Source organism: Paenibacillus sp. UNC451MF, assembly GCF_000686845.1.
Classification (GTDB): domain Bacteria; phylum Bacillota; class Bacilli; order Paenibacillales; family NBRC-103111; genus Paenibacillus_S.
Genome location: NZ_JMLS01000033.1, coordinates 1 through 57,671, shown reverse-complemented (window position 1 = coordinate 57,671; position 57,671 = coordinate 1). Strand labels below are relative to the sequence as shown.

The 57,671-nt window shown below is 47.2% G+C and carries 60 protein-coding genes, 1 tRNA gene, 1 rRNA gene and 1 riboswitch (1 of these 63 running past the window's edge); of the genes, 2 read left to right on the top strand and 60 right to left on the bottom strand.

The genetic code is table 11. From position 1 onward, the window contains the following. From BP97_RS0127190 to BP97_RS0126940, 48 genes are all read right to left on the bottom strand, one after another. On the bottom strand, positions 1 to 153 hold the 5' portion of the coding sequence (locus BP97_RS0127190) for a helix-turn-helix domain-containing protein (RefSeq protein ID WP_028551941.1). 57 nt of this gene lie to the left of the window's left edge; 153 of the gene's 210 nt are visible here — the first part of the coding sequence; it begins with the start codon at positions 151 to 153; the stop codon falls past the left edge of the window. Next, positions 135 to 641 (bottom strand): 2-amino-4-hydroxy-6-hydroxymethyldihydropteridine diphosphokinase, encoded by a 507-nt coding sequence (gene folK, locus BP97_RS0127185; protein ID WP_028551940.1) that lies wholly within the window; start codon positions 639 to 641, stop codon positions 135 to 137. Before folK ends, BP97_RS0127190 begins: the two co-directional genes overlap by 19 nt. A 4-nt stretch (positions 642 to 645) precedes the next feature. Beyond that, positions 646 to 1,008, bottom strand: coding sequence for a dihydroneopterin aldolase (gene folB / locus BP97_RS0127180; protein ID WP_028551939.1), 363 nt, complete (start codon positions 1,006 to 1,008; stop codon positions 646 to 648). A 19-nt stretch (positions 1,009 to 1,027) separates the two neighbouring features. Further along, positions 1,028 to 1,891: a dihydropteroate synthase gene (gene folP, locus BP97_RS0127175; RefSeq protein ID WP_028551938.1), complete on the bottom strand. Its 864-nt coding sequence runs from the start codon at positions 1,889 to 1,891 to the stop codon at positions 1,028 to 1,030. Between the two features lie 12 nt (positions 1,892 to 1,903). Then, a complete protein-coding gene (pabC, locus tag BP97_RS0127170) occupies positions 1,904 to 2,782 on the bottom strand; it encodes an aminodeoxychorismate lyase (RefSeq protein ID WP_028551937.1) in 879 nt (292 codons plus the stop codon). After that, positions 2,782 to 3,360, bottom strand: coding sequence for an aminodeoxychorismate/anthranilate synthase component II (pabA, locus tag BP97_RS0127165; RefSeq protein WP_028551936.1), 579 nt, complete (start codon positions 3,358 to 3,360; stop codon positions 2,782 to 2,784). Before pabA ends, pabC begins: the two co-directional genes overlap by 1 nt. Positions 3,361 to 3,372: 12 nt before the next feature. Continuing rightward, on the bottom strand, positions 3,373 to 4,911 hold the full coding sequence (locus BP97_RS0127160) for an anthranilate synthase component I family protein (RefSeq protein ID WP_028551935.1): 1,539 nt from the start codon (positions 4,909 to 4,911) through the stop codon (positions 3,373 to 3,375). A 111-nt stretch (positions 4,912 to 5,022) separates the two neighbouring features. Next, complete coding sequence (gene cysK / locus BP97_RS0127155; protein ID WP_028551934.1) at positions 5,023 to 5,961, bottom strand: cysteine synthase A; 939 nt, start codon at positions 5,959 to 5,961, stop codon at positions 5,023 to 5,025. Between the two features lie 137 nt (positions 5,962 to 6,098). Beyond that, on the bottom strand, positions 6,099 to 7,031 hold the full coding sequence (locus BP97_RS0127150) for a peptidyl-prolyl cis-trans isomerase (protein ID WP_028551933.1): 933 nt from the start codon (positions 7,029 to 7,031) through the stop codon (positions 6,099 to 6,101). Between the two features lie 74 nt (positions 7,032 to 7,105). Further along, complete coding sequence (hslO, locus tag BP97_RS0127145) at positions 7,106 to 7,975, bottom strand: Hsp33 family molecular chaperone HslO (RefSeq protein ID WP_028551932.1); 870 nt, start codon at positions 7,973 to 7,975, stop codon at positions 7,106 to 7,108. Between the two features lie 50 nt (positions 7,976 to 8,025). Next, the gene (locus BP97_RS0127140) at positions 8,026 to 8,790 is read right to left on the bottom strand and encodes a type III pantothenate kinase (protein ID WP_028551931.1); all 765 of its coding nucleotides are present in this window, start codon (positions 8,788 to 8,790) and stop codon (positions 8,026 to 8,028) included. Further along, the gene (gene nadC, locus BP97_RS0127135) at positions 8,787 to 9,656 is read right to left on the bottom strand and encodes a carboxylating nicotinate-nucleotide diphosphorylase (protein ID WP_028551930.1); all 870 of its coding nucleotides are present in this window, start codon (positions 9,654 to 9,656) and stop codon (positions 8,787 to 8,789) included. The genes BP97_RS0127140 and nadC overlap by 4 nt, the downstream gene beginning before the upstream one ends. Continuing rightward, positions 9,649 to 11,262, bottom strand: coding sequence for an L-aspartate oxidase (nadB, locus tag BP97_RS0127130; RefSeq protein WP_028551929.1), 1,614 nt, complete (start codon positions 11,260 to 11,262; stop codon positions 9,649 to 9,651). Before nadB ends, nadC begins: the two co-directional genes overlap by 8 nt. Before the next feature lie 107 nt (positions 11,263 to 11,369). Next, positions 11,370 to 12,308: a quinolinate synthase NadA gene (nadA, locus tag BP97_RS0127125; protein WP_028551928.1), complete on the bottom strand. Its 939-nt coding sequence runs from the start codon at positions 12,306 to 12,308 to the stop codon at positions 11,370 to 11,372. Positions 12,309 to 12,589: 281 nt separating this feature from the next. Next, positions 12,590 to 14,575 carry an ATP-dependent zinc metalloprotease FtsH gene (gene ftsH, locus BP97_RS0127120; RefSeq protein ID WP_028551927.1) on the bottom strand — a complete coding sequence of 662 codons (1,986 nt, stop codon included), beginning with the start codon at positions 14,573 to 14,575 and terminating at the stop codon, positions 12,590 to 12,592. 70 nt (positions 14,576 to 14,645) lie between these two features. Continuing rightward, positions 14,646 to 15,185, bottom strand: coding sequence for a hypoxanthine phosphoribosyltransferase (gene hpt, locus BP97_RS0127115; protein ID WP_028551926.1), 540 nt, complete (start codon positions 15,183 to 15,185; stop codon positions 14,646 to 14,648). Between the two features lie 39 nt (positions 15,186 to 15,224). Further along, a complete protein-coding gene (tilS, locus tag BP97_RS0127110; RefSeq protein WP_036746618.1) occupies positions 15,225 to 16,664 on the bottom strand; it encodes a tRNA lysidine(34) synthetase TilS in 1,440 nt (479 codons plus the stop codon). A gap of 37 nt (positions 16,665 to 16,701) precedes the next feature. Next, a complete protein-coding gene (locus tag BP97_RS0127105; protein ID WP_028551924.1) occupies positions 16,702 to 17,613 on the bottom strand; it encodes a protein kinase domain-containing protein in 912 nt (303 codons plus the stop codon). Beyond that, complete coding sequence (locus BP97_RS0127100) at positions 17,597 to 18,370, bottom strand: vWA domain-containing protein (RefSeq protein ID WP_028551923.1); 774 nt, start codon at positions 18,368 to 18,370, stop codon at positions 17,597 to 17,599. The genes BP97_RS0127105 and BP97_RS0127100 overlap by 17 nt, the downstream gene beginning before the upstream one ends. A 142-nt stretch (positions 18,371 to 18,512) precedes the next feature. After that, on the bottom strand, positions 18,513 to 20,957 hold the full coding sequence (gene spoIIE, locus BP97_RS0127095) for a stage II sporulation protein E (RefSeq protein ID WP_231506444.1): 2,445 nt from the start codon (positions 20,955 to 20,957) through the stop codon (positions 18,513 to 18,515). A gap of 519 nt (positions 20,958 to 21,476) precedes the next feature. Beyond that, positions 21,477 to 21,550: transfer RNA gene (locus BP97_RS0127090), tRNA-Met, on the bottom strand. Between the two features lie 167 nt (positions 21,551 to 21,717). After that, positions 21,718 to 22,245, bottom strand: a complete 528-nt coding sequence (locus tag BP97_RS0127080) for a S1 domain-containing RNA-binding protein (RefSeq protein WP_028551921.1) — start codon at positions 22,243 to 22,245, stop codon at positions 21,718 to 21,720. A 213-nt stretch (positions 22,246 to 22,458) separates the two neighbouring features. Continuing rightward, complete coding sequence (locus BP97_RS0127075; protein ID WP_028551920.1) at positions 22,459 to 22,794, bottom strand: FtsB family cell division protein; 336 nt, start codon at positions 22,792 to 22,794, stop codon at positions 22,459 to 22,461. 24 nt (positions 22,795 to 22,818) lie between these two features. Beyond that, the gene (yabQ, locus tag BP97_RS0127070) at positions 22,819 to 23,388 is read right to left on the bottom strand and encodes a spore cortex biosynthesis protein YabQ (RefSeq protein WP_028551919.1); all 570 of its coding nucleotides are present in this window, start codon (positions 23,386 to 23,388) and stop codon (positions 22,819 to 22,821) included. Then, positions 23,385 to 23,669: a sporulation protein YabP gene (gene yabP / locus BP97_RS0127065; RefSeq protein ID WP_028551918.1), complete on the bottom strand. Its 285-nt coding sequence runs from the start codon at positions 23,667 to 23,669 to the stop codon at positions 23,385 to 23,387. The genes yabQ and yabP overlap by 4 nt, the downstream gene beginning before the upstream one ends. Before the next feature lie 357 nt (positions 23,670 to 24,026). Continuing rightward, the gene (locus BP97_RS0127060) at positions 24,027 to 24,302 is read right to left on the bottom strand and encodes an RNA-binding S4 domain-containing protein (RefSeq protein ID WP_028551917.1); all 276 of its coding nucleotides are present in this window, start codon (positions 24,300 to 24,302) and stop codon (positions 24,027 to 24,029) included. After that, on the bottom strand, positions 24,302 to 24,574 hold the full coding sequence (locus BP97_RS0127055) for an HU family DNA-binding protein (protein WP_028551916.1): 273 nt from the start codon (positions 24,572 to 24,574) through the stop codon (positions 24,302 to 24,304). Before BP97_RS0127055 ends, BP97_RS0127060 begins: the two co-directional genes overlap by 1 nt. 79 nt (positions 24,575 to 24,653) lie before the next feature. Further along, on the bottom strand, positions 24,654 to 26,135 hold the full coding sequence (mazG, locus tag BP97_RS0127050) for a bifunctional methyltransferase/pyrophosphohydrolase YabN (RefSeq protein WP_028551915.1): 1,482 nt from the start codon (positions 26,133 to 26,135) through the stop codon (positions 24,654 to 24,656). Between the two features lie 168 nt (positions 26,136 to 26,303). Next, the gene (locus BP97_RS0127045; RefSeq protein WP_051621007.1) at positions 26,304 to 27,980 is read right to left on the bottom strand and encodes a putative polysaccharide biosynthesis protein; all 1,677 of its coding nucleotides are present in this window, start codon (positions 27,978 to 27,980) and stop codon (positions 26,304 to 26,306) included. Between the two features lie 217 nt (positions 27,981 to 28,197). Continuing rightward, positions 28,198 to 28,740 carry a stage V sporulation protein T gene (spoVT, locus tag BP97_RS0127040; protein ID WP_028551913.1) on the bottom strand — a complete coding sequence of 181 codons (543 nt, stop codon included), beginning with the start codon at positions 28,738 to 28,740 and terminating at the stop codon, positions 28,198 to 28,200. Between the two features lie 234 nt (positions 28,741 to 28,974). Next, positions 28,975 to 30,075 (bottom strand): peptidylprolyl isomerase, encoded by a 1,101-nt coding sequence (locus BP97_RS0127035; protein WP_028551912.1) that lies wholly within the window; start codon positions 30,073 to 30,075, stop codon positions 28,975 to 28,977. Next, positions 30,062 to 33,583: a transcription-repair coupling factor gene (gene mfd / locus BP97_RS0127030; RefSeq protein ID WP_028551911.1), complete on the bottom strand. Its 3,522-nt coding sequence runs from the start codon at positions 33,581 to 33,583 to the stop codon at positions 30,062 to 30,064. Before mfd ends, BP97_RS0127035 begins: the two co-directional genes overlap by 14 nt. A 393-nt stretch (positions 33,584 to 33,976) precedes the next feature. After that, on the bottom strand, positions 33,977 to 34,207 hold the full coding sequence (locus BP97_RS0127025) for an anti-sigma-F factor Fin (RefSeq protein WP_028551910.1): 231 nt from the start codon (positions 34,205 to 34,207) through the stop codon (positions 33,977 to 33,979). Positions 34,208 to 34,304: 97 nt separating this feature from the next. Further along, positions 34,305 to 34,865, bottom strand: coding sequence for an aminoacyl-tRNA hydrolase (gene pth / locus BP97_RS0127020; RefSeq protein WP_028551909.1), 561 nt, complete (start codon positions 34,863 to 34,865; stop codon positions 34,305 to 34,307). Positions 34,866 to 35,014: 149 nt separating this feature from the next. Then, on the bottom strand, positions 35,015 to 35,656 hold the full coding sequence (locus tag BP97_RS0127015) for a 50S ribosomal protein L25 (RefSeq protein ID WP_028551908.1): 642 nt from the start codon (positions 35,654 to 35,656) through the stop codon (positions 35,015 to 35,017). 80 nt (positions 35,657 to 35,736) lie between these two features. Beyond that, entirely contained in the window at positions 35,737 to 37,140 is a 1,404-nt protein-coding gene (glmU, locus tag BP97_RS0127010) for a bifunctional UDP-N-acetylglucosamine diphosphorylase/glucosamine-1-phosphate N-acetyltransferase GlmU (RefSeq protein WP_028551907.1), read from the bottom strand. Positions 37,141 to 37,401: 261 nt separating this feature from the next. Further along, positions 37,402 to 37,686, bottom strand: coding sequence for a septation regulator SpoVG (spoVG, locus tag BP97_RS0127005; RefSeq protein WP_028551906.1), 285 nt, complete (start codon positions 37,684 to 37,686; stop codon positions 37,402 to 37,404). A gap of 119 nt (positions 37,687 to 37,805) precedes the next feature. Then, entirely contained in the window at positions 37,806 to 38,195 is a 390-nt protein-coding gene (locus BP97_RS0127000) for a RidA family protein (protein WP_028551905.1), read from the bottom strand. A gap of 5 nt (positions 38,196 to 38,200) precedes the next feature. Then, on the bottom strand, positions 38,201 to 39,028 hold the full coding sequence (purR, locus tag BP97_RS0126995; protein WP_028551904.1) for a pur operon repressor: 828 nt from the start codon (positions 39,026 to 39,028) through the stop codon (positions 38,201 to 38,203). Between the two features lie 248 nt (positions 39,029 to 39,276). Next, on the bottom strand, positions 39,277 to 40,131 hold the full coding sequence (gene ispE, locus BP97_RS0126990) for a 4-(cytidine 5'-diphospho)-2-C-methyl-D-erythritol kinase (protein WP_028551903.1): 855 nt from the start codon (positions 40,129 to 40,131) through the stop codon (positions 39,277 to 39,279). Positions 40,132 to 40,241: 110 nt separating this feature from the next. After that, a complete protein-coding gene (locus tag BP97_RS0126985; protein WP_028551902.1) occupies positions 40,242 to 40,430 on the bottom strand; it encodes a small, acid-soluble spore protein, alpha/beta type in 189 nt (62 codons plus the stop codon). 132 nt (positions 40,431 to 40,562) lie between these two features. Further along, positions 40,563 to 40,835 carry a biofilm formation stimulator Veg gene (gene veg / locus BP97_RS0126980; RefSeq protein WP_028551901.1) on the bottom strand — a complete coding sequence of 91 codons (273 nt, stop codon included), beginning with the start codon at positions 40,833 to 40,835 and terminating at the stop codon, positions 40,563 to 40,565. A 186-nt stretch (positions 40,836 to 41,021) separates the two neighbouring features. After that, positions 41,022 to 41,897 (bottom strand): sporulation peptidase YabG, encoded by an 876-nt coding sequence (gene yabG / locus BP97_RS0126975; protein ID WP_028551900.1) that lies wholly within the window; start codon positions 41,895 to 41,897, stop codon positions 41,022 to 41,024. 90 nt (positions 41,898 to 41,987) lie between these two features. After that, on the bottom strand, positions 41,988 to 42,890 hold the full coding sequence (rsmA, locus tag BP97_RS0126970; protein WP_028551899.1) for a 16S rRNA (adenine(1518)-N(6)/adenine(1519)-N(6))-dimethyltransferase RsmA: 903 nt from the start codon (positions 42,888 to 42,890) through the stop codon (positions 41,988 to 41,990). 2 nt (positions 42,891 to 42,892) lie between these two features. Further along, positions 42,893 to 43,438 carry a ribonuclease M5 gene (gene rnmV / locus BP97_RS0126965; protein ID WP_028551898.1) on the bottom strand — a complete coding sequence of 182 codons (546 nt, stop codon included), beginning with the start codon at positions 43,436 to 43,438 and terminating at the stop codon, positions 42,893 to 42,895. Positions 43,439 to 43,648: 210 nt separating this feature from the next. Further along, on the bottom strand, positions 43,649 to 44,788 hold the full coding sequence (locus tag BP97_RS0126960; protein ID WP_028551897.1) for a 3D domain-containing protein: 1,140 nt from the start codon (positions 44,786 to 44,788) through the stop codon (positions 43,649 to 43,651). Positions 44,789 to 45,199: 411 nt separating this feature from the next. After that, a riboswitch (cyclic di-AMP (ydaO/yuaA leader) is annotated at positions 45,200 to 45,395 on the bottom strand. Positions 45,396 to 45,619: 224 nt separating this feature from the next. Then, positions 45,620 to 46,387, bottom strand: coding sequence for a TatD family hydrolase (locus BP97_RS0126945; protein ID WP_028551894.1), 768 nt, complete (start codon positions 46,385 to 46,387; stop codon positions 45,620 to 45,622). 63 nt (positions 46,388 to 46,450) lie between these two features. Then, positions 46,451 to 47,737 (bottom strand): HD domain-containing protein, encoded by a 1,287-nt coding sequence (locus BP97_RS0126940; protein WP_028551893.1) that lies wholly within the window; start codon positions 47,735 to 47,737, stop codon positions 46,451 to 46,453. A gap of 360 nt (positions 47,738 to 48,097) precedes the next feature. On the opposite strand from BP97_RS0126940, the gene BP97_RS0126935 reads away from it, so the two are divergent. Beyond that, positions 48,098 to 48,352 (top strand): AbrB/MazE/SpoVT family DNA-binding domain-containing protein, encoded by a 255-nt coding sequence (locus BP97_RS0126935; RefSeq protein WP_010501678.1) that lies wholly within the window; start codon positions 48,098 to 48,100, stop codon positions 48,350 to 48,352. Between the two features lie 221 nt (positions 48,353 to 48,573). Here the strand turns inward: BP97_RS0126935 and rsmI are convergent, their stop codons facing one another. The 10 genes from rsmI to BP97_RS0126885 form a co-directional block, all read right to left on the bottom strand. Continuing rightward, entirely contained in the window at positions 48,574 to 49,449 is an 876-nt protein-coding gene (gene rsmI / locus BP97_RS0126930) for a 16S rRNA (cytidine(1402)-2'-O)-methyltransferase (RefSeq protein ID WP_028551892.1), read from the bottom strand. 14 nt (positions 49,450 to 49,463) lie between these two features. Next, entirely contained in the window at positions 49,464 to 50,231 is a 768-nt protein-coding gene (locus BP97_RS0126925) for a tRNA1(Val) (adenine(37)-N6)-methyltransferase (protein ID WP_028551891.1), read from the bottom strand. Positions 50,232 to 50,295: 64 nt separating this feature from the next. After that, entirely contained in the window at positions 50,296 to 50,646 is a 351-nt protein-coding gene (yabA, locus tag BP97_RS0126920) for a DNA replication initiation control protein YabA (protein ID WP_028551890.1), read from the bottom strand. Positions 50,647 to 50,674: 28 nt separating this feature from the next. Continuing rightward, positions 50,675 to 51,481, bottom strand: coding sequence for a PSP1 domain-containing protein (locus tag BP97_RS0126915; RefSeq protein ID WP_028551889.1), 807 nt, complete (start codon positions 51,479 to 51,481; stop codon positions 50,675 to 50,677). A gap of 2 nt (positions 51,482 to 51,483) precedes the next feature. After that, entirely contained in the window at positions 51,484 to 52,461 is a 978-nt protein-coding gene (holB, locus tag BP97_RS0126910; protein WP_028551888.1) for a DNA polymerase III subunit delta', read from the bottom strand. Between the two features lie 67 nt (positions 52,462 to 52,528). Then, positions 52,529 to 52,975 (bottom strand): YaaR family protein, encoded by a 447-nt coding sequence (locus tag BP97_RS0126905; RefSeq protein WP_028551887.1) that lies wholly within the window; start codon positions 52,973 to 52,975, stop codon positions 52,529 to 52,531. Between the two features lie 21 nt (positions 52,976 to 52,996). After that, positions 52,997 to 53,326, bottom strand: a complete 330-nt coding sequence (locus BP97_RS0126900; protein WP_028551886.1) for a cyclic-di-AMP receptor — start codon at positions 53,324 to 53,326, stop codon at positions 52,997 to 52,999. 283 nt (positions 53,327 to 53,609) lie between these two features. After that, positions 53,610 to 54,248, bottom strand: coding sequence for a dTMP kinase (gene tmk / locus BP97_RS0126895; RefSeq protein ID WP_028551885.1), 639 nt, complete (start codon positions 54,246 to 54,248; stop codon positions 53,610 to 53,612). A gap of 212 nt (positions 54,249 to 54,460) precedes the next feature. After that, positions 54,461 to 55,921, bottom strand: coding sequence for an aminotransferase class I/II-fold pyridoxal phosphate-dependent enzyme (locus BP97_RS0126890; protein WP_036746616.1), 1,461 nt, complete (start codon positions 55,919 to 55,921; stop codon positions 54,461 to 54,463). Between the two features lie 116 nt (positions 55,922 to 56,037). Next, positions 56,038 to 56,238: a sigma factor G inhibitor Gin gene (locus tag BP97_RS0126885; protein WP_051621006.1), complete on the bottom strand. Its 201-nt coding sequence runs from the start codon at positions 56,236 to 56,238 to the stop codon at positions 56,038 to 56,040. Positions 56,239 to 56,416: 178 nt separating this feature from the next. Here BP97_RS0126885 and BP97_RS0126880 point away from each other — a divergent pair, with 178 nt between their 5' ends. Further along, positions 56,417 to 56,935: a hypothetical protein gene (locus tag BP97_RS0126880; RefSeq protein ID WP_028551882.1), complete on the top strand. Its 519-nt coding sequence runs from the start codon at positions 56,417 to 56,419 to the stop codon at positions 56,933 to 56,935. A gap of 13 nt (positions 56,936 to 56,948) precedes the next feature. On the opposite strand, the gene BP97_RS37595 is transcribed toward BP97_RS0126880, so the two are convergent. Together BP97_RS37595 and rrf are read right to left on the bottom strand one after the other, a co-directional pair. After that, complete coding sequence (locus BP97_RS37595) at positions 56,949 to 57,434, bottom strand: hypothetical protein (RefSeq protein ID WP_051621005.1); 486 nt, start codon at positions 57,432 to 57,434, stop codon at positions 56,949 to 56,951. Between the two features lie 158 nt (positions 57,435 to 57,592). Beyond that, a 5S ribosomal RNA gene (gene rrf, locus BP97_RS41775) occupies positions 57,593 to 57,671 on the bottom strand; the annotation flags it as partial.

Genomic DNA, 57,671 nt, shown 5'->3' with positions numbered 1-57,671 from the left:
TCGGATAATTTTGGGGTCAGGCTTGCGTGTTCCACGTTCGATGGCACCAAGTATGGCAATGGATACATCCAATTGATCGGCCAATTCATTTTGGGTAAAGCCCTTTAGCTTACGAAAAGCGCGAATGCGCTGAGCTATTGCATTTTTCTCCATAAGGTAACGCCTTCCTTTCCCTCCAGCTTCTCTAGATGCGCTGCCCATTCGGCAGCCCGCTGCACACGGCGCGCTTGCATGACCTCGACCAAAGGCACAAGGACAAAGGCTCGTTCCAGCATTCTTGGATGAGGAAGGATGAGCGTTGGATCGTCCTGCTTCACATCATCGTACAACAGCATATCCAGATCGATTGTTCTTGGTCCCCAACGCAGCTCGCGCGTTCGCCCGAGGCTCAGTTCAATATGCTGCATAACCTTAAGCAGCTCCATTGCCTCAAGCGATGTCTGCATCTCAATCACCATATTAAGAAAAGCCGCCTGGTCTACGTAGCCCACAGGCTCCGTTTCGTAAATACCGGAACAGCCGATAACCTCTATAGATTCGTGCTCTGCAAGAAGGCGAATCGCTTCCAGCAGCAAACGTTCTCTGTCCCCCATATTGGAGCCTAACGCAATGTATGCGTAATGTGAAGGCTGTGAGCCCATGAACTTATGCCCGCTTTCTGTGAATTTCAACTGCTACGCCTTCAAAAAAGATCGCAACCGGAGGATGCGGCTTCAGTACGCGTACAGTAATTTCATTTATACTAGTATAAGTTTGAAGGAGCTTAGATGCAACCTGCTCGGCTAAAGCTTCAATCAGCTTGAAGGTTTCCTTCTCTACAATGTTTTTAACAATTTCATATGCTTCTGCATAGTTAATCGTGTCTTCGAGGTGATCGGAGGCTCCCGGTTTATCCAAAGGCAGATGCATCTCAACATCTACCTGGTAGCGTTGGCCTAACTTATTCTCTTCAGGAAATACGCCGTGGTAGCCGTAAAATTGCATGCCGTTCATAACGATTTTATCCAATTTGCAACACTTCCCTTCTCTACACGTTCTCAGCAGGCAGCCGGTGCTTGATGATGGTATCAGCCATGACAGCAACTCGCTTCATTGGTTTAACATCATGGACTCGCATAATTCGACAGCCTTGTGCAATACCCATCGCTACGGTTGCAGCCGTTCCTTCTATTACATCATTTGCAGGAAGCTGCAAAGCGGTTCGAATCATGGTTTTCCGGGAGGTTCCCAGCAGCACTGGGTATCCTAAAGCCACAATTTGATGAAGCTCATTCATCAGCTGTAAATTCTGCTCGTAAGATTTCGCAAACCCTATTCCCGGGTCCAAAATAATTTGATGGTCCTTGACGCCTGCATCATGTGCTATACGGATGCTTTCCAGTAAATCCTGGATTGTATCATGAATGAAGTTATCATACACCGCCTCCTCGCGATTATGCATGATAACGATAGGGCAGCCGTAATCAGCGGCAAGCTTGGCCATTTCAAGGTCTTTTTTCAGACCCCAGATATCGTTCAATATATGTGCCCCTGCCTCCAATGCTTGCCTCGCTACCTCTGCCTTATAGGTATCGATGGAAATGGGAACTTGAATTCCCGCTTCTTTCAACGCGCGGATAGCCGGAATAACCCGTCCCAGCTCTTGCTCCAATGTAACCAATTCCGCTCCAGGACGGGTTGATTCCCCCCCGATATCAATGATTCCGGCACCCTCTGCAATCATTTGCTTGGCACGCTCTACGGCTGAGAAGAGATTGTTATATCGGCCCCCGTCTGAAAAGGAGTCTGGAGTTACGTTCAAAATCCCCATAATGACCGTTTCATTATATACATCCAAAGAGATGCCGCGGCAGTCTATAAAAGGCTGCTGCTCATTGACTGATTTCGACATGAGCGTTCACCGTCACTTCCGAGTTATTGTGTGATTTCCGTACAATAGTATGAGCTTGCTTGTTAGTTGACCAGCCATTCCTTCGTTAACTCTATAGGAGTTACCTGACAAATCGTAAAGTGTCGTAATAGGAACCATTTCTTGAATAGAATTGGTAATGAACACTTCGTCGGCCATCCGTAAATCGTCCCACCGGTAATGACCTTCTTCCAATTCCATTCCGCATTTCTTCGCCAATTCCATAACAAAAGCTCTTGTAATGCCGGGCAATATCCCTGTATCGAGCGAAGGGGTATGCAGTCGATCGTTCTTAATGAAGAAAAGGTTGCTTACGATCCCCTCAGCAAGGAAGCCGTTTCGATCGGTCTGCAGCCCCTCAGCCCCGGTTGCCCACGCATATTGTCGGAGCTCTCGCTTCGCCAATATATTATTCATATAATGGAGCGATTTGAATCTTACATTCCCCTCCGGCGTGTTTCGAGGGGTAGCCAGCAGCTGCAGCGGCTTTCCCTTCCGGTACAGTTCCTCGTCTCGAGAAGGCAGTCCCTTAACGTAGACTATCATTTGCGGCTTCCCATAATCCCCCACCGGAAGGCCGAGTAAATCTTCTCCAGCTGTAACAGTAAAGCGAAAGTAGGCATCGGTAAGCCCGTTAGCTTCTAACAATGCTTTAACAAGGCCTTCCCATTCTCCCGCTTCTGGCCGGTAATCTATCCCCAACTGCTCACAGCCAGCTATCAATCGCTCTTGATGCTCCCTTAGAAGGAACGGCTGTCCTCCATAGGTACGGAACGTTTCAAATAGCCCGATGCCGTAAAGAAAACCGTGATCGTATACCGAGACCACGGCCTTTTCTTCCGTTATTATGCTTCCATTGACGTAGATGTTCACTATTGCTTCACTGCCGTTTCGTTCAAGAAGTTGCTTAGCAGACGAAGTCCATGATCAGTAATAATTGATTCCGGATGAAATTGCACGCCTTCAATAGGATATTCCTTGTGGCGAAGCCCCATAATTTCCCCTTCCGCTGTCTCAGCGCTAATCTCGAGGCAATCTGGCAGCGTCTCTCTTTTGACAATTAAGGAATGGTATCTGGTTGCTGTGAACGGCGACGGTAGGTCTTTAAATAGGGTCTTACCGTCATGCAATATCGGCGAAGTTTTACCATGCATTAGCCGTTCGGCTCGAATCACTTCTCCACCGAATACTTGTCCAATCGATTGATGCCCGAGACATACCCCGAGAATCGGAATTTTTCCTTTAAAATGCTCGATAAGTGAAAGGCTGATGCCTGCTTCGTTCGGAGTACACGGTCCTGGTGAAATAAGAATATGGTCGGGATTAAGCGCCTCGATTCCAGCCAAGTCGATCTCATCATTACGGCGAACTTCTACTTGTTGACCAAGCTCACCTAAATATTGCACCAAATTATAAGTAAAGGAATCATAATTATCAATGACAAGGATCACAGCATATTCCCCCTAAGCTTTAATTTTGTCGTTCGATTCACTATATTGAATAGCCTTCCACATAGCTTTAGCTTTATTGATCGATTCTGTATATTCTTTCTCCGGGATGGAGTCGATGACAATGCCTGCTCCGGCCTGAACATAACCAATCCCTTCAGCCACCACGAGCGTTCGAATTATAATATTGAATTCCGTATCCCCATTGTAGTCAATCCATCCAATAGAACCTGTATACGGGCCCCTGCGTACGGGTTCAAGCTCTTCAATGATTTCCATCGTGCGAACCTTCGGTGCGCCTGTAATCGTGCCTCCAGGGAATGTAGCCGCTATGACGTCATAGGCTTGTTTACCCGGTGCCAGCTTTCCATCCACCTGAGAGACAATATGCATGACGTGAGAATAGTACTCGATGACCATGAAGTCTTTTACTTTTACCGTCCCGTAAGTCGATATTTTCCCAAGATCGTTGCGTTCCAGATCGACCAGCATGATATGCTCGGCACGTTCTTTCTCGTGATGAATTAATTCATCTGCAAGCCGCTGATCTTCTTCAGCATCCTTGCCTCTCGGACGGGTGCCTGCAATCGGACGAGTACGTACGTCATCCTCTTCCAGCTGCACAAGCAGCTCTGGAGAGCCTGATACGATCTGAAAATCGTCGAACCGCAGCATCCCCATATAGGGGGAAGGATTAACAACCCTCAGCCATTCATAAATAGCCTCTGGTGTTGCATGCAGCTGTTTATGCTGCCGTACGGATAAATTCACTTGGAACACATCACCGGCGCCGATATAACTTCGAATTTGCTCAACTGCCTCAATATAAGCGTCTCTCGGAAAATCAGGCTGAATGCCCTCAATGGAGTCGACATCAATGTAAAGCTGATCCTTATTCACCTGCATCAGCATCGCTTCACGGGTGTCTTTATAGTTCTCAGTATGATTGACAGCAGCAACAAGGTCCCACTGACGCTTCATTTGCTCGACATCTTCTTCCGCTTCACGATACCGCTCAGCTAAAGACTCGTCTTCTCCGACTGCCATCTTGTGAATCGCACAATACAGCATTTGTTCCTTATGGTCAATGATCCAAATTCGATCGAACCGTGCGAAGGCATAGTCCGGTACAGGCAAATCGTCAGAGGCTTGAACAGGAAGCCTTTCTATGGTCCGCGCTACATCATAGCCCCAAAACCCAACGCAACCTCCAAGAAATTTGGGTAAGCCTTGGTCACGAACGGCAGGTGCACGGTAAGATTCCATCCATTGCTTTACCGCTTCCAGTGGCGTTCCTTCTCCTTCAACGGTCATACCGTCTTCGTACTGGATAATGGTGCGAAGTCCCTTACCACGAATTGTAGAGACCGGCCGAAGCCCGAGGAAGGTGTACCTTCCTCCCTTTCCACTCTCTAGTACAAAGGAACCCGGTGATGCTTGCTCCCATGCTGTTTCCCAAGAAATAAACCGATCTTCTTCCAAGGGGTAACGCCGCACGTAGGGAAGCATCGTATAACGGCCAGCCCACTGCCGCCATTGATCGTAGGTAATCATCGTAACGGACGCCCCTCCTTGCTTCTATTCATAAGATTTGGACTTAGTATACTTGATATTGCTAATGAAAAAAAGCCCCTCAACGAATTGAAGGGCCCTCTGCACTAGTTATTAATCTTCAAATTGATACAAAGGCGTGCTCAGGTATCTTTCGCCGTTACTTGGAACGATGGCTACAACTCTCTTGCCCGGGCCCAACTCTTTAGCCACTTTCAATGCTGCAAAAATAGCTGCTCCAGAAGAAATACCTCCAAGGATACCTTCTTCTTTAGCTACACGGCGGGAAGTTTCGAACGCATCATCATTCTCAACAGGAATAACTGCATCATAAACCGATGTGTTCAAAATATCAGGAACGAAGCCTGCGCCGATGCCTTGGATTTTGTGAGGGCCTGGCTTGCCGCCGGACAACACTGGGGATGCACTAGGTTCTACTGCGTAAACTTTGATGTTAGGGAAGTTTTCTTTCAATACACTGCCTGCGCCTGTAATGGTACCGCCGGTTCCGATACCGGCAATAAATGCATCCAGCTTACCGTCGTGGGATTGGATAGCATCTACAATCTCAGGGCCTGTTGTTTCGCGGTGTACTTTTACGTTCGCTTGGTTTTTAAATTGTTGTGGCATAAAGTAGGAAGGGTTCTCCGCTTGCAGCTCTTCCGCACGCTTGATCGCGCCTTTCATGCCTTCCGCTCCAGGAGTTAGTACCAATTGAGCACCATATGCGCGAAGCAGATTACGGCGCTCCATACTCATCGTCTCAGGCATAACCAGAATGGCTTTATAGCCTTTAGCTGCAGCTACCATAGCCAAACCGATTCCTGTATTTCCGCTTGTCGGTTCAATGATGGTGTCGCCTGGTTTCAGCTTGCCTTCTTGTTCAGCCACTTCAACCATACTGATAGCGATACGATCTTTTACGCTTGCACCAGGGTTTTGGTATTCCAGCTTAACATACACTTCTGCGCTGCCTTCAGGTACAACGCGATTCAGCTTGACTAGAGGGGTTCCACCGATTAATTGTGTAATGTTCTGAACTATTTTTGCCATCCTGACTTCCTCCTAAAATAAATATGATGAATAATATCCGAGTAAATTGGTAGGTATTATAATAATATCTTATCAACCGGAGCTAAGGTTGTCAATATCAATTTATGGATGAGGTTACCAATATGATCTCAACCAAGCTACAGCATCATGTTCACTTTGTATTTTTCACGAAGTTTCATAATGGCATCTTTCAAGGGTGGTGCGGCTCGCAAAGCAATTTCTTTTCTGACACTTTCCATTAGAGCCTCTTTACTCAACTTCGGCTGCTCTTTACGATCCTTAAGCTTCACAATAAAGAGCTGCCCGTTCATATCGATGGCCTTGCTTACCTCTCCAACCTTCAGCTGTTTAGCAGCTTTCATGATGGGAGCTGCAATAAACGGATCATCTTCCTCAATCCACCCCAGATCACCGCCGTTGTCACGGGTCGCGTCATCCAAGCTCCTGTCTTTAGCAATCTGAGCAAAATCGACTCCCTTGCTTACATCTGCAGCTACTTTTCCGGCCTGTTCCTTGCTGCTTACGACAATCTGCTGCAATCTGAGCTGGACCTCGGTTTTAAATTCATCGGGATGGGACTGGATATAAGCATTCACTTGTTCGTCTGAAACAATAATGTCTTTGGTAATAATTTTCTCCTGAAGCAGCTTGTCATAAATATCGGTCTTCAACGCCTCCGGCGACAAGCCAAGCTGGACTTTCATCGATTCATAGAACTGACCCTCATTATCGTAGCCTTGCTGCATCCGTTTCAGTTCCTTCTGGATTTCACTTTCCTCCACAAACAACCCCAATGCCTTACCTTCCAAGCGAATGACTTCATGATCCACCATTTGATTTAACAATTCCCGGCCATGCTTTTGCAGCAGCTGCTGATCTAATTCTTTGCTGGTGATGGTTTTGTCTCCGATAGTTGCGATGACTTTTACTGACGGGTTCTGCTTTGTCTGATCCGGGCTCATGTCGACATGTCGTTGGTTGAAAAAATCGGCAGACAATACGGAGGAAAGGATGACAACGGCAATAAACAAAACCGCAATGACTCCCCACAGTATTTTTATGTTTCTCATTCCTAATCCCCTCGTATGGTCACTATTGCTTTTTGATCCTTCAAAAAGGTCGTCTCAACCTTTTTATCGTCTAATTAAAGCTGATTGATAATGTTTTTTAAATCTTCTTCTTCAAAAAGATACTGTTCATTGCAGAAGTGGCACACAATCTCCGCTTTCCCGTCTTCTTCTGCCATCTGCTCCAGCTCTTCGCGGCCTAATGAAATTAACGTCTGCTCAACGCGTTCCCTCGAGCAGTTGCAGCGGAAATGAACATCCATTTCTTCCAATACCTCAACATTAGGAACGATACGCTGAAGTATTTGCTCTAGACCCAATCCTTTTTCCAGGAGAGTGGTTACAGGTTCAATTCTGGACAGAAGCGATTCGATAAGCGTAATTTCGTCATCCTTCAGGCCAGGCAGAAGTTGAATAATGAATCCTCCTGCGGAAGATACCGCGTGGTCCACGCCTACTAGCACACCTAAGCCAACTGCAGAAGGCGTTTGCTCGGATCTTGCAAAATAGTATGTGAAGTCTTCGCCCAATTCCCCGGATATCAAGGGAACACTGCCGCTGTATGGCTTTTTAAGTCCCAAGTCTTTAACTACATTCAAAAAGCCATCCGTTCCTACCGCACCAGCAACGTCGAGCTTACCGACCTCATTAAGAGGCAGATCGACCAGCGGGTCGGTTACATATCCACGAACTTCCCCCAATGCATTGGCATCCACCACAATTTGTCCGATGGGCCCTCCGCCTTTAATCATTATGGTGAGCTTCTCCTCACCTTTTAGCATTGCCCCCATCATCAAACCGGCAGATATCGTTCTACCTAGTGCTGCCGTTGTCGTTGGAGTCATTTGGTGCCTTCTACTGATTTCGTCTACAATCCCGGTGGAACGAACGGCAAATGCTCTTACTTTGCCCTCCATCGCCGTCGCTCTAATTAAGTAATCACGCATGGAGTTACCCTTTCTTTGGTTCTGTTATAAGGACTCTCTATATCTAAGTCCTACTGGTTGCGTTCATAAATCATTTGCAGCCCCTGGAGAGTCAACAGCGGGTTCACCTTTTCAATAGTACGAGACTCGCTCGCTATAAGTTCCGCCATTTCCCCGGTAGCTATAACTTTCGCTTGAGCATTATGCTCTTCACGAATACGACCCACAATGCCATCCACTTGTCCTGCAAAGCCGTAAATAATCCCCGCTTGCATAGAAGCGACCGTATTGCGTCCTACTACGGACTTAGGCTTTACCAGTTCGATCCGAGGTAATTTGGCCGCACGCTGGTACAATGCTTCCGTGGAGATGCCGATTCCTGGCGCTACAGCTCCCCCGATATACTGACCGGATTCATCAATATAATCGAAGGTCGTTGCCGTACCAAAATCGACTAAGATGCAAGGGGCACCGTACAACTCTATGGCGGCAACCGCATTAGCAATTCTATCGGCACCGACCTCGCGCGGATTTTCGTATCGGACGTTCAAGCCGGTCTTGATACCTGGGCCCACGATGAGCGGAGTTTTCTTTAAGTATTTTGAACATAACTGTTCAAGAACAAACATGAGCGGAGGGACGACGGAGGAAATAATAATTCCTTCAACCTGATCCAGCTCAAGCTCCGAGTGCTGAAACAAATTGTATATCATCATTCCGTACTCATCGGTCGTGCTGGAGCGGTTAGTGCTTAATCGCCAATGATGCAGCAGTTGTTTACCTTCATAAAGACCAAGTATGATGTTCGTATTGCCCACATCAACTGCCAATATCATGACGTCCCTCCTTTCCGCGCGTTCAAATCTAGGCTGATATCCAAGGCTTGCACCGAGTACGTCAATCGACCGACAGAGATAACGTCAACCCCTGTTGCTGCAATGGCATGTATCGATTCCAAGGTAACGGAGCCCGATGCCTCTACAAGAATATGCGGAGCTTGGGATTTCATGCGTACAACCGCTTCGCGCATTTGCTCGGGTGTCATATTGTCTAGCATGATGATATCCGGCTTTGCACTTAAAGCTTGCTCTAGCTGCTCCATGTTCTCGACCTCCACTTCGATTTTCATCGTATGGGGGATTTGGGAACGCGCGGCCAGAACCGCTTCAGCTATACCGCCGGCTCCTTTAATATGGTTATCTTTAATCATAACGGCATCATACAAACCAAATCTGTGATTGTAGCCTCCACCGATACGGACTGCATATTTTTCAAGCAATCGATGTCCCGGTGTCGTTTTTCGAGTATCCACGAGTCGAACAGGCAGCCCTTGCAGAGCGTCTACGAATTGTCTCGTTCGAGTCGCAATGCCGGACATACGCTGCATCAGGTTCAGGGCTAGCCTTTCTCCCAAGAGTATGCTTCGTGTGCTGCCTGATACTTCCGCAAGGACAGTGCCGAAATTGGCAGATTGTCCTTCTTGTACCTTAGGCTCGAACCGAAGTCGATCATCGACAATGGAAAACACAGCTTCAGCTATAGGCAAGCCTGCGATGATACCGTTATCCTTAAGATGAATAATCCCTTTGGATTGTTGGTCGGCAGGAATAGTCGACATGGTGGTTACATCCCCCATTCCGATATCCTCTTCCAGCCACAGCTTAATATTCTTTTTCACTAAATCCATTTGCAGCTCATACATCGTCAATACGTCCCTCCGTAATACCATGCTCACGATTGAATACCGTATGCTTTCTCCATTGAAGGTCATTCTTCTCAGGGAAATCCTCCCGATAGTGTCCCCCCCGGCTTTCCTGTCTAATCAGGGCCGCCTGCGTCGTTAAAAGCGCACAGGTGAGCAGATTGGCAAATTCGTAATCCTCGCGTTTCGACAAGCACGTATCAAAGATCGAAAGCTGACGCTTCAGTTCCTCATAGCCTTTTTCCAGCCCGATAGCTGTTCTCTTTAAACCTACATAACGCAGCATGACCTTTTGCAGCTTGAGCTTTCTTTCTACAATAGGTTGCTTAGCATGCTCTGTACGTTGAGAATCGCCTACGATCAATGGTTGTATCTCCACCGGAGAGAGCTCGTGAATACGTTCGATAATTCTGCGACCAAATACAATGGCTTCCGACAATGAATTGCTGGCAAGTCGGTTAGCTCCATGAACTCCTGTTGAGGACACTTCCCCACATGCGAACAAGCGTGTAACATTCGTTTCGCCTTGCAGATCCGTTTTGACGCCTCCCATCATATAATGGGCAGCAGGAGCAACAGGAATCCAATCAGACGACAGATCCAGGCCATAATTCAAACAGAACTCATAAATCGTAGGAAATCGGTGCTTCACTGTTTCTTCCGTCTCATGGGTAAAATCGATATAGACGAAAGTAGACTTCGTCTCTTCCATTTCGTTAACAATTGCTCTGGCTACAATATCCCTTGGCGCCAATTCCATTTGAGGGTCATACTTCTCCATAAAACGCTCGCCCTTAATATTCCTTAAAATGGCTCCTTCGCCGCGAACAGCTTCAGAGACAAGAAATCTCGGAGCACCCGGGTAGCATAAAGCGGTAGGATGAAATTGAATAAATTCCATATCTTGAATTAACGCGCCTGCACGATAGGCAATCGCAATTCCGTCTGCCGTTGCAATATCAGGATTCGTCGTATAACGGAACAGCTGACCGGCCCCACCCGTGCACAGGATAGTAGCATTGGCTCGCACGAAAATTTTCTGACCATCCGGCTTCTGTACCAATGCGCCATAGCATTCGCCATCTTGCGTAATCAGATCGATGACAAAGTGGTCATCCCAAATTTCAATGTTAGGATGCTGCTTCGTTTTTTCAGACAAGGCACGTACGATTTCAGCTCCAGTAGCGTCTCCATGCGCATGCAAAATGCGACGTTGGCTATGCGCTCCTTCTTTCGTTAAAGCAAACTCTCCGTCCTCCAGATCAAACTGGGTCCCCATCTGGATCAAATCTTTAACCCCATCTGGGCCCTCATGCACTAATACGTTGACAGCGGCAGAAGAGCACAGCCCTGCGCCGGCATTCAACGTATCTTGATGATGGTATTCCGGTGAGTCTTCATCGGAAATAACTGCGGCGATTCCGCCTTGAGCGTAGCGAGTATTGCTGTCTAGCAGCGACTTCTTTGTCACCATCAGCACTTTAAAATCTTTGCTACCTTTAATAGCAGCGAAAAGTCCGGCGATTCCAGCACCTATCACTATCACATCAGTATGTACTTGCGGCAGCTCGTCCAAATTAAAGTCAACTAAATAACGTGGAATCATGAGTACGCTCTCCTTCTTCTACATGCCCAAAAAGTGAATAATAGCTTTATCAATGGGGGTAGAGCCCTTGCATACTGTTCTTTCATCAAACAAGAGAGTAGCGCATGCTACTTCACTTGTAGCATGCGCTCCAGGGACGCTTTAGCTTGTTCAGCGATATGTGGCGGAACGTAAATTTGTGGTTGCATGGTTTCAAGACAACGAGCAACCTTTTTTAAGTTATTGACTTTCATGTTTGGACATACCAGATATTTAGTAGCAAAGTGAAATTGCTTATTCGGACTGTCCAAGCGCAGTTGATACCCTGTGCCATCTTCCGTACCAACGATAAACTCTTGGCAGTCGGATTCTTTGCAATACTTGATAATCGCTGTCGTACTGCCTACAAAATCACCCAGCTTTACGACCTCTGGACGACATTCCGGATGAACGACGAATTGGGCATTCGGATGAAGAGCTCTCATTTCCTCTACATCTTTGACGGTTAACATGTCATGAGTGTTGCAGTAACCTTCCCAAATAATAACTTTTTTGTCCGTAAATTTGGAAACGTAATCACCCAAATTTTTATCAGGCACCCAGATGATCTCATCCGAGTCAACGGAGTTAATAACTTTGATAGCATTAGCCGAAGTACAGCAAATATCAGTCTCAGATTTCACATCGGCCGATGTGTTAATGTAAGCAACCACTTTGGCATTAGGATGCTGTTTCTTCAGTGCACGAAGTCCGTCTACATTAACCATATCGGCCATCGGACAGCCTGCTCTTTCATCCGGTATAAGAACGGTTTTGTTAGGAGCCAATATTTTTGCGCTTTCGCCCATGAAATGAACGCCGCAAAACACAATGACATCCGCATCGGTTGTTGCTGCTTTTTGCGCTAAAAGAAAAGAATCCCCTCGAAAATCAGCAATCTCTTGAATTTCATCCCGTTGATAATAATGAGCAAGAATAATGGCATTACGTTCCTTCTTTAATTGAGCGATTCGTTCCTTAAGCTCCCGTTTCTGTTCTTCCTTGCGCTCCAGAGCTAATGCTTCCATCGTCGCCTTCCTTCCTTTCCGTCCCCATGCCCCTTTTATTTAACAACCAAGTCGTGAAAATGTTCACATATTGTTTAAAGATTTACAACTAATTTACACAACATCCCCGGTGGTGTCAATGCTCAAATAACTACAAAATAACCGAATTCATTCATTGTATTGCCGCCTTTTAGCCTGCCTTGATCTTTTGTGTCTAGTTTCTCGCCCAATGCTTTATTTCATCCTAATAACAATAGGAAAACCGAAAGGCATTGAGTGCCTTCCGGTTTTCATCGTACTGCTTATTCTTTATTTTCTTTATTTTCTTTATTTTCTTTATTATCTTTATTTTCTTTATTATCCTCATCAGCTGGCGAGTGCTTATCGAAGTCGAGCTTATTGGCTTCCGCCGTTTGCTGTTGTCCGACAATATTCACCTTTACTTCAGAGCTGGAATCTTCCAGCTTGCCGTTCTCGATGAGCTGCTTGATTTGCTCTTTTTCGAGCGTTTCCTTCTCGAGCAAGGTTTCTGCGATCAGGCGAACCTGATCGGAATACTTCTCAAGGGTTTCTTTCGCTCTAGCATAGCAGCTGCGGATGATGGTCTGCATCTCTTGGTCGATCTCATAAGCAATCGCATCACTGTAGTTTTGCTCATGTCCGAAATCACGGCCCAGGAATACTTGACCCTGAACATTACCAAACTGCATAGGACCGAGTTTATCGCTCATTCCGTATTCCATAATCATTTTACGAACAATGCCAGTCGCACGTTGGAAGTCACTGTAAGCACCCGTACCGATTTCACCAATAAACAGCTCCTCGGAAACGCGTCCGCCCAGCAAACCGGTAACTTTATCAAGAAGCTCGTTCTTGGTATTCATCATCCGGTCTTCGCCTTCCTTAGGAAGCATCATGACGTATCCGCCTGCGCGGCCCCTAGGAATGATCGTAACTTTATGCACCATATCGGCGTTTTCCAAATGGTAACCGATAATCGTATGTCCCGCTTCGTGGAAAGCAACCATGCGTTTCTCGCGATCGCTGATGACACGAGCTTTCTTCTGCGTACCGACAATAACACGGTCGAACGCTTCATCCAGCTCATCCATTGAAATATCTTTACGGTTGCGGCGAGCTGCAATCAAAGCAGCTTCATTGAGCAAGTTCTCCAGGTCTGCGCCTGTAAACCCTGTCGTGTATCTCGCCAGTACATCCAACTTAACATCTTTATTCAAAGGCTTATTGCGTGCATGTACTTTCAGTACCGCTTCGCGACCTTTTACATCTGGACGGTCAACCGTAATTTGACGGTCAAAGCGTCCCGGACGAAGAAGCGCAGGGTCTAGAATGTCCGGCCGGTTAGTAGCCGCAACGATAATAATCCCTTCATTTGCACCGAACCCGTCCATCTCCACGAGGAGTTGGTTGAGCGTCTGCTCACGCTCGTCATGACCGCCACCCAAACCGGCGCCGCGTTGACGACCCACAGCATCAATCTCGTCTATAAAAATGATACAAGGTGCATTTTTCTTTGCGTTTTCGAACAAGTCGCGGACACGGGATGCACCGACACCAACGAACATTTCCACGAAATCGGAACCGCTTATACTGAAGAACGGAACTCCCGCTTCACCGGCAACAGCCCGTGCGAGCAAGGTTTTACCCGTACCCGGAGGACCATTCAAGAGAACCCCTTTAGGAATTCTGGCTCCTACGGCAGCAAACTTACGAGGATCCTTCAAAAATTCGACCACTTCAACAAGCTCTTGCTTTTCCTCATCTGCCCCCGCTACATCTTCAAAGGTCACGCGCTTCTTCTCTTCATTATAAAGTCTCGCGCGGCTTTTTCCGAAATTCATCACCTTACCGCCGCCACCCTGCGCCTGATTCAACAGGAAGAAGAACAGGATGAAAATAATGACAAACGGAATAATGGAGGTAAGGAAACTGATCCAAACATTGTCCCCTTCCATTTTTTCGATGACGATGTTAGGCACTTCGCTCTTCTCGATCAAATTGACAGTTTCTTGGTCGTAAGGCGCACGGGTTTCGAAGCTTTTCTTATCCGGCGACTCTGGTGTTTTGTATTTACCACGAACCAAGTATGTTTGTCCGTCATATCTCAAGTTGACCGATTCCACATTCTGCTTGACTAAGGCCTGTCGGAGCTTATCGTAGCTAATCACGTCTTTCTGGTCATTCTGTGTGCTGATAAAGTGAACGATACCGACAGTGACCAAAAAAATGAGCAAATAAAAGCCTGTATTGCGAATAATTCGATTCATCCCCTACCTCCTCTCAAAAACGGCAACTTTGTATATTGTACCACAGCAAGTCTTGGCATCACAAGAAATGCTAATGGGAGTAAACCTCTGGCTTCAAAATGCCGACATACGGCAAATTGCGGTATTTTTCAGCATAATCCAAACCGTATCCGACGACGAACGCATCAGGGATAACGAACCCTTTATAGTCTGCGTCCAATTCCACCGTTCTACGCCCTGGCTTATCGAATAAAGCGGCTACGGTAATGGAAAGCGCGTTGCGACGCTCCAATACGTCAATTAAGTAGCTTAATGTCAATCCGCTATCAATAATGTCTTCGACAATAATAATATGCCGTCCTTCTACCGGTACATCCAAATCTTTAATGATTTTGACGACGCCGGATGACTTGGTCGATTGACCGTAGCTGGAAACCGCCATAAAGTCAATTTCCAAGGGTACTGTAATTTGTTTAACCAAATCCGCCATAAAAATAAACGCACCCTTCAGTACACAAATAACTAGCGGATTGCGTCCCTCGAAATCGCGGCTTATAAGTTGGCCCATCTCCTTTACTTTGTCCTGAATCTGCTGTTCGCTGTAAAGTGTTTCTTGAATGTCGTTTTGCAAGAGAGAACCTCCTACTTGGAATAAAATGATCTTGTGAAGCTATCTTAACACAGTGGACAATAAACCTTCCTCCATGCAAAGTTTCATGTGAAGCCATGCTTTCGTGTTCCCGTTAACCGGGGCCCATGAGGACCTTCTAACTCCAGGAAGCCAAATGACCCGATTGTCTGCATCCGTGATGACAGGTATCCGGGCTCTAAGGCTCGGAGGAATCTTAGCGTCGATGAAAATATCTTTTACCTTTTTCGACCCGTTTAGTCCGAACAGGTTCATCTTGTCTCCATCGGCACGGCTGCGTACGGTTAAGGGAAAAGCCAATAAATCTGCGTCGAACCATACGGACACTGCCCCATCGGTAGCGCCTTCCTTCATCCTCGTATCCTCTTCCGACCAAGAGCATTCGATAACCGCTCCCGTCTCGACAATCGTCAAGCTTTCTTGACGTGGCTGTAATATGTACAGGTAGGCTTCAGGAGGTACCACATAAGTATGTAACTTGATCCTGTCATATTCCCTCGTTAACGATAGGTTATGTCCTATATCGATACGCAGGTTTGACGGCTCTTCCTTGATGATCAGTTCCCTCATCTGCTCCAGCTTCATAAAATCAAGGGAATCGGCCTCAAAAGAAAGATAATTTAATATTAGTTTAATCAATCGCCTTTGTAAAGCAACATGTACCCCAGCAAACCAATTTCTTGACCATTGTGCGAAATCGCTTTCTACAGCCACATTTTGTTCAAAAACGGTTGAAGCTTGCTTATCCAGAAAATCATCCTCGGCAGTCATCATGACAGATAACCGGTTGAGTGCTTGCGGAAGCTGCTCATTATATCGCTCCTGCAGCAGCGGCAGAAGCTCCAGACGGATTTCGTTGCGAAAGTACTTGGTGTTATTGTTGCTGCTGTCAATGTAATAAGTAAGTTGATGATGATGGCAGTAATCCAGCAGCTCTGATTTATATATACGAAGCAACGGGCGCACAAGTTCCACATTATGTTCTACCCTGCGCATTGGGATTCCTGTTAGCCCTGACGGCCCCGTTCCGCGAAGCAGCCTCATCAGGAGCGTTTCCGCCTGATCGTCGGCATGATGAGCCAAAGCTATCCGCTTGGCCCCATACTTGTCGGCAGTCTCGTGCAAGAACCGATAGCGCAGCTCCCGGGCAGCCGCTTGCGAGTTTTTCCCCGACTCTCGGATATACTGCGGAACATCGATTCGGGCAATTTCACACGGAATCCCAAGCTGTCTGGAGTATTCCTCAACAAAGGACGCTTCTTGTTCGGATTCCTCTACCCGGAACTGATGATTGACATGCGCTACAACCAAGCGCCAGCCCCATCGTTCAGACAGCAAAAAAAGGACATGAAGCATGGCTATGGAATCAGGTCCTCCCGATACCGCAGCAACGATACTGTCCCCTTGGCGAAGCAGCTGCTCATCATGCAATTGTTTCTCTACCCTTGATACCAGATCCATCGTTTTAAATCCTTTCTTACGTTCACCTGGGTCTCATCTACAGCCAATACATATAAACCGTTAATCCGAAAACAACCAACGATGCTGCAAAGCATACCTTGAGCCAGGCTCCTCCCGTCGAACGGGGAGTTCTGGCCGGTTTCGGGTAGCTCTGTCTTCGCCAATCGGCCAAAGCTTGTTTGGAGCTCGTATACTTGCCGAGCAGTATCTTGCGCAGTACAGGAGCTGCTTGACTTAGGGCTTTGTTCGATTGAAGCATGTCGAGCAGCATTTCCACATTGCGATTTTGCGGCAGCACCTGCTTGATTCCTACCAGCCGGCGCTCAGTATCTGTGCTGCTGATGAGAAGTACGGCGAAAGCAAATAAATCGTACGCTTCATCCGCAGTACGGCTGCCGCCCCCCCAAAAGCCCCGGTCGTAAACCTCGGTAAACTGCTTGACCGACTTCCCCTTAAGCGTCACTCCGCCAAAATCAATCAAATCCACATCACCGTAGCCGGACACGATGATATTTTCCATCTTTATATCTCCGAATATGTAGTCTTCCTTATGCAGCTCAGCCAGCTTGCGCAGCAGGTTCAAGCCTATTAAATAGATCCAGTCGCGGCCGTTTCGCTTCATAAACTCGCCGATCGAGGACCCTTTAAAGTAAGGCATCACATAAAAGGGAATATCCTGTCCATCCCTGTGGAAATCATCCACATCAAGCAAATATTGGCGAAACGATGTATTCGATTTGGATAATGCTTTGAGCGCATTAACCTCAGACTGATGATCCACTGCGTCAAAGCCGGTCTTCATTGCATAATGCAGCTTGCCTCTTTTGACCAGATACACCTTGCCGTTGGCTCCGGCGCCCAGCAGACGTTCAATCCGGTACTGTCGCTTATTCCACTTGCCATCGACGACCGCTCCGGAAGACCCGAACTGCTCAAACGACGTAGTCACTCAGAATCCCATCCTCACCTTTACGCTTGCGCTCTGATCTGGACGGCTCATCCCGTCCGATTCCATGGTTATTATGTATTTCACCCGCAGCCCCTGTCATGAACTGAATGACTTTAAGAAGCGCTGGACCCGTTGGAGTCGTACCCTTCATGTTTAATTTATAAAACAAACGGTTCAGATTTGCAAGGTCTCGTGTCCAACCTAGGTCCATTTCCACCTCATCTTCGCCCGAAACGGAGGCCGGAAAATGAAAGACGGCCATTTCGCTGTCGCCGGTCCGCGCTTGAATACTCAGCTGCAAATCATAAATGGCTTCTTTCACGGCCGCAAGCTTGGGCTTCATGCTTGCACTTGTATCGATGAGAAGAGCCACCTGCAATGAAGACGATTCTGAGAGCTCATCCATGACCTGAACCACTTGAGATCTCTTGTCCGGAGGCAGGCTTTCAATTTTGGAATCTCCTAATATATGTTGAAGCTCCTTACCGACAACCTGCTGAATGGTCTGCACCACGGTTTTGCGTGTCATCATCTGGACCGTTTGAGACAGTTGGGACGCATTTACGAGTCGACTAATCCCCCCTCCTGCGCTGGCCGTTTCATTTATCTCTTCAACGCCGTGCTCTCCGATTTCGCTAGAATCGATCAAGCCGATTACATTGACGACAATCCCTTCTGCTTTGGCATGAGCAGCTGCAATGACAGGGCTTACCCCCACATTAGAGCATCCATCCGTGATGAGTATGATTTGCTTCATAATGCCTCTTCCTCCCTACGCGATAGTATAATCTCTAGTTTTTCCATTTTAAGAGATTCCTAAACTTAGGGAGAAACCAGCATAACCCGCGCCAAAAAGGCACTTCCAGCCCCACCAAGAGGAGAAAGCGCCTAGCAAACGGTCAGCTCACCGTCTTCGGACGTTCAATACGCTGCAGCCCAGGCCAACGGAACGTAGCCCACTCCGGCTGGTACTTTTCCACACGGGCAACCACGACGGTCATATCGTCATATATATTTCCGTGATGGTAACGGACAACCCGTTCCAACAAAATGTCAGCGAAGTCTTGCGGGATATCCGTGTGTATTTCCGAAAGCACCCTCTTCATCCACAGCTCCTTATTAACAGCATGTCCAGGGGCGTCATAAATCCCATCGGTCATCATAATCAAGATGTCACCCGGTTGCAGAGGCAAGCTCACCAAATCAACATCGATATCATGCACGATACCTACGGGCAAATTGTTCGCCGAAATCGGGAATACCTCGGAACCCCGCTTAATAAAGCTCGGAGTCGAACCAATTTTCAAAAATGTCGTATTGGCATTATATAAATCGATCAATGCGACATCCACCGTCGCATACATTTCATCCGAAGAACGGAGCATCAGAACAGAATTGACAGACTTGATAGCAAGCTTCTCCTCCATTCCCGATTGCAGCAGCTGCTGCAAAATACTGAGCGCTGCGCTGCTCTCCGCTCTAGCGCGTTCGCCATTTCCCATGCCGTCACTTAACGCGACTGCGAACTTCCCATTGCCAAGCTCCATCGCGCTGAAGCTGTCTCCCGACAGCAAATCCCCGTTTTTCGCGGCCCCAGCTATACCGGTTTCCACCTCATATTCCTTCGCTGAGCCGAACACAACCGTACTATAACCCTCCTTTCGCTCAAGCGCCTGCTCGTTTTTGACAGCGACATGCTCTCCCAATATTTCCGATAGCAGCGGTGCAATGATTTTACGGCATTCATCAAATCCTTTCGTATACTGATGGATAATTTCAATTTCCACGTTCCCTTCATCCAGACTGATAATATCGATACTATGAATGGATAAGCCCAGCTCCTCCAATGCGCTGCGGATCTGCTCCTCTTGCATGAAGAGCTCCTGGCCTTCCCGTTTGATTTCTTTGGCCAAATCCTCCATGACTTGCGATACGCCCGATAACTGCTCCGCAACGAGCTGGCGGCTTTCCATAATCTGCTTCTTCCAATGCTGATCATTCTTGTACAAGCTGTACTGGTGCTTCATCACCTCATGCACATGATCAGGCTTAATACAATGCTTCTTCCACTGAGGCAAAATATGCTTGCGCGACAACGGTCCCCTAACTTCCACCTCCGTCATCATATCGGTCATAAACTTGTAGGTTTGATAAAATTTATCATCCCAGCACTGGCTTCTCTTCCAGCAGCCCTTGCAGGACTGCTCGGCCACCGAATTCATAAAATGGCCTACTTCCTCCTCCTTCTCCAGCGGCTGCGCGTCAGCCGTTATTTGCTTGAAGCTCCGTGATAACTGGCGGAACACTTCGCTGAATTGCTCCACGCGATTTGCCGTGACATCCCTCACCCGCTTCGCATAGTCATGCTGGGATTTCAAGTTTTCCTGTGTTCCCGGCACGTATTTGGCGAGCATTTGAATCATCGCTTTTGGCGTTATCATGAACAGAATCACAGCTGCAAGCGACTCCCAAGTAGAATTCAACACCTCCGATTGATTGCCAATATATATGGTAAGTATCGATGAGCCCAGCAGCATACCGAGCGATACAGCGAGCTTATTCCCCTCCTTCAACAAGCCTGCAAGCATTCCCGCAAAGGCTAGAAGACTCATCTGGTAAATGGCATTGGAATTAGCCAGGCTTAAAATCAATCCTGTAATGACCCCGACAGATGCCCCCAAAGGAGCTCCTCCCACCAGGGCAAATAATAAGATTAAATAACGTGATAGCACATGTTCTACGGTAACCGGCCCCACCAACCAGCCCACAGTCCCTGTCATCACCGAGGCGAGCAGGATGATAAGACATATCACCTCTTCGTTTTTTAAGCTGTAATTTTTCCGGGTTAACGTGAATACCGGAATCGCCTGCAAAAAGATATGAGTCAAGATCAAGCTAAGCAGCGACTCTACCCCGATCAGCATAAACGAATATCCGGTTATCTCCGTATTGACCAGATTGGCAAACAACTGTACGAAGAAGGTGGAGAAGAATACAATGATCGGCGCAAAAGAGATGTCCGACCTCTCGAATCGCTCTACCCCTTTTTGTATGAGAATAAAGACGAGCATTTCGGCTGCAATGTAGCCTGCGTGCTGAGGTACTGCTGAGAAGACACTCCCCGCTAAAAGGAAGGTTCCTGTCCAGAACAGCAGGTCCTTTCGTAAGAAATACACAACGGCAAAGTAAGCTACGGCAAATGGCGCCAACTGATCCAGGATCATTGCCCTTCCCAATAAAAATGCCATGAATAGAAGAAGTATTGACCATTTCTTTGCAACGATGGACTGCACCAACCGATTTTCGACTACCACGCCTGACAGACGACTTTTACCCGATTGCATCCAACGGCTCCAAACGATTCCAACTTGACCGGCATTTAATTTTCTTTGCATATTTCCTGAACACCACCCATAGACTATTTAGTGGTTCTTAGTATAGAGGCAGTCTAGTATAAAGTTTGTCAGAATGAGTTGGTAGAGTAAAAGTTTTTTCCGACAAAAAAAAGACGCTAGGCGAAATCGGCGCCAGCCCTTGTGCACTCTACCGTGAGAGGCTGCCGGGTAGCGTTGCTTTTTCCTCAGTACAAAACAGATGTTCGGCAAATGAATCGGACAAGCATGCACTATTGCCGTTACATAGTGTCGATTTGCTTGGTACCTGTGGATGATACGACAAAACTACTGAAATCAAACGAATCAGCCGACAGAGAATGGGATATTATCCCATAATTTCTCGCAGCTGTACGAACTAAACTCGAATCATTGACGTATGGTCTGTTGCTGAAGCTTACATAACCACAACAAAAAACACCCTTGCCGGAATCTAATTCCGATAAGGGTGTTTCTTCCTGTTACTCTTAATAGCGGCGAAGGGGATCGAACCCCCGACCTCACGGGTATGAACCGTACGCTCTAGCCAGCTGAGCTACACCGCCACAACAATCAAGAGTATATACTGTCCTTAGGGGCTTTGTCAAGTTAGATCCTTATTCCAGTTAGAAACCTGCTGCAGCTGCATTATCGTATCTGTTGAACGGAGCCTCTCTCACGCAGCAAAAAAACCGTACAAGCACTTTCGTGCTCATACGGCTTGCTTGTATCATTAATCGCGTCGCGCTCCTCGGCCTCCACGTTTACCTTCTGTGTTCTTCTTCAGGGACGAAATACGCTCTTCACTATCCTTCAAAAAGCGTGAGACTTTGTCTTCAAATGTTAGCTTGCCTGCTGGAGGTTTACCTCCACGGCCACCACGGTCGCCTCCACGGCCTCCAAAACCGCCGCCGCCACCACCGCCACCACGTGGTCCACGATCACCGCCGCCAAAATTGCCGCCGCCACCGCCGGAACCGCCACTTGGTCTTTCAAAACGAGCGGGCCTCGCTGCTTCCACCGGTTTATCTACGGCTTGCTTAATCGATAGACCGATTTTGCCGTCTTTGTCCACATTAATCACTTTGACTGTAACCATGTCATTCAACTTCAGATGATCATTAACATCCTTAACATAGTTGTCTGCTATCTCCGAGATGTGCACAAGGCCGGTACCGCCCTCGGGCAGCTCTACAAACGCCCCAAAGTGAGTAATGCCCGTTACTTTTCCTTCCAGCTTGCTGCCCACTTCAATTGCCATAAAGTAAAATGTTCCTCCCTTAAATAATTGAGAAAACCTCTATCGAGGCCTTTCGAAGATGAGCGACCGCGCTTAGAGGCAGGCCTTATTGCCAATAAGGTACGGCCTGTTTGGTGTAACGAGGCCATCCTTACGATGGTAACAAAAACCCTGACAATGCAGATTATAACGTACTGGCTGCGATACGGTCAACAAAAGGATTATGACACTTGTTTACTTTTGTTCCTTAGGAACATAAAACAGCGTTTCCCCCTGCTTGACATAATGCAGCTCTTTTCTAATTTTCTGTTCCAAATATTCGGGATCGTTCAATCTGGCGATCTCACGCTTATTATCCTGGTTGATTTGTTCAGCTTCCTTCTTCTTCTGCTCCAGAGCGTATACCTTGTCGCCGCGCTCCTTTAACTTATCGATCTGATTCCACAGAGTTACACCAGCCCAGCTCATAAAGCATGCAAGAATAATCAGGACTAACCGGCGTCTCCGATAGGAGCCTTTATTATTCGGTTTCGGTTTTGCATCTTTGCCTACTGCCGGAACTGCTCGCATAAACTGTAAAATCCTCCTATCTGGTCAAAAAAAGCGACGAATGAATGCCGCGATGCTCCGACCTGTCTGGTTTACCCATGTAGGTACACGGAACCATTTGCCAAGCGGCTTTACAAGCCATAGCAGCAGTTTCCACATAGGATAGAGTAATTGTAGCATAACTTTATACAGGAAAATAGCTATGGCCAATAAAAATCCTAAAAACACGACAGTAGCCCTATATAGCCAAATGGCCGGGGTAATAATAAATACCTGAACTAACCGGATTCCAAAACGAATGGTTGCTAGAACCACTCGGATCATCCACATAATTACCCGAATAACGGTCTGGCTAAACAGCAGGAAGTAAATTCCTACACCAACGAGTATGCCGATGAAAACAAACATTCGTACTTGTCCCAAATTACTCATGTAGAGCAATTTGAAAATGAGGAGCGTCCCGATGCACCAAAAAAAGATGTCAAGGAGGTAATAGGCATACCGGGGCGCACGAAGCTGGCCGGCCAGCACCCGATACAAATCGAACAGTCCGCCTAGCGAAAGTCCCCCCAGAAGCATCATGCCCATCGTGACGAATTGAACATGAAGGGTCACTTGAACAGTTTACCGAAAAATCCCTTGGGCTTCCCTTGGGAGTTTGTATCCAGATAGGCCAGCTCGTTCACCAAACCTTCGATTGCAACCAATCCCTGGTCCAGACTCAAGTTTTTAATATGCAGGTTTTGCCCCCTGATCATGAGATAGCCGAACTCGGTTTCCAGCAAAAATTCCTCACTGTCAAAGCTCTCTACATTCATGACGCCGGATACTTCTAGCAGCTTACGGTTCAGCATCTTGATTTCTTGGCGTTTTACTTTTCCCGGCTCGATTGCCATGATACGATCCCTCCTGGCAGATTTGCTCGGACGCTTGCCAATCTTCGCTTAACCAGGCTCCGGTACGTGTGTGGTCTCCGGCTTCTGTTGAAAATGAATTCCTTGAATTAGCACTAGTAGTGGGAATTCATTTTCAAAGGAAGCACGTAAACTCTCCGACCAACACACGAACCTCCACCTTTTCGCGAAGAAAAGAAGTCGGTCAAGCAAAGCTTGTTTACTTAAAAATATGGAGGGATGTCCAGAAATAGAACTAAAATAACCCCACAAAGTGGGGCCTTGGCATCGAAGCTGACTCAGGTACTTTGCGGGGAACCCCGAAATAGAGCCAAAAAAGAGACTGAAGCCTCAGTCTCTTTAGCCTTGCCATAATTCAGTTTTACGAGCTTCCTCACTAAGCAGAGTGTACATATTGGCCGCGTCTTCCTTGCGGGTCGACTCGGACAGCTGTTCCACACGTACAGTTACGATCTTCTGGCCGAACTGAATCTTCAGTTCATCTCCGACCTTAACTGCACTGCTTGGCTTTGCGTCCTTTCCATTGATCCAAACGCGTCCTTGATCGGATACGTCTTTGGCGACCGTACGACGCTTGATCAGCCTAGAAACCTTGAGAAATTTATCAAGGCGCATTATTTTACCGCTTCTTTAAGCTTGTTGCCTGCTTTGAAAGCCGGAACTACGGACTCAGGAATGTTAATTTCTTTACCGGTTTGCGGGTTGCGGCCCGTGCGTCCGGAACGTTTGCGAGTTTCGAAAGTACCAAAGCCGATAAGCTGTACTTTGTCGCCAGTGGAAAGAGCTTCTGTTACTTCGCCCAGGAAGTTGTTCAGAACGGTTTCAACGTCCTTCTTGGTCATACCGCTTTTTTCAGCGATGTTGTTAATTAAGTCTGTTTTGTTCATGGATACATTTCCTCCTCAAAATAACACTAATGCTATGTATTCTTTGTTTATCAGGAAATTCCTGCTAGCCATTGTCGATTTATAAAACTTTTTTTGCTTCCTGCCACAAAGACTCCATCTCTTGTAAATCAGTTTGGTCAAAAGATTTGCCCTTTAAACGCAGCTGCTGCTCAATATAACCAAAACGATCAAAAAATTTGCGATTGGCTTCAGACATGGCTTCTTCGGGCTCTATCTTCAGAAAACGGGCCAAATTGACGACGGAAAACAGCAAATCACCGAGCTCTTCCTGCTGTTCTTTTTTCGACAGAGACGCTATCGCTTCCTTCAATTCTACCAGCTCGGATTCGACAACATTCAACACTTCTTCCAGCTGCGACCAGTCGAAACCGACAGCAGCCGCCTTCTTCTGCAGCTTGTACGCCTTCATCAGCCCAGGCAGCTCACGCGGAACACCCGAAAGCAAAGGAAGCTCATCCGGATCGATACCCTTGCTGCGTTTCTCTTCCTGCTTGATCTGCTGCCAGTTGCTGAGCGCTTCGTTAGCGTCATCCGCCTTCATTTCCCCAAATACGTGAGGGTGACGGCGAATCAGCTTCTCATTCAACCCTGTAATAACATCCCATACAGTGAATCCGCCTTCCTCCGCTTCGATCTGCGAATGAAGCATGATTTGCAGCATCAGATCGCCAAGCTCCTCAGCCATATGGTCCGGATCGTCTTCGTCGAATGTTTCAAGCACTTCATACGCTTCTTCTATTAAGTTTTTGCGCAGTGATTGATGCGTCTGCTCCCGGTCCCAAGGACAGCCTTCCGGGCTCCTCAATATTTCGACAATCTCATGCAGGCGTGCAAAGGTGCGGTTGCGCAGCCGGTCTTCATCTGAACGTGGAATCCAAACCAACGACAAATTGCCGTAATCCTGCAAATGGTCCAGCTCATAGAGCGGGATCCGGTGGATCGCCTCTTCTCCAGGAACACCTAACGCATGGCCTACGACAACCTCCCAATCATCCGGGTACAGCTCCATTAAGGTCAGCTTCACGTCGGATGCAGAGTAAGTATCATATACTTGGCCAATAATTGTATGCAGCTGAGGGTTTAACGTGTGAACCGACAGCTCGGTTCCGTTAAGAAGCTGAAAGCCTTCGATAGGATCAAATCCAAGACGGATAAAGGCCTGATCGAGGAAGCTTTCCCCGCCAAGCAGTGTAAGCTCCACTCCAGCTTCAGGGCAGCGTGCCTTCAACAGCTGGACGGTCATTTCTGCCACCATCGGATGTCCTGGTACGGCGTAAAGCAGCTCACCTTGAACTTCCCTCGTTTTACGAAGCAGCTCGTCCGCAATGGCTTCGTATACTTGCTCAAACGTATCACGGCTTTCATATAGCGAATCGAATGACTCAAAAGCGATGTCGTTCTCACGCAGCATCTTCACCATCGGGTGCTGATCAGTGCGAAGGTAAATCCGCTCCGCCTGCTTCAGCTTCTTCCAAACGCCAAGCGTCAATTGGTCTTCGTCGCCGGAGCCCAGTCCGACCACTATGATATGTGGTTGCATCAAGTATTCGCCTCCTTAGCTTCGTTATCATGTATTCAACGGCTGTGCCGAGTGTAAGCATTATACAAAAAAACATACAGCAATCCTGACTCGACCGCAGAAACTATACGACAAGGTCGAGAGTGCTGCTTGTCGATCCTTCTGCTGCGAGCGAACGTCTTCCGACATCTATCGCAGCAGCTTGTATTTGCGCAGAAGCTTAAGCGGCTTGCCGCCCAGCTTCGGGATCGATTCCAGCTCGGCGGCGGTAATGACGCCGAGGCGCAGAAGCGCGAGCCCATACGCGAGCGCTCCTGCCGCGACGCCTGCGAGCGCGACGGCCGCAGCCATGCCCCGCGGGGGCAGGCTGAGGCGGAGCGCGCCAAGCAGCGCGGGCAGGCCGTGCGTCACGGCCAGCACGGCCGCAATCATCAAGCCGGTGCACAGCACCAGCTTGATGACAGCGCGGCCGAGGGCCGGCTTGACGCCGGTGGCGCGCAGCGCGTGCGCGAGCGCAAGCAAGCCTGCTAGCGCGTAGGCGGCCACAGCCGCGGCGGCAGCGCCATCGATGCCCCAGAGGGGCACGAGGGCGATATTGCCCGCGATCTTGACCGCCGCAGCAGCGAGCAGGTATAGCGCCGGAGCAGCGACGGCGCCAAAGCCCTGCAGCACGCTGGACGCCACGATGTTCAGCGTGCTGAACAAAGCCGTGAAGGCAAGGATGGACATCGTCCAAGAGCCTTCAGGACTTTTAAACAGCATGACGTTGATCGGCTCGGCCAGGACGGCCAAACCGACGGCGGATGCTGTACCGATCAGCCACGTCAATCGAATCGACATCCGCGTTCGGCTTTGCAGCGCATCCTTATCGCCTCGCCATCTTGCCTCAGCGATGGAAGGCACCAGGGCAGCGGACATGGACGAAGCGATCATAGCCACTAGCTGCACTAGTGGAAGCCCGTGATTATACAGCCCGAACCCGAGCAGCGCTTCGGATTCATCCATACCACTCAGCTTTAGCAGCCTCGGCACCGTGAACGAATCCACGAGAGTCAAAATAGGCATCGCAATGGTGCCCAAGCATATCGGAATCGCGTAGGCCAACAGACGACGAGCCAGCCTCAAGCTGCTTTCGGCAGCATATTCCTGTTCGTTCCCCTGTGGCGGCTTCTGCCGCTCTCCTTCTTCAGATGGTTTCGCCTTCCACCAAAACCAAAGCATCACGAGAAGGCCTGCTGCAGCCCCCGCTACTGAACCGAAGGTAGCACCTGCGGCAATTAGATCCGGCCCATACTGCCATTGCACGAATAACAGAAGCAGCAGGAACATGGTCACAACCCTGAAGGTCTGCTCTACGACCTGAGAAATGGCAGTCGGAATCATATTTTGATAGCCTTGATAATATCCGCGCAAGGCGGACATGACCGGCACGAACAGAAGCGCGAACGAAACGCTGCGGATCGCTGGGCCGGTCTGTTCAGCCCCCATAAGACCTGCTATCCAGTCTGCTCCCCAATACAGCAGCACAAAGAACAGCAAGCCTGAAGCGGCCAATACCGAAGAGGCCACCTTTAGTACACGCCTCGCCTCTTGATGACGGCCGGCAACAGCCTGCTCGGAAACAAATTTGGAGACGACCAACGGGAATCCTGCCGTAGCCAAAAACAAAATTAAAATATAGAGCGGGTACACCGCGTTATAAATACCGAATACGCCATCACCCGCTATATTTTGCAGCGGAATTTTTTGCATCGTCCCGATCAGCTTGGACAAGACAGCAGCGATCCCCAACACTGCAGCCCCTCTCAGCAAAGACGACCCTGCGTTTTTCTTCAAACCGCCGGCGTTATTTGCATCTTCTTTCATTCCTCATCCGTCAGCTTTCATCAAAATTATTCCATTTATTGCTTCCATGTAATCTCATCATTATATAATATCGCCGGTTGTTAAGAAAGAGTCACACCGCTTATGGCCCTTGTTCTGTAAGACTGAACTCCTGCCAACAACGAAAAGCTTCCTAACCTTCGTCTCCTCTTAGGATCCGCTTGTCAGGAAGCTTAATTGTTATGCATGGGTGATCCACCTATTGCTCCATCTGTTTTGCCAAAAATCCAGCGGCAGTCTCCGCCATTTTCGTTTCCATTTGTCCCATTTTTACATTCTCATCCTTGCTGACAAGAATAACTGATCCGATAGGATCGCCGCCCGCCACGATCGGAGCGATAACGTAGGAAGAATAAGTCTCCGTTATATCCTTACATACCTCATACTGGCCCGTTCCACTCTCCATGGACGACTTCCGGTTTTCCATACATGTCTCAACCAACGGTCCGATTTGCTTCTCCAAGTAATCTTTTTTGGAGCCGCCAGCAACTGCGATAATGGTATCCCGGTCGGATATCATCGTAATATGATTGGTGCTTTCGAACAAAGACTCCGCATATTCCTTGGCGAAATCGCCCAATTCTCCAATAGGAGAATATTTTTTCAAAATAACTTCTCCATCGCGATCCACAAAAATCTCCAACGGGTCTCCCTCACGAATCCTCAATGTACGACGAATTTCTTTGGGGATAACCACTCTTCCTAAATCGTCAATCCGACGAACGATTCCAGTTGCTTTCATATTTCTAGATGCCTCGCTTTCCTTGAAGAGTTAGATTCGACTGGATAGCACGGTGTATACAAATGGAGGGAATTCAATTAGTAACCATAGTATTCTTCGATTCCCAGTAGCTTATACATCTGTTGCTAAGTTAAGCGTCCGTTGCCAGCTAAGTATCCGTGACGCCGTTGTTTTCATTATGTCCATATTTGAGAAATAAAAACAGGGCACCCTGCGGGGTACCCTGGTAATATATTACTTGGCTGGCGTTTCTGTCTTCGGAGCATCTGCTTTTGGCGCTTCCGGAGTAGTTGATGGTGCTGCGGATGGTGGTGGTGTTGGAGTAGGCAGCTTATTCGACTCGATCAATGTCGGCAGCTCTTTCTCCACAAAATCATAAATATGTGTTTCAGCAAGCTCGGAGCGAAGATCACCCTTCACTTCGTCAAACGTCTTGGATTTACGGGACTCCACCTTCATAACATGGTAACCGTAGCTGGTTTCTACCGGATCGCTAATTTGGTTAAGCGGAAGCTCGGCAGCGGCTTTTTTAAACTCAGGTACCCATTGAGAAATCGGTGCCTCTTCGTATTTGCCCCCATTGTCCTTAGAACCCGGATCATCCGAATATTCTTTGGCCAATGCATCAAAATCGCCACCGTTTTTCAGCTTGTCCTGTACTTCTTTCGCTTTTTTCAATGCATCTTCTTTAGAACGGGTTTCTTTACCCGTAGCTGGATCGGTAAGGCCGACTAGAATATGTCTTACCGTAGCAACATCATAAATATTTTTGTCAGCGGCAATCCGTTTGTCGTATTCCGCTTTCACTTGATCGTCAGGTACTTTGCTTTCCATAGCGGCGATAGCCTGCATGCTACGTGTAACAAACAACTCCAAGTCTTTCTCTGTAATGTTACCGTCCTTCAGCTGCTTTTCCATACCACCTTCCTGCATGCCCATGAACGTTTTGATTTGATCCAATTGCTGCTTGGATTTTGTAGCCGCTTCAGCCTTCGCCTTATCGTCTGCGCGGTCAGATAACACCTTGAACGTAACCAGCTGTTTCATCATGTCCTGCTGGAACGCCGGGTCCTCTTTATATTGCGCATACTCTTTATAGAACATCAGGTTCGTATTAAGAAACGTGTCGAATTCGCCGCGAGTGACTTTTCCGCCGTCTTTATACGTAACGATCACTTCTTTGGCATCCTTACTGTTTGCAGCAGCATCTGTTCCTGCTTCTGTTCCTGCTCCTGTTTCAGCCTTCTTACCGCATCCAGCGGCAGTAACGATAGTCATAATAGCCAAAAGAGCGATGAGGCCCTTCTTAGCCGTCTTCCATTTATTTTGCAACATCTTGTAGTTCTCCCTTCGATTTCAGCGCACGCTTATATTGTACCAGAAACCTTTCCAGCAAATCGATGGTTTCTTCTGGCTTCAATCCTTTGCCCTTTAGTTGGAAATGAATTTGTGCACCGGAAACGGGCTTCACCCGGCCTTCAAACTCACTTGTCACCGCAAGCAGCTTTTGACCATCCAAATTGCCGGTTTGGTCGGCATGAATTTTGATGTCGTAATCCACTCCCTTTTGCGAAATCGTTTCGATCGCATACATCGAACCATATACCTTCAATCTCGCAACAGCCAGCAGATTGAGAACCGCCTCAGGCAGATCGCCAAAACGGTCTACAAGTTCGTCTTGCAGCTCAGCAGCCTCTTCCAGCGTTTTAACGGCAGCCACTTTTTTGTAAATCTCGATTTTTTGAACGCTGTCGTAAATGTAGTCTCCGGGAATATAAGCGTCGAGTTGAATATCGAGCTGGGTTGTCCAAGGCTTTTGAACTTCCGGCTCTTCCCCCGTAATCTCGTGCTTTCTTTTAGCGATTTCTTCGGCAAGCATCTGCGAGTACAGGTCAAAACCGACAGAAGCAATGAATCCATGCTGCTCGGCACCCAATAAATTACCTGCTCCGCGAATGGCCAAATCCCTCATCGCAATTTTAAACCCTGATCCAAGTTCTGTAAACTCTTTTATCGCTTGAAGCCTTTTCTCCGCTACTTCTGTCAGCACTTTGTCCCTTTGATACGTGAAGTAAGCATACGCAATCCGGTTCGAGCGCCCTACGCGGCCGCGGAGCTGGTACAGCTGGGACAAGCCCATTTTATCGGCATCATGTACGATCAGGGTATTCACGTTAGGGATGTCCACCCCGGTCTCAATAATACTCGTGCTGACCAGTACGTCATACTCCCCGTCCAAAAAGTCGAGGATCGTCTTCTCCAGCTCCTGCTCCGACATTTGCCCGTGCGCTACCGTTACTCTCGCATCCGGAACCAGCATCGAAATCTGCTCCGCCATCTGGTTGATGCCCTGAACTCGATTATATAAATAATACACTTGACCTTCACGAGCCAGCTCGCGTTCCACAGCTTCCCTTACAAGCGCGTTGCTATGCTCAACCACGTAAGTCTGAACAGGGAAACGGTTTTCAGGCGGCGTCTCAATAACAGACAAATCTCGAACGCCTAGCATGGACATGTGAAGCGTACGCGGAATAGGTGTCGCAGTCAGCGTTAGCACGTCCACGTTCGTTTTCAGACGTTTCAGCTTCTCTTTATGGGATACCCCGAATCGCTGCTCTTCATCGACGATCAGAAGCCCCAAATCTTTGAACTTCACATCTGCAGACAATAACCGGTGGGTCCCAATAACGACATCGACGGTACCGGCTTTAACGCCCTTCATCGTGTCCGACTGCTCCTTCTTCGAACGGAAGCGGCTCAACACTTGAATGTTGAACGGATAACCCGAGAATCTCTCGCGGAACGTTTCATAATGCTGCTGAGCCAGAATCGTCGTCGGCACAAGGACAGCTACCTGCTTTCCGTCTATAGCCGCTTTGAATGCAGCACGAATCGCTACCTCCGTCTTGCCGTAACCAACATCGCCGCACAACAGCCGATCCATCGGCCGAGGCTTCTCCATGTCTTCCTTAATCTCACCGATAGCTCTCAGCTGATCCCCCGTCTCCTCATAAGGAAACATTCCCTCAAACTCCTGCTGATAGGTTGTATCGGGATTAAAGCCGTAGCCTGTTGTCGATTGACGGTCCGCATACAGCTTGATCAAATCATCCGCAATATCTTGAACAGAGGATCTAACCTTGCTTTTGACACGGTTCCAATCCGCTCCGCCAAGCTTGTAAACCTTGGGTTCCTTTTCCTCGGACCCAACATATTTCTGAACATGATCGATCTGATCGATAGGGACAGACAGTTTGTCCCCCCCGGCATACAATATGTGCAAATAATCTTTATGAATCCCGCCAACTTCAAGTGTACCGATGCCTACGAACTTACCGATACCATGGTTAACGTGAACAACGTAATCGCCCACCTTAAGCTCTTGGTAGCTTTTAATCCGTTCGGCATTCGCCATTTTCTTTTCTACTTTTCTTGCTTTCCGCTGCTTCTGGGTGAACATCTCGCCTTCGGTTATGACAACCAGATGAATATTGGGAAGCTCAAACCCGGTTTGCAGATTGCCGTTCAAAATCGTAGGCTCATCAATATGATAGTCGGCAAGTACACGACGAACGCGTTCCACTCGTTCCTCGCCATTAGCCAGAATTAGCACCTTTGCCCCCGATTTTTTCCAACGTTCCATTTCAGATTTAAGCACATTCATCTGCCCATGGAAATTTTGCATCACGCGGCACATGAAATTCACGATATTTTGCGGCTGGGTTTGCGGAACCTGGCGCAAAAACAAGGACATATAGAGCATCGGATACGGTTTACGTTGCAGCAGTGTTTCATAGGATTTGGACAAGATTAAAGCAGGAATGCTCCCACCATCCTGTAGAGCCATCGTCATCCACTCAGCCTCATCCCGCTCCAATTGCTTAGCGGTCTCGAGAAGGCGTGCAGGTTCGTCGACCAATAGCACGGAATCCGTCGGCATATAATCCAACAGCGTCTGACGCTCCGGAAACAATAAAGAAATATATTTGAATAAGCCAGGAAAATATTGCCCCTCCCGCATTTGTTCAATGTCATGCCCTACGCCTTCCAGCAGACGGTCTTTGGCGTTTCGATCGGCCATTTTCTCCAATTGAGCCTGCAGCAGCTCGTAAGCCTGCTGAGCCGCGCTTTGTAACCGTTTTCCTTCAGCGATAATTTCACGACAGGGCGTAATGACTATCTCGTTTAATTTATCAATAGAACGTTGATCCGCAATGTCGAACGTACGGATTGAATCCACTTCGACATCAAACAACTCGATACGGAACGGATGCACAGCGGACAAAGGATAAAAATCAATGATCCCGCCGCGAACGCTCATTTCTCCTTTGTTTTCTACACGTTCCACGCGATCATAGCCGAGATGCACCATCTCAGCAATAAATGAATCTAGCTCCAGGCTTTGGCCCACTTGAATTGGAATCCGCGCCTCGGCAAATATTTCCTTGTGCGGAAGCACGCGTCTCATGCCTGCATAAGGCACGACCACAACGCCCCGGAAGCCGCCTGATAGTCTTGTAAGCGCGTCAATCCGCTGAGCCAGCATTTCAGGACTGGCAACCGCCGTCTCAGCAGCTAGCAGCTCCTGGGCTGGAAACAACAGCACCTTATCGCTCGGCAGACACTCCACCAAGTCTTCGAATATTTTTTGAGCCGAAAACATATTATGCGTCACTATAAATAGCGGTCGCTGAAGCTCCTGATACAAAGCGGTCAGCATAACCTGTCTGGAAGAACCGGACAAACCGGATATTAACTGTTCCCTCATCCCCGATTGAACACCTGAAACAATGCTCTGCAAATCCGGGTCCGCAGAGAACGCCTGGATTAAAGCTTGCAAAAAACGTACCCCCTCTCACCCATCAACAAAACCTCTTTCACCTTTGCCCTCTTGAAGTCAGCCTAGGCTGCCTCGCCTATGGCCGAGTGGCAGTTTCATGTTTCCCGCCAACGGGTACTAGGAGCAACACCACTACGAGGGTGACGCCCCTTTTATTATTCATATCCATCTACGCTTTACTGCTATAAAGCTTCAATCTACCAATTGGATTGGCAGCAGCAATGTATAACCCAGCTCAAGGTTCTCTCTTTGTTGAGTACCAGGCGGTAACTTCCTTCTTTAATCATATGGTGGTGATTGACACTTAAGAAGCTGTACGCCCAGTACTCAAAAAAGAACCCAGACTTGACTAGCCCAGGCGTGTATACTTGAATGATTGTTGCCATATTCCATTTATTGAAGCGGACTTGCAAGTAGTGAAAGCTCCGGATTGTTATCCAGTGCCTCCTTGCAATAATCGCAAACCACATTAACGGTCATATCGCCATTTGGGTTATACGATATTATACTCTGACGCTCTTCGGGGGTCAAGAAATGGAAGCCTAGCAGCTCATCGCTGACATGCCGCTGCTCCAATTCTCCAATGAGTGTACGGCAATGCCGGCAAACGTATTGGATAGCCATGACGCAATCCCTCCTTTTGTAACATTATGGCCCAAAAAGAGGAATTTTAGCCGACAGCTGGTCCGGCTCGACCCTGAAGATGTTTATTAAGCTTATACTAGCCGTTGAATTTCGCCATGGTTTTCTCAAAAGGATGCTCAAGAGCATACTCCATCGCTTCACATGTCGTATCCAGCACTTGAGGCATCGTCTTGAATTCCTCCTTGGAAAAAGAAGATAGCACATAATCCGCAATGTTGTAGCCAGGTGCAGGGCGGTTAATGCCCATTCGAATCCGGTTAAACGTCTGCGTTCCGAGATGCTGAATCGTCGACTTGATGCCGTTGTGTCCCCCGGCGCTCCCTTGGTAGCGAAGACGTATCTGTCCGTAGCTCGTGTCCAGATCGTCATAAATAATGACGAGATCTTCTATCGATGCTTTATAGAAATCGAGAAAGCCCCTTATTGATTCTCCCGATAAATTCATATACGTCATCGGCTTGAGCAAGTAAACCTTCGTACCATTGACATTACCTTCTCCCAACAAGCCCTTGCATTTGTTTTGCGTTATTTTGATGCCATGTTTATCGGCGAATCGATCCAACGCCATGAATCCGATATTGTGGCGTGTCGTTTCGTACTGCTTGCCTGGATTGCCCAGACCTACAAACCATTTCATGATACGGCTCCCTTCCTACTCCGAGCTCTTATAAGTCTAATATAGAAGCATACCTGTCGAGCAGGAAGACGCTGAAACGTGACAAAGGAGCGCATCGAACCCGCGTTCGACACGCTCCGCAACAAGGGAGAACTCCCCACCAAATAGTCTTACACCGTTTCCTGAGCGTGATTCGCAGCCGCTTCAGCCTTGGCTTCCGCTTTTTGCTCCGCTTCCTCCTCCGTATCAGCAGGAAGCTCTTCCTTCTGCGGAGCCAGCACGGTAACCAGAACATCATTGGCAATCGATTTAATCTCAATCGATTTGTCCACCGACAGATCCGATATCAGCATGCTGCTGCCGACCTCAAGTCCGCTAATATCAACCTCGATAGAAGCTGGAATTTGCTTCGGCAAACAGCGAATCTCAATCTCATGATGCTGGACTTGCAGGATACCCCCCATTTTCACGCCAACGGCTTCGCCGACATAATCGAGCCGCACCGTTGTTGTAACCGGTTCGTCCATGTTTATTTGGTGAAAATCAACGTGAAGCACATTCCGTAAAATCGCGTCACGCTGAACCTCGTTGATCATCACAGGCTGCTTACCCGAATCCGGCAGATCCATTTGAATGATAGCATGCGGATTAGAGCGCAGCAGCGCCAGCAGCTCTTTTTCATCTACAGCGATAGGCGTATTGCTTACTTTGCTTCCATAAACAACAGCCGGAATTTTACCTTTTGCCCGCAGTCCTTTACGTTCCGATTTGGTATTGTTACTACGCGCTTCCGCTTTCAATGTTGCTTCCATTATGTGAATCCTCCTTCATTAGGTCCAAGAATAAGAAAAGCTTACTTATTCTTACTTTACCCAAATGAGGGAGAAACCAATCATTTGTTTGTCGTGGATTGCTGTTTCTTCGCGCGAAACTTATTGCGAATCTTCTCTGCATAGCCCGATTTATTCACCTGACGTTCTCTGGCAATAGCCAGATCATCGGCATCGACATTATGCGTAATGGTTGATCCTGCTACCACATAAGCGCCTTTACCGATCTTGACAGGTGCGATCAAGTTGACATTGCTGCCGATGAACGCATCCTCTTCCACTTCAGTCAGCTGTTTATTAAAGCCATCGTAGTTAACCGTAATAGCTCCGCAGCCGAAGTTGACGTTTTTGCCAATAACGGCATCGCCAATATAGCTAAGATGCGAGACTTTAACGTCATCGGCCAGCTTCGCATTTTTGATCTCTACAAAGTCTCCAATTTTCACATTAGCTCCCAGCTTAGCGCCCGGACGCAAATAAGCGAATGGCCCGATCGCCGTACCGTCGCCAACCTCCGCTTCAGCAATAACGGAATACTTAACATGAATCTGATTGCCTAGCGTACTATCCGTAATATCCGCTTGCGGTCCGATCACGCAATCTTCTCCAATTACAGTGCTTCCCTTCAGCACGCTTCCAGGTAGTACTACGGTATCCGAGCCGATTTGAACATCGGCCTCAATATAGGTGCTGGCCGGGTCAATCAATGTTACGCCATTAAGCATATGACCGCGATTAATTCGAGCTCTCATCAGCTGCTCCGCGTCGGACAATGCTACACGGTCGTTTACTCCAAGGGTCTCCATAGAATTCGGAGTACAGTAAGCTTCTACGATATCCCCTTCATTGACCAGAATCCCGATGACATCCGTTAAATAGTATTCCTGCTGTGCGTTTTGGTTCGTCACTTTGCCAAGCGCTTCGAAAAGCTTGCGGTTCGTGAAGCAGTACATCCCGGAATTGATTTCCTTGATCTCGCACTCTTCTTCATTGCAATCCTTTTGCTCAACAATACGGGACACGCGGCCTTGAGCGTCGCGAACGATGCGGCCAAGACCGAACGGATCGTCAAACATCGCAGTCATCACCGTGGCTGATGCGCCTTTCTCCTGATGAACGCGAATCATTTCCTTAACCGATTCTCCGGTTACAAGAGGTGTATCCCCGTATAGTAAGACGGTCAGACCATCCTCGTTTCCTAACAAATCCTTGGCCTGAAGTACGGCATGACCCGTGCCCAGCTGCTGCTCTTGCAGAGCATATTCCACTCTATCTCCGAGGTAAGCCTTAACGGAATCGGCTCCATGCCCTACGACGACGACAGTTCTTTCTGTTTCTATTTGTTCGAGCACTGTAACCACGTGACCCACCATCGGCTTACCACACACCGGGTGAAGCACCTTATACAGCTTCGACTTCATGCGTTTTCCTTGTCCTGCTGCCAGGACGATCCCCATTACGTTCAATCCAGTCCACTCCTTTTTGCCTATTATGTCTCTTAATCCCATGATCGCTGCCAACCAACTGTGTTTTCAGAACCAAGTCAAAGAGAAGCTCCTGCAAGTGTATGCTATGGGTCCTCTATGATAAAACCTTCGAAAGACCCTGCCAGCTTCGGACTCATCACACAAAAAAACATTGTTATTCCTTATATATTCCCTGCAATCAATATATCTGAATTCATGCAAAAAGAAAAGAGAGCCTCTCTCGGCTCTCTCTCAGCTGAATTATGCCCCTTCAACGATAACTTCTTCCTCCGTTGCCGCTCGATCGTATTCAGCCAAAACAGCAGCTTGAATTTTCTCACGAGTTGTGGAAGAGATCGGATGTGCAATATCCCTGAACTCTCCGTCTGGTGTGCGCTTACTTGGCATTGCGACGAACATGCCGTTGTTACCGTCAATCACACGAATGTCGTGAACCACAAATTCGTTGTCGATGGTAATGGAAGCAATGGCTTTCATTCTTCCCTCGGAATTAACCCGACGAAGTCTAACGTCTGTAATCTGCATTAGTGTTCACCACCTTTTTCCATCTGGGAGACTTGGGATATAAAATTCCACATTTTAGGGCAAAATCCTTCTTTTTTTTAATCAAAAATGTATAATTTTATAAATAATTGATTAATTTATTATAATTCGACACCTGTCGCCGCTATCAGTTCGATTTCGACAAGGACATCCTTGGGTAAACGGGCAACTTCGACCGTAGAACGGGCCGGTTTATGATCTCCAAAGTACGATGCGTAGATCTCATTGACCTTTGCAAACTGATTCATATCCTTGATAAAAACCGTCGCTTTGATAACTTTACTAAAAGAGGACCCGGCTGCAGATAAAACCGCCTCCAAATTTTTGAACACTTGATGGGTTTGCTCTTCGATTTCCTGGCTCACCACTTGTCCGTCCAAGCCTAACGGAATCTGGCCGGAAGTAAACAACAAGTTACCGAATTGAATAGCTTGGGAATAGGGTCCAATAGCTGCTGGAGCTTCAGTGGTTGCAATAGTTTTCAAAGTCATGATTATCACTCTCCGTCACTAAAATAGTTACCTGGCTCCACAGTTATCTGCTTCGTCTTCGAATCAACAGCAGACAGCTTAGCCAGAGATATGTAGTCTTCCACTAAGTGTTCCTCGACTTCTCCGGATTCCACGAAAACGCCTACACCTTTGACCGTAGCATTGAATTCCTTCAAAAGATCCATCATCCCGTGAACGGTTCCGCCCACCCGCATGAAGTCATCGATGATCAGCACCTTGGATTCTTCCTTCAAGGCTCTACGAGAAAGCGACATCGTCTGAATCCGCTTATTCGAGCCCGAAACGTAGTTGATACTAACAGCCGACCCTTCGGTTACTTTGTTATCGCGACGCACAATAACAACCGGCAAATTCAAGAACGATGCCGTAGCGTAAGCCAGCGGAATCCCTTTGGTTTCCACCGTCATGACTACATCAATATCTTTTCCGGCAAAAGCTGTCGCAAACATTTTACCTACTTCGTTTAAAATCATTGGTTGTCCCATAATATCGGACATGTACATATAGCCGCCCGGCAATATCCGCTCTGGCTGCTCCAACTGACGGCAAATGCCTTGAATAAACTGTAAGGACGCCGCCTTGGTTACCTTCGGAATAAATTTGACGCCCCCGGCCGCACCGGCCAACGTCAGCAGCTCACCAAGCCCCTCTTCCTCAAACACCTCTTTAATGATTGCCAAATCTTCGCTGATCGAAGACTTTGCTGAGTTATATCTGTCCGCGAATGTCGTTAAAGGAATCAGGGTATGGGGGCGAAAAAGCAAGTATTGGGTCATCTCGACCAACCTTGCGCTTCTTTTTAACTTTTTCATCTGATTGCCCCCTTTGAGATAGCCCCCACTGAGCCCCCCAAAAAAAGGAAGGGCCAAGCGTAGAGGCGATTGTGTTGCATAAACATGCATTTCTTTCGTTGTTATGCGTTATAAAGAATCTGCACTTTAGGATACATCCATTAAAATACACAAAAATCCGAATAATATATAGTGAATATATCATTTTTATCCGTATTTTTTCAAGAGATCCATGAAAATTATTCTAACATATAGCTAACATAAACCGATCACGTCAAAATCCGAACGGCATAAACGTCCTTGCAAAAACCGCGAAGCCCATTGTAAATTCTCGGAACCTTAGCTTCCTTGGATACCAGTCCGAATACAGTCGGTCCGCTTCCAGACATCAATACCCCATCCGCACCAAGCCGTATCATACAATCCTTCAGCTGCCTCACCTCCGGATAAAGATCGAGTGTCACTTCCTCCAACACATTGCCGAGGCTGTCACACAACAGATCAAACCGTTTCTCCTGAATGGATTGAACAATCTTTTCTGTGGAGGGATGTGATTGAATCGCATTAGCCCTCAATTTTCCATAAATTTCTGAAGTGGACACATTGATAGGGGGCTTGGCCAAAATAACCCAGCACTGCGGAGGGGATTCAATAGGCTCCAGCTTCTCGCCACGCCCGCGTGCAATCGCAGTACCGCCTGTAACACAAAACGGCACGTCCGAGCCAAGTTCCGCTCCCAAGCGCTGAAGCTCACCCGCTGGAATGTTAAGCTTCCACAAGCGGTTTAGTCCCCTCAGCGTTGCGGCCGCGTCACTGCTCCCTCCCGCAAGACCAGCCGCTACCGGTATTTTTTTATCCAAATGTATGTAAACACCTTGCTTCACATCATAGCGGTCCTTGATGAGCTTGGCTGCCTGAAAGGCCAAGTTCTTTTCATCCAAGGGGATATACCCCGCCTGGCTGGAGATGATGATGGTATCACGGGGAAGCTCTTGCATCTCAATCCGGTCTGCAAGGTCCACCATTGTCATAACCATCTCCACCTCGTGGTAACCGTCTTCCCGCTTGCGCAGAACATCCAACGATAAATTGATTTTGGCCGGCGCTTTTTCAAATACTTTCATAGGACACCTTCTTTGCAGCTCTAGTCTATTCCCTAATACTATAACAAAAAAGAAACAAAAAAAAGCTAAAGCAGCGCTTCGCGTGCTCCAGCTTCCGTTAGGACCGTTATTTAATACCTCGGCGGCTGCTTCTGAATCGATTGCTCGGCAATCTGAATCGCTCTCTTTACCATGTTGCCCGCATCTTTAGTACGTATACCTCCCCAGCCTTCCCGTTGTACCGTTTCATGGAACCCGAGATCTTTGGCAAGCTCATACTTGAACTGTTCCGACATGACTCCATTTCTTCTGCGTGCCATACGCGAACACTCCTTTAAGGTAAGATAACCGTAGTATGCCCGGCTTGCCATCTTTCATGCAATCGGTTTGCCACTGTCTTCAACAAAAGACGGCACACTCTATAAGAAGAGTATGCCGTCTATGTAACCCCTTTATTGCTGTATAGTGATACGTACTTGTCCATCATCGTTACACACCATTACCTCAACTGACTCAGTCAGTATATCTGCGTAGCTGTATGAAACACGCTTGAATGCGTTTTGCTCCTGATCCAGCTTCACTATGAAAACGGAAGGGTAGGTTTCCTCCAATACACCGGAGCGTTCGATCGTTTTACGGCGACCGCCGTTTGCTCTTAACATGATTTTCTGTCCGACATGAGGTTCCAAACTGCGTTTGATCTCCAACAGCGCATTTTTTGCCATTGACCACTACCACCTCTTTCCTTGTAAATTATAACCCAATAGAGGTAGTATGTCAAATTAGAACAAATATTATATCAGCCATGTAAAGCGGTTGTCAACGGCATTTTTCCTTATTTTAAAGACTTTCCGCTCGAACCCCCTCCTTTTTTGTTCACTAAATTGTCAAATATAAAAGAAAAAAGCGCCCTAAGGCGCTTCTTTTGGTATCATTTTCTGAATTATGGGAACACCTCTGCGATAGCTCCCCCGAGACTCGACGCCTCCTAGCCCTTCCAATCCGCTATGCGTCAGCCCGATCACATCGACAATATTGACCGTATCTCTGATCGGCGTATAGGCAACCTTGACCGCGACACACAACGGGTCCAAGGCATGAATCAATACACGGGCCGGTGAGCTGGCATAGTTGGCTCCCGCTTGCATAATCGCTTCAAAATGCGATTGGCATGCTCCAGCGACAACCGTCAATGTATCTTTATTTTTCTCATATTGTCTCGCTACCTTTACTGCATTGACGAAATGATAAGAGTTCTTATAGCTGCTCAAATGGGTATAATCGCCGTTTCTCCGGTTTTTCAGAATGCCATCGTGACCGGTAACGACCACAATGTCCGGTTTTACTTGCGGAAGTAAACGATACATCGCGTCAGCCATCTGGGACTCAGGAACATAGTAGCCTTCCGCCGGTACTCTTAACTCTCCGTACAAGCTCATGCACTTGCGCAAGTAGATCGGATCTCCGTCCAGATGCAATACTTTGCCTGGCATTTCAAAATAAGCAGGCACCGGCTTCTCCGGTGCTTCTACGCCACCATACGCTTGTGGCATCTCCGTTTGATTCTCTCTCGCTCTGCGCATCGATTCCATCCAGGATGGCCGGGTCGTTCTAAGCGTATATTGATACGGATCCAGCGGCGCCTTGACCAAGTCAAAGAGCGGCGCATCGGCCAGCAGCCGGTAATCAACACCACGCAGTATCGCCTGCTGCTGCAAAATATCCTGAATTTTAAATACAATATCACCACCATAGGATCTACGAGTGACGAGGTCTCCCTGTTTCATGGCCAAATCGCCTCCTCGTGTATCCTATGGCGTCAATAGGCATTTGGTGATTATCGCGCCTATCATTTACTGCAAACCGTTGAATGCCGCTTAGTCACCTCCACGTGCACGAAGCAGACAGTGGCTCAAACGAGCAAACTCCTGGATCGACAGCGTTTCGCCCCTACGGGACGGTTCAATACCTGCTTCGAGCAAAATGGCTTCTAGCTGCCCTTTGGTCTCCTTGGTAAAAAACCGTGAAGCCAGGTTATTATTAATCGTTTTTCGACGCTGTACGAAAGAAGCATGTACGACTTCGAAGAAAAAGGCCTCATCCTCCAGCTCTACAGGAGGCTGACTGCGGACCTTCAGCTTGATAACAGCCGAATCGACATTCGGCTGCGGAATAAACACCGTATGTGGAACGATGGTGACGATCTCAGGCTCACAGTAATACTGCACAGCAATGCTTAAGCTGCCGTATTCCTTGCCTCCTGGCTTAGCCGACATCCGCTCAGCCACTTCCTTCTGGATCATGACCACGATGTTTTCTAAGGGCAGTTTCTCCTCTAACAGCTTCATGATGATCGGTGTCGTGATGTAGTAAGGCAAATTCGCTACTACACTAACTTGAGAATAGCCAGCTAAATTCTGCTCAAACAGTTCCTTGAGATCCACCTTCAACACATCGCCGTGAACGACGCTAGCTTGCGGATAAGGAGAAAGCGTCTCTTCCAGCAGCGGCAGCAGACGCTGATCGATTTCGACGGCTACGACACGGCCTGCGATTTTAGCCAATTGCTGAGTCAGGGCACCAATCCCCGGACCAATCTCAAGCGCTCCCTTGGAAGCGTCCAAGCCCGCCGCAGTCACAATTTTATTCAGTATATTCGGATCTATCAAAAAGTTTTGGCCTAAGCTCTTCTTTAGTGTGAATCCATGCCTTTGAAGGAGCTCTTTCGTTTTCTTGGGGGAGGCAATATCCTCCTGCATGCTGAAATTTATATTATTCATCGTTAACCCTCTTTTTTCTCAAGTTGCTTCCATGCCTCCGCGAACTCTTCACGGGATATTCTAAACATCCGGCAGCGGTTATAAAATTGCTTTCCGTTGCAGTAACCGATACCTAAATGCTTGCCCATCTCCATCCGCCGGGCAGCGGCTTGCTGATGTACGATCAAGCCTGCGTTGATCAAGTCCTCCCAGGTGATATCCGACTCTACAGCCTCATAATCGGTATGTACGTTGGCCAACGCCTTGCGTATAACTTCAACCGAGGCGTTCTCGACCCCTATGTCCCCTTTTGCCGTCGCCTCTTCCTGCGTAATAAACGCATGCTTACAGCCCTTCACCTGCGCTGTAATGATTTTCCGAATGCGTTCCCCTGCATGGTCAGGATCGGTTAATATAATGACGCCCCTGCGCTGCTGAGCCAGCTTGATGCGTTTGATAACGTCCTTATTAATCGCAGAGCCGCCCGTTTCTATGGTCTCGGCTTCTACTGCCCGTTTAATGGCCGTTGTATCGTCCTTGCCTTCAACGACTATGATTTCCTTAATCATCTTACTACCTTCCTTCACCCAATACCAGGATAATCCATATAGCTTTCTTCATACTAGCCTGACTTCCCTTGAGTTTCAAGCGGATGCTGTCATGCCGCCAGTGCAACCCACATAAAACACAAACTTCCCCACATCACAGAAAAAAGAAGAGGCTTCCCTCTTCTCTTTGTTCAAACGTATATATAATGAGTCTTCCCCAATTGCAGGTCCTTAGTCCGCGGTTGGCTTCTTAGGTCCTATCACATAAACGGTGTACCCGCGCTTCATGCCAAATCGGTTCGCATAATCGTTGCTGTCATAAAACACATCGATAATGTTTCCTTTGACTGCACTACCGGTATCCTCCGCTCTGCGGAAACCAAGCCCGTCGATATAAACCCACCAGCCAAGCGGAACCACTTTGGGATCCACTGCAATTGTGCGACCTTCCGTTACTCTCGTGCCTGTAGACGTAACTCCGTACTGCGGATGTTCACTGGTTTTTCCTGTCGAAGCAGCCCCCGCTGAATAAGCGGTTAATGTCACATTATTAATGACCTGCTTGACGCCAAAAGATACTCCGCTTTTAGTGACTTCCTGAAGACTCGGCGATGATGCCGACAACACAACAACTGGATTTTTCGTACCTATTGCGACAATTTTATTGACGCTCTCCGATTGAACCTTCTGATCCACGACCTGTTCTTCTACAAGTACTCCGTCTTCAAACCGTTTTTCCTTTTTCTTCAAAAGCAGACCTTCTTGGCCTTCTTGTACCACTTGTTCCTTACCCTTTACCAATTGCGGGTCATTCTTCTTCACTACGTCATAGGCTATCTTTTCTTGAACTTCTTCAAGCTCTTTAGTTACGCGCACAATTTGAATCTCGCCGTTTGCCGGCAATTCAGCCTCGATTGAAGGATTTACCTTATCGAGTTCCCCTACTTGAACCTGTAAATCATTTAATGCAGTGCCCACTGTTGGTTGCACCGTGTACAGTGTCTTGGTCTCGCCGTCAGCCGTCAGCTGAATCGGCTTCGCATGTTCGATCGTAATCCGGTCCCCGGACTTTACTTTCGAATCCAGCGCTGCAGAGAGACGATCATGCTCTCCTACAGAAACCCCCTGCTCATCCAGTAAACGTTTCAAGTCCCATTGCTTTGTATAGGCAACAGTTTCTTGTCCATTCACAACTACGGTTACCCGTTTGGTAGCCGTACCGTATAACATCATTAAAAACATGAAAGTCAAAGCGAATGAAATAATGGCAATGATCGATATCAAACGCAAGTTTTCATGCCTCCATCGCAATGCGAAGGACATGCTGGATGATCGTCTTACATGGGTTTGCTCGTGTTGAATAGCTCCCACTAGTTCGGTCCTCCTTCAAAGCCCCGCCGTCGAGTGTTACGCATGATTGATCTGACGCGACTATGGTTAAGTTTTGCAATCTGTTGGTTAATAAAGAATAACGTCTGACGACGCTCTTTCACATAGGAACAACCTCCATGATCGATGAAACGATTCATCCTGGAAGCAATGAAGATTTCTAGAGCATCATTCATGCTAAGAAAGCTTCTCCTGTGCGGTCAACTAAGGGCTGCAATAGGAATCCATATCGTTTCTCCTGCGTGCGGTCAGCACCTCCTCATGGCTGTAAGTATGATTATGTTGTCGGATAGGTATCACAATGACGGGAGAACAAAAAAAGTCATCGGAGAAGAGGACTCTTCCCGTGACTTTAGGTTATTTCATCAAAATGAAATAAAGCACACGACAATCGTTACCTCTCTCTTACGCTTACGAGGTTAGCTGACGGATTCGGACTTGAGAGTCGCCCTACTTGGAGACGGATAACAGCTTACTTATCCTTCCAAGACTCACCCCAGAAATTGTGACCTTAGCCTTATTTTCAAATAAGGAGCAGTCATATTGCGGTTCCCCCGTTTCCCTTACGGAAACTCAGCGATAATGGAAAATTGGTAATCGTATTAAGTTAATATTGAGTTTACGCTGTCGGATACAAAGTTGTAAAGTATACAAACTCGGCAAAAAAGGTCCATTTTCGTTCAATTGGGGAATTTTAATCTGATTTTTCGAATAAAATCCATGTATTTCTTACATTGTCATATTTTTTTGAACGATTTACTCCTGTTTTCACGTTTTCGACGAAATTAGGGCTGTCTTGACCCCCCTTTTATTTCATCGTAATCCGAACAATGTAACTGCATTTTTCGTAGTCGCGTGAGCCAGCTCCTCCAAGGTTAACCCCTTGATTTGTGCAGCGGTTTCTGCGACTAATTTCACATATGCCGTTTCATTTCTTTTGCCTCTGAAGGGGTGCGGGGTCAAATAAGGCGCATCGGTTTCCACCAGAAGTCGGTCCAGCGGAACTTTCTCCAGCACCTCTTTTGGCTGCTTTGCATTTTTAAACGTTACAGGTCCGCCGAAGGAAATATAGAAGTTCATATCCAGACACATCTTAGCCGTTTCCCAGCTGCCGGAGTAGCAGTGCATCACGCCTCCCACTTCAGCGGCCTTCTCTTCACGAAGAATACGGATAATATCCTGGTGTGCATCACGGTTATGAATGACTATCGGCATCCCCAGCTTACGAGCCAGACGAATCTGTTCACGGAATACGCGATCCTGAACATCCTTAGGTGAGGTATCCCAGTAATAATCCAAACCAATCTCGCCAATAGCCACCACTTTATCGTGCTTGCACAACTGCTCGATCCATTCGAGATCGTCAGGTGTCATATCTTTAGCATCCTGAGGATGCCAGCCGACTGTGGAGTAAATGAATTCATATTGCTCGGCAAGGGCGATGGAGCTTGGGATCGTTTCGCGATTAAATCCGACATTAATGATTCGACTGATTCCGCTTTCTAATGCACGCTGGATGACCTCGTGTCGATCTTCATCGAATTGAGGAGCGTTTAAATGGGTATGTGTGTCTGTCAGCATAACAGCAACCATCTCCTTCATCTAATATTGTTTGTCCGTTGTTGTAGCTCGATGGGCGGCCGTTTAATCCATGCCAAGCAGCTTGCGATGCTCCGGAAGGATGGAGCTCGGATCGACGTTAAGCAGCTCCTCCGGGAAATAAAGATGGTATTTCCCCATATGTATTCCGCTGATGGATCGGACAATTTCCGACTTGCGGGATATTTCTGTTAACGCATCTTTTTGATCAAGCAGCAAAATCGGCAATTTTTCGTCATGTACTCCCGGTCGATACACATCATACGAAAGATCGGAAGGGAAATCAATTTCAAGGTAAAAGTCAGGATCCAGCCCCAAGGCACGCATCGTATCACGCAATCGCTCCATTTGCAGAACGTCGATTCTTTCGAGCATGACATACTTGAACAGACGTCGATTAAGGAAGCGCGAGCATAAATCGGACAGAATCGCATCTTCCTCATTGGACCACTGCATTAACACGGTCTGCATGAAAGCTTCATCCAGCAAATAGAACTCTTGAATGGATAAGGATTGGCGGAATAAGCTCAGCAGCGGCGGCAGCATGAAAGAAAATGAATAGTTTTCTTCATATAACTGTTTGGCTCTTTGAAAAATTTTATGCAATATCAATTCTGCACTTCGGGTTACAGGATGGAAGTAAACCTGCCAGTACATTTGATAGCGGGACATCAGGTAGTCCTCGACGGCATGCATACCACTTTCTTTGACAACGATGTGTCCTTGAAAAGGTCTCATGACCCGTAAAATTCTCTCCAGGTCGAATGTCCCGTAATTAACACCGGTGAAGTAAGCATCCCGAAGTAAATAGTCCATTCGATCTGCATCCAACTGGCTGGAGACAAGGCTGACGACGATTTCCTGATTGTACGTTTTAGCAATAACGCCAGCTACCTTCTGAGGGAAAGAAGGGGACACTTCTCTAAGTACCCGATTGATCTCGGTATCCCCAAGTACGATGCGGCAAGACCACTCCTCATGATGGGTGCCGAATGTTTTTTCAATCGAGTGGGAAAAAGGCCCGTGTCCAACATCGTGTAAAAGTGCCGCGCATAAGGAGAGCAAACGCTCTTCCCGAGGCCAGTCCTCATATCCGTTGCGCTCGAATTGCGAGATAATTTTGCGTGTAATTTCATATACGCCTAAGGAATGAGAAAATCGGCTGTGCTCCGCGCCGTGGAACGTCAGAAAACAAGTACCCAGCTGTCGAATACGACGGAGGCGTTGGAATTCTTTGGTGTTAATCAGATCCCAAATGGTTTGATCTTGTACGTAGATGTATTTATGTACCGGATCTTTAAATACCTTCTCTTCCTTTAAAGGACTGGACATGGGTGCATACCTCCCTAAAAATTCTCGTGTTTCGACATAAAATGAGCATGTAAAAAAGAGTATTTGTCGAACTTTGTCGTATGTAACTTCCAAATGTGTACATAATATGTCTTGCAAATTTTTCTTTTGTAAGCAATATATTCATAATACTATGTTTGGTAGCTATAGAAAAGGTGCTTATTCGCAAGGCTTCTCAGCGACGACTCTATTTTTTGTTGAAATAGAAGGTTATTCTACCATAATTTAACGTTGAAAGTTGTAATTTTCTAGTTGACTATTTTGGGAATGGTTGGTATCATAAATCTTAAGAATATTGTCGAATAATGACGATTTATCTATTTCGAGAGGGGACTTTTATATATGATGAAATCTACTGGTATTGTTAGAAAGGTTGACGAATTGGGCCGCGTTGTTATCCCTATCGAGCTTCGCAGAACATTGGGCATCGGCGAAAAAGACGCTTTGGAAATTTATGTAGATGGCGAGCGCATCATGTTGAAGAAATATGAACCGGCTTGTATTTTCTGTGGCAACGCAGAAAACGTATCTTATTTCAAAGGAAAAATTGTTTGTCACGAATGTTTATCTGAAATGCCAATACCTGTGACAAAATAAGAAAAATAGGTTATAATAAGGATAGCACTTCTTACTAAGGTAATTCTAACCTTTTTCATATCTCCTCTATTCCCCGATCCGTGAAATTTTCATGAGATTGGGGATTTTTTTTATGTATTAAACCACTACTATTATAGTAGAAACAAAAACAAGCCGATCGAGCAGTTAGCCGATCAGCTGATTAGATTGTACGGTAAAATCCGTACCAGGTGCATTTCGGGCTATTTCTGGTGCAAGTAATTGTAAAGCTCCCGCTTTGGCATCTGACGATCCGCAGCAGCGCGTTTAATGGCTTCCTTGCGGTCAAGTCCTTGAGCAGCATAATGCTCCACGTGCTCTTCGAGGCTGAATGCTTCCCACCAGACGGTAGAAGCTTCATTTTCGGAATCCGTGCTGCCCTGAACAACGATACAATACTCCCCTTGTGGAGGATGCTCCTGCAGCAGCTCATAGCATTCTCTTATCGTCCCTCTTGCCGCTTCCTCGTACTTCTTGGTCAATTCCCGCATCAGGCACATCTGCCGATCTGGATTCCATACTTCCATCATAGCCTCCATCGTCTTTACAATACGATGAGGAGACTCATAGAACAGCAGGGTCTCCTTCATAGGCTTGAGTGCTTCAAGCTCCTGATGAAGCGGCTTCTTGTCTCTCGGCAGAAAGCCAAGGAAAGTAAAGCGCTCCGTCGATAATCCAGATACAATCAACGCCGACAGAGCGGCATTAGCTCCTGGGATCGGAATAACAGCAATACCCTCGTCGATAGCCTGACGGACAAGATCGGCACCTGGGTCACAAATTGCAGGCAGCCCTGCATCGCTGACTAGCGCAATATCGTCCCCCGATTGCAAGAGACGTATTAGCTCAGGTCCGCTTGCATTTTTATTATGCTCATGGTAACTGACCAGGCGGGTCGAAATCTCGAAATGGGTTAACAGCTTGCGCGTCTGCCTCGTATCTTCAGCTGCGATCCATTTCACTTCATTTAATGTACGTACGGCACGGAACGTCATATCCTCCAAATTACCGATCGGCGTCCCCACCAAGTATAGCTTCCCCATCCCATTGTCTTGCTGATAGCTTTTTTGAATGTTCACGTTAGATTCCCTCGTTATGTGGTTGGTTGAATGAGCGCATCACGTTTGCCGTAATAAATCTCCATCAGCTCATCACAGTATTCTGTTTTATTTTTATAAACAATCAGCGGCGGAAGCGTTCGAAGCTCCGGCTTCCCGTCTCTAAGTGCTTCAATCAGTACCATATTCGCTTCCTCGCCGACACGCGGGTGAACATACCGAATTCGCTTAGGCTCCAGTTTATATTGTCTCATCGTACAGAAAATTTCAACCAGTCGGCTCGGCCTATGTACCATCGCTACCCGACCGCCGCTTCGCACCAGTCTACTGCTTGTTCTAACGACATCCTCCAATGTACAAAAAACTTCATGTCGTGCCGCTGCCACATGCTCATTAATATTTTGTTCCCCGTTCGGTACAGGCAGATAAGGCGGGTTAACCGTTACGACGTCAAAGGCACCACTTCCAAGCTGATTGTGAATATGACGTAAATCTCCTTGAACAATTTGAATCTGATTGCCCAAGTCGTTTATTTTGACGTTGCGGTCCGCCATATCTGCCAATCGCTCTTGGATCTCTACGCCCACAATGGAAGCCTTCGTACGTGTTGACAACAAGAGAGGGATCACTCCATTGCCCGTACATAGATCGACCATCCGCCCTCTCGGAGGAACGTAGCTAAATCGGCCCAACAGGACGGCGTCCATCGAGAAACTGAACACCTCATCGCTCTGAATAATTTTCAGATCGTTTGTAAGCAAATCATCCATTCTTTCACTCGGTTGCAAAGGTACCTTTTCCATCAATGTATGCCTTCCTCTTTCTTGAAAAAAACCGTAGAGAAGTTTGCTCCCTACGGTGGTTTCTTTATTTATTTAAAAACGATAAACAAAACAAACAATCGCCTTCCGTTCGCAAATGACCGTAGTAGACATTACAGATGTGGAAGCCTTCGTGGTACAGGCGGGCCAAATTGTCATAGCCTTCCCCTGTAAGCTCCTTGGCCTGTGCGGCGGTGACATGAATATGGGGTACTTCAACAGGTGGCTCCGCATCCTTCTTGAGCAGCTTACGCAGCTGCTGATTTTCAATGCTTAGCCGTTTGTTTTCCTCCAGGAGCTCGATAATTTGCTTTTTCATTAGCCCCAATTCGGAATAAATAGCACCCATTTGTTCTTCCATTTGCTCAATTTGAACAAAAACGTCTCTTTTATCCACACATTCACCTCAAGAAAGCTAACAACCGTTAATGCTGCTGCTCCACAACATCGTCAAAGGATAGCTCCATGACTTTTCCGAGCTCATAAATCTGCACTTTTACGGTACGCTCGTTAATATTTAGCGATACAACGCGACCGGTTCCGAGAGAAGATATAACTTCGCTTCCTACCCGCGGCACGTCCTCTTTCACACTTTCATAATTATCGTGCTCATATTTCAAACAACACATTAACCGGCCACATAGCCCGGATATTTTCGTTGGATTTAACGATAAGTTTTGATCCTTAGCCATCTTGATGGATACCGGCTCAAAATCCCCCAAGAAAGAGGAGCAGCACAGAATTCTGCCGCATGGACCGATACCGCCCAACATTTTGGCTTCGTCTCGAACACCGATTTGCCTGAGCTCGATACGTGTCCGGAAAACCCCGGCCAAATCTTTTACTAGCTCACGGAAGTCCACTCTTCCCTCAGCGGTAAAATAAAAGATGATCTTGTTGCGATCAAATGTATATTCAACGTCAACCAGCTTCATTTTGAGCTGATGATCCTTAATCTTATCCTGGCAAAGTGCAAATGCATTTTTCGCTGCGGATTTATTATCCTCCACAAGCTGTGCATCGGTATGATCCGCGATGCGAATCACTTTCTTTAAAGGAAGAACGACGTCGGATTCTTGAACGATCCGCTTGCCGATCACCACTTTCCCATACTCGATACCACGAGCGGTCTCAACAATAACAGCACTCTCTTTATCGACCGGTAAATCGATTGGGTCGAAATAATATATTTTCCCCGCTTTTTTAAAGCGGACACCAACAACCGAGTACAAATTTACACCCCCTTCAGCTGCATTAACAATTTTTCAAGCACCAGCTGCGGGTTCGCGTGAAAGCGGAGTCTTTTCTGCTGCTCGACTGCTTGCTCCAAACACCGCACCCAATGCCTCATATCGTAAGATAGGGCCAGTCCCACCATCCAATCGGTTTGATCAGCATACACTAAGTCAGAACGATTGCCCAGGTTTAACTGCACCATATCTTTAAGCCATAAAATCAGTAGATCTATAAACAAGGGAAGCTGCTCCGTCAACTCCGACTTGGCCAGCTTTTGCTGAGCCGTCAGCAGCGCCGTAGGCAATCGGGACATGCTTTCCTTAGTTAATTGTATCACTAGATTTCTGATTTCTGCAAACCCATTTCCTTGAATAAGTTCTCTGGCTGCATCTGGACCTGCAGTTAGACGAACTGCAGCCTGAATCAGAACCGAGGCATGTCCCTCCTCTTGAAGGACAGCCACCATACGATCACGACTCATTGGAGCAAATGGAACCCACTGAGCTCTTGAACGAATCGTCGGAAGCAGGGCCTGGCCATTGTCGGTAATGAGGATAGCAACGACTCTGGATGTAGGCTCTTCGAGAAACTTCAGCAAGCTGTTAGCGGCCTGAACCGTCATTTTGTCAGCATCTTCAAGAATGTACATCTTCAGCCCTGAAGCTGAGGCGCGGTAAGAGAATTGCTTTTGCAGCTCCCGGATTTGCTCGATCTTGATAGATGCACCTTCTGGACGTATCCAGTGAAGGTCCGGATGATTGCCATGCTCCACCTTGCGGCAATCCAAGCATTCTCCGCAGGCATCATCAGGCAGCACTTGGCAGTACAGCGCTTGCGCGAAGGCGAGTGCCATCTGCTTACGTCCCGTTCCTGAAGGACCCGTAAAAATATAGGCGTGAGAAACCTTGTCCGTTCTTAAACTATTTTGCAATATACGTTTAACGCGTTCTTGTCCGGGTATGGATTGAAAAGACATTGTCGTCCTGTAAAATCCTTTCCTATTATATAGAGATCATTTTGCACTCTGCTTCATCATGATACATTTAAAATGTAAGATTGATCAGCATACCGCGAATCTCTCCTATTTTGTGCAGCAGATCGATGCGTCCCTGCTCGCTTTCTAACATATCGTCCGCTAGCGTAAGGAGCTTCTCGTCAATTTCCTCCAGCAGCTTGTACCGTTTGGAGCGTCCCCGGCGGTCCCAGCCGCGCGTATCGCGCAGCTGTACCCCACGGCGTGCCGTCTCCTCCAAGTACTGCTTCACAAGCAGCTTATATTGACGCAATTCACGTACCGTCATCGATCTTGATAAGCGGTCTCCTTGCAGGTGAATTTGCTGTAAAATGCGCTGAAGCTGCTCATGTGATGCCCTTTCGTCCTGCTGATGCATCATATCCGAGAATGATTTATGCTGCAGCTGTTGGGGTGATGAAGTTTCGCTGCGTTGAATTTCTTTGCCGAAAGGGCGCCAGCCCGGATTTATTTTCACGATGAAACCTGCCTCTCACATTTAAAAATGCTCAAACCGTTCAACCGGAAGAACGAATACAGCCGCTCCGCCAACCTGAACCTCAACAGGGAACGGAATGTAGGAATCGGTAGTTCCTCCCATAGGAGATACAGGGGTTACGATTTGTTCACGAATTTTGCAGTTTGCCTTAATGACCTGCATGACTTCATTAATACGATCATCTTCGATACCGATCATAAAGGTCGTATTGCCTGCCCGTAAAAATCCCCCCGTACTAGCTAGCTTAGTAGCGCGGAAGCCTTCCTTTATCAAAGCATTCGAGAGACGATTGCTATCTTTATCCTGTACAACGGCAACAACTAATTTCATTGGCATTGCCCTCCTTCACATTTTTCCAAATGACTCGGTTGAACCTTCCAGCAATGGATGACTTAGAATGATGTCGAATGGTACATTATTTCATACTTTAATAATTTGACACCGGTCTATCCAATTCCTGCTTAGGTCTGCGGGAAAGCTGTTTTGGGAACCGTAATATGCGCTGCATTGCCATTCCCAAAGCAGCCTTCTAGTCGTCATACGGTAGTATATGTTGTCATAACGTAGGGGGTGCGACAGAGACTCCAATATCGCGTCACGGAAGCTTGTCTCCTTAGATATGCTGCTTAAGAAAGCGATCCAGGCCACCTTTCACCCTTTCAAATACTTCATCCATGCTCCCATTAGCATCGATGCTCACGATACGGTCCGCGAACCGGTCGGCCAATATCAGATATCCTTCCCGAACCTTTTGGTGAAAAGACAGTGATTCCAGGTCCAACCTGTTGATTTCACGGTCACTTCGGGCATGAATGCGTCTCAACCCTTCTTCAGGCGCAACATCCAAATAGATTGTTAAATCGGGAAATACATCTTCAATGGCAAACTGATTAATAGTGAGTACTTCATCAATTCCTAACTCTCTGGCATAACCTTGATAAGCTAAGCTGCTGTCAATAAACCGATCGCATATAAATACTTTTCCTTCCGCCAGCGATGGTTGTATCTTTTCGACAAAATGCTGTCTTCTAGCTGCGGCATAGAGGAGGGCTTCCGTCCGTCCTTCCATCTTCGTATTGCTCTTATCTAAAATAATGGCTCTTATTTGCTCTGCTATGTCAATTCCGCCAGGCTCCCTTGATGTAACAATTTCATGCCCTAGTGATGACAAATATTCAGACATACGCTCAATAACGGAAGTTTTACCTGCTCCTTCGCAACCTTCTACCGTTAAAAAATACCCTTTACGCATATAGTGTCTCCAATCATATAATAGGTAGCTATTGCCTATTTATCGCTTCAGCATACCCTTAAGGATATTATGATTATATACTGTCAGATCAGAAAACAAAACGCCACGATATCAAAACTTATTTAAGCTTTTGACCCAGGGCGTCAACCTGCATGCTTAGTTATATAGGAAAACTTCCATCTTATGTTCGCTATCTCTATGTTTTGTTTCTATTAAACTATCAACACAGACAGCAGTGGCTCATCTCCGTCGATTAATCCATGTATGCGTGCACCCATTTGAACCAGCTGCTTCAAATACCGAATCACGTCGGCAGATATCTTCTCTCCCGGACATAGAACCGGAATTCCTGGCGGGTAAGGAACTATCATTTCCGCAGATATCAAACCTACAGCATCCTTTAGTGGCACTTGAGCGGTACCCTTTTGCCGATAAACCGACTCATCGAAGGAAACAGGCTCAGACAAACCCGACATCGCGGAATAAGAAGATAAAGTAAGAGCCGTTCGCTCAGATTGTGAGGCAGATGGATAAGCTTCCCCAATCTCATTAAGTGCCTGCGCCAATCTCCCAGCATCCTCTTCAGTGGATGCAAGACTGAGTACTAGCAGAACCGCTTGCGGATCTGCTAATTCGACAAAGCAGCCTCGCTCTTCCAACGCATCCTTCAATTCAAAGCCACTTAAGGTACCTGTAGCCTCTTTAACGATAATCTTAAATGGATCTCTGCCTATTTCGTTATCTTGCTCCGGCATCAGCAGCTCGAAACGCTCATTATCCTTCATCTGCTCCATCAGCTGATCGACAATACGGATCCCTTGCTCCAGCAATTCCATCCCCTGCATGTGCATTTGTCTGCGGCTAAGATCCAAGCTCGCCATAAGCGGGTAGGATGGACTTGAGCTCTGCAGCATCGTCAAATACCGCTTCAATTCCTTCCGGTCAACCCGATCCCCCTGTACATGAAGCATGGCCCCCATAGTCATAGCTGTAAGCAGCTTATGGGTAGATTGTACGACTACATCCGCACCGCAGGACAATGCAGACTTGGGTAGCGCCGGATGGAATCCAAAATGCGCACCATGCGCCTCGTCCACCAGCAACGGCTTGCCGTATTCGTGCAGCAGCTGTACGATACCTTCTAAAGGTATGGCAGTACCATAATAGCTCGGCCTAGTTATCAAGAGACCTTTGGCATCGGGATACTTTTGCAGCGCTAACTTCACATCGTCCTGGCGAATGCCAAGCGTTAAACCGGTTGCCGGATCGATCTCCGGATTGAGGAATACAGCTCTCGCACCCGCCAGCATTAGGCCATGTATTACCGATTTATGCGCATCCCGCTGAACCAGCAGCAGATCACCTCTTCGACATACGCTTAAAATCATCGTTAAATTGCCAACTGTGCTTCCATTCACTAAAAAAAAGGTTTCTTCCGCTCCAAAACATTCAGCGGCCAACTGCTGTGCTTGCTGTATAGCCTCTTCCGGATGATGAAGATCATCCAGACCGGTAATTTCCGTTACATCCAGACGCATGATAGATTCATAGTATGTCCTGGCCTCTTCGTCCAAGCCTTGTCCTGATTTATGTCCCGGGACATGCAGGCTGACATGCTTCCCTTGAGAATGCTGTACCAATCGCTCGTATAAAGGAGCGCTCTGTTTGTCCATGTTGTGAATCTCCCTGTTTGCTTATAAAAGTATATACCCCTTATTGTAACAAACAAAAAGGCTCTCACCAACGGGAAATCCGTCAATCAGAGCACTTCTATTTTTTTCTAGAATATCTATGCATTTTTTCTATAAAAGATTTGCCTCATTTGATGGATAAAAAAAGGATATTTGGCATCCATAACGTCAGTTGAGATCATTTCATGCTCGCAGTCTTCGCAGATGAATTCCGATATAATCATAATGCCGTTTTCCTTCTTTTGTCCGCAGATGATGCAGTTATGGGCCACCAAAGATTCATGAATAGCGTCTCCCACACGACTCACCTCTATTCTTCTTTTCTATCAGTATGTCCTCTTTCTCTCAAAGTAAACGCTGATGATCTATTTTTATGAAAATAGCTAGTACATGGTTCCAAAATGCTTATTTTTCAAGCAAAGATTGCCGATATAGTATTTGCAAAAGAAATCTATGAAAATGGACGAGTGAGATCAAGTGAGGGAAAAACAAATATCAAAGGAATCATCTGTTTACCACTACCGACTACTGCAAAGAATTCGTTACAAACAAGCTTTCATCATCGCTTTCTGGTGTTTACCCGGCATTGCCTATGTCTGGGATTTAATTCGTTGGCATCCGCTTCCTATGCTGCTTAGCGTAGTGCTGATCCCTCTTTTACATACGCTTATCATTTATTTGTATTTCACCTTCAAGGAAAAGCGCCCTCTGCATCAATGGGGTATTCAATACCGGTTCCCTTGGATTGGTTTCGTTCCGTTAGGCTATTTTGCCTTATATCGAATGCTAAACCTGAATCTTCACCTGTTGTGGGTAACCGCAGTGATTTGTGGATGCTTTTTTCCCTGGGTGTCTTTCGACATGATTCTCCATGCAATGTTCATTCATTTGTGGATCTTGCTGCCGAGATTCATTCTAATCTTTCTCATGCGACATTGCATGGAGGACGGATATTTGAAAATCAATGAACAGGACACCTCATGCTACGCACAGTAAAAGACAAGGAATATCAGGAATGATTACGTCTAGATCTTGTGAACAAGCGATATACAACATAAATAATAACTGCCCAGAAAATCAAACCAATAAATGAAAAGGGAGTCCCTGCCCCAGGTCCGAATCCCATAAATCCAAACGGATTAAACAGGCTCCCAATTAATGCCCCCGCTGCAAAACCACCAAATATTCCTCCCCAACCTCCACGAGTAGCCGTACCCGTATTTGGTGTTGTTCGCGGATTGTTAGTTACATTAGAAGGATTACGGTTCGGGGTTGTGGTGGTGCCTCCACCAGGATTCCTCACACCTGAATAGGACCCGCGCCCCGAACGATACGCCTGAGGAGTAATTTGGTGGCCACCATCTGCAGCAGGTGTCTGCCTCCAATCCTGTCTGTGCTCGGAGGGTAAAACCTCCGTTACCTCTTCAGCCAATACCGGATGACACACCATGATGAAGAGCAAGCATATACTTGCTACCGCTGCATATCTTTTCATACTTATTCCTCCAATCGGCTGCTAATGAATATCACCGCCATCTTCACGAATTATTATCAATCCCTATGGACCTTTCTATTCGATCCATAAGCCTCCAGCTGTTGTACTGACATACAAAAAAAGCCTTCCCGGAAAATCCGAGAAGACTTTTTACTTTTGCTTGGCGACGTTCTACTCTCCCAGGACCCTGCGGTCCAAGTACCATCGACGCTGGAAGGCTTAACGTTCGTGTTCGGT

Coding starts and splice junctions, on each gene's coding strand:
- ftsH (WP_028551927.1), bottom strand. CDS start 14,575: ATGAATCGAATTATTCGCAATACAGGCTTTTATTTGCTCATTTTTTTG.
- BP97_RS0127080 (WP_028551921.1), bottom strand. CDS start 22,245: ATGGCAATTGAAGTGGGCAGCAAGCTGGAAGGAAAAGTAACGGGCATT.
- yabP (WP_028551918.1), bottom strand. CDS start 23,669: ATGGCAATCGAGCCGGGAAAAGTAAAACGCCAAGAAATCAAGATGCTG.
- BP97_RS0127035 (WP_028551912.1), bottom strand. CDS start 30,075: ATGTTGCAAAATAAATGGAAGACGGCTAAGAAGGGCCTCATCGCTCTT.
- spoIIE (WP_231506444.1), bottom strand. CDS start 20,957: ATGCAATCGGGTAAAAGTCGTCTGTCAGGCGTGGTAGTCGAAAATCGG.
- folP (WP_028551938.1), bottom strand. CDS start 1,891: ATGTCGAAATCAGTCAATGAGCAGCAGCCTTTTATAGACTGCCGCGGC.
- spoVT (WP_028551913.1), bottom strand. CDS start 28,740: ATGAAAGCAACTGGAATCGTTCGTCGGATTGACGATTTAGGAAGAGTG.
- spoVG (WP_028551906.1), bottom strand. CDS start 37,686: ATGCAGATTACAGACGTTAGACTTCGTCGGGTTAATTCCGAGGGAAGA.
- BP97_RS0126945 (WP_028551894.1), bottom strand. CDS start 46,387: ATGCTGACAGACACACATACCCATTTAAACGCTCCTCAATTCGATGAA.
- tilS (WP_036746618.1), bottom strand. CDS start 16,664: ATGGATCTGGTATCAAGGGTAGAGAAACAATTGCATGATGAGCAGCTG.
- mazG (WP_028551915.1), bottom strand. CDS start 26,135: ATGCAACCACATATCATAGTGGTCGGACTGGGCTCCGGCGACGAAGAC.
- BP97_RS0126935 (WP_010501678.1), top strand. CDS start 48,098: ATGATGAAATCTACTGGTATTGTTAGAAAGGTTGACGAATTGGGCCGC.
- tmk (WP_028551885.1), bottom strand. CDS start 54,248: ATGCGTAAAGGGTATTTTTTAACGGTAGAAGGTTGCGAAGGAGCAGGT.
- rsmA (WP_028551899.1), bottom strand. CDS start 42,890: ATGAATAATATAAATTTCAGCATGCAGGAGGATATTGCCTCCCCCAAG.
- BP97_RS0126925 (WP_028551891.1), bottom strand. CDS start 50,231: ATGGAAAAGGTACCTTTGCAACCGAGTGAAAGAATGGATGATTTGCTT.
- yabG (WP_028551900.1), bottom strand. CDS start 41,897: ATGAAACAGGGAGACCTCGTCACTCGTAGATCCTATGGTGGTGATATT.
- BP97_RS0127000 (WP_028551905.1), bottom strand. CDS start 38,195: ATGACTTTGAAAACTATTGCAACCACTGAAGCTCCAGCAGCTATTGGA.
- nadB (WP_028551929.1), bottom strand. CDS start 11,262: ATGATTCCACGTTATTTAGTTGACTTTAATTTGGACGAGCTGCCGCAA.
- folK (WP_028551940.1), bottom strand. CDS start 641: ATGGGCTCACAGCCTTCACATTACGCATACATTGCGTTAGGCTCCAAT.
- BP97_RS0126900 (WP_028551886.1), bottom strand. CDS start 53,326: ATGAAATTAGTTGTTGCCGTTGTACAGGATAAAGATAGCAATCGTCTC.
- BP97_RS0126985 (WP_028551902.1), bottom strand. CDS start 40,430: ATGGCACGCAGAAGAAATGGAGTCATGTCGGAACAGTTCAAGTATGAG.
- BP97_RS0127060 (WP_028551917.1), bottom strand. CDS start 24,302: ATGCGCCTTGATAAATTTCTCAAGGTTTCTAGGCTGATCAAGCGTCGT.
- nadC (WP_028551930.1), bottom strand. CDS start 9,656: ATGTATGAGCTGCAAATGGATTTAGTGAAAAAGAATATTAAGCTGTGG.
- BP97_RS0127160 (WP_028551935.1), bottom strand. CDS start 4,911: ATGATTACCTACGATCAATGGCGGCAGTGGGCTGGCCGTTATACGATG.
- holB (WP_028551888.1), bottom strand. CDS start 52,461: ATGTCTTTTCAATCCATACCCGGACAAGAACGCGTTAAACGTATATTG.
- hslO (WP_028551932.1), bottom strand. CDS start 7,975: ATGCGTGATTACTTAATTAGAGCGACGGCGATGGAGGGCAAAGTAAGA.
- BP97_RS37595 (WP_051621005.1), bottom strand. CDS start 57,434: ATGAAAAGATATGCAGCGGTAGCAAGTATATGCTTGCTCTTCATCATG.
- cysK (WP_028551934.1), bottom strand. CDS start 5,961: ATGGCAAAAATAGTTCAGAACATTACACAATTAATCGGTGGAACCCCT.
- veg (WP_028551901.1), bottom strand. CDS start 40,835: ATGGCAAAAAATGCGCTGTTGGAGATCAAACGCAGTTTGGAACCTCAT.
- BP97_RS0127055 (WP_028551916.1), bottom strand. CDS start 24,574: ATGAACAAAACAGACTTAATTAACAACATCGCTGAAAAAAGCGGTATG.
- BP97_RS0127045 (WP_051621007.1), bottom strand. CDS start 27,980: ATGAAAGAAGATGCAAATAACGCCGGCGGTTTGAAGAAAAACGCAGGG.
- purR (WP_028551904.1), bottom strand. CDS start 39,028: ATGAAAAAGTTAAAAAGAAGCGCAAGGTTGGTCGAGATGACCCAATAC.
- BP97_RS0126890 (WP_036746616.1), bottom strand. CDS start 55,921: ATGGACAAACAGAGCGCTCCTTTATACGAGCGATTGGTACAGCATTCT.
- BP97_RS0127150 (WP_028551933.1), bottom strand. CDS start 7,031: ATGAGAAACATAAAAATACTGTGGGGAGTCATTGCGGTTTTGTTTATT.
- rnmV (WP_028551898.1), bottom strand. CDS start 43,438: ATGATTAAGGAAATCATAGTCGTTGAAGGCAAGGACGATACAACGGCC.
- nadA (WP_028551928.1), bottom strand. CDS start 12,308: ATGGAAGCATTAGCTCTGGAGCGCAAGGAAGAACAGAAACGGGAGCTT.
- BP97_RS0127025 (WP_028551910.1), bottom strand. CDS start 34,207: ATGGCTATCCAATACGTTTGCCGGCATTGCCGTACACTCATTGGAGAA.
- BP97_RS0127140 (WP_028551931.1), bottom strand. CDS start 8,790: ATGATATTGGCAGTTGATGTGGGCAATACGAACATCATACTTGGTCTT.
- BP97_RS0127075 (WP_028551920.1), bottom strand. CDS start 22,794: ATGCGAGCAGTTCCGGCAGTAGGCAAAGATGCAAAACCGAAACCGAAT.
- pth (WP_028551909.1), bottom strand. CDS start 34,865: ATGAAATGGTTTGTAGGTCTGGGCAATCCAGGCAAGCAGTACGAAACG.
- ispE (WP_028551903.1), bottom strand. CDS start 40,131: ATGAAAGTATTTGAAAAAGCGCCGGCCAAAATCAATTTATCGTTGGAT.
- BP97_RS0127100 (WP_028551923.1), bottom strand. CDS start 18,370: ATGAAGCAAATCATACTCATCACGGATGGATGCTCTAATGTGGGGGTA.
- BP97_RS0127015 (WP_028551908.1), bottom strand. CDS start 35,656: ATGGAAGCAACATTGAAAGCGGAAGCGCGTAGTAACAATACCAAATCG.
- BP97_RS0126940 (WP_028551893.1), bottom strand. CDS start 47,737: ATGTCCAGTCCTTTAAAGGAAGAGAAGGTATTTAAAGATCCGGTACAT.